60 protein-coding genes (1 of these 60 only partly in view) are annotated in these 54,099 nt (G+C 71.4%); 28 read left to right on the forward strand and 32 right to left on the reverse strand.

The annotated features are described in order from the left end of the window. Positions 1–40 precede the first annotated feature (40 nt). Positions 41–481, reverse strand: a complete 441-nt coding sequence (locus Aut01nite_RS17935; protein WP_152628521.1) for a hypothetical protein — start codon at positions 479–481, stop codon at positions 41–43. A 485-nt stretch (positions 482–966) separates the two neighbouring features. Between Aut01nite_RS17935 and Aut01nite_RS17940 the strand changes: the two genes are divergently transcribed. After that, positions 967–1,119 (forward strand): GNAT family N-acetyltransferase, encoded by a 153-nt coding sequence (locus Aut01nite_RS17940; protein WP_201775439.1) that lies wholly within the window; start codon positions 967–969, stop codon positions 1,117–1,119. Positions 1,120–1,267: 148 nt separating this feature from the next. On the opposite strand, the gene Aut01nite_RS17945 is transcribed toward Aut01nite_RS17940, so the two are convergent. From Aut01nite_RS17945 to Aut01nite_RS17960, 4 genes are all read right to left on the reverse strand, one after another. Further along, a complete protein-coding gene (locus Aut01nite_RS17945) occupies positions 1,268–2,086 on the reverse strand; it encodes a hypothetical protein (protein WP_204037575.1) in 819 nt (272 codons plus the stop codon). 452 nt (positions 2,087–2,538) lie between these two features. After that, positions 2,539–2,835, reverse strand: a complete 297-nt coding sequence (locus Aut01nite_RS17950) for a hypothetical protein (protein WP_052163309.1) — start codon at positions 2,833–2,835, stop codon at positions 2,539–2,541. Positions 2,836–2,859: 24 nt separating this feature from the next. Beyond that, complete coding sequence (locus Aut01nite_RS17955; protein ID WP_052163310.1) at positions 2,860–3,558, reverse strand: GTP pyrophosphokinase; 699 nt, start codon at positions 3,556–3,558, stop codon at positions 2,860–2,862. A 229-nt stretch (positions 3,559–3,787) separates the two neighbouring features. Beyond that, the gene (locus Aut01nite_RS17960) at positions 3,788–4,444 is read right to left on the reverse strand and encodes a hypothetical protein (RefSeq protein ID WP_152628522.1); all 657 of its coding nucleotides are present in this window, start codon (positions 4,442–4,444) and stop codon (positions 3,788–3,790) included. Between the two features lie 157 nt (positions 4,445–4,601). On the opposite strand from Aut01nite_RS17960, the gene Aut01nite_RS17965 reads away from it, so the two are divergent. The 3 genes from Aut01nite_RS17965 to Aut01nite_RS17975 are packed head-to-tail and all read left to right on the forward strand — an operon-like array spanning position 4,602 to position 7,793. Next, positions 4,602–5,780, forward strand: coding sequence for a hypothetical protein (locus Aut01nite_RS17965; protein WP_052163311.1), 1,179 nt, complete (start codon positions 4,602–4,604; stop codon positions 5,778–5,780). A gap of 45 nt (positions 5,781–5,825) precedes the next feature. Continuing rightward, on the forward strand, positions 5,826–6,668 hold the full coding sequence (locus tag Aut01nite_RS17970) for a polysaccharide deacetylase family protein (protein ID WP_083998550.1): 843 nt from the start codon (positions 5,826–5,828) through the stop codon (positions 6,666–6,668). 57 nt (positions 6,669–6,725) lie between these two features. Then, the gene (locus Aut01nite_RS17975) at positions 6,726–7,793 is read left to right on the forward strand and encodes a DUF2855 family protein (RefSeq protein ID WP_043523213.1); all 1,068 of its coding nucleotides are present in this window, start codon (positions 6,726–6,728) and stop codon (positions 7,791–7,793) included. Positions 7,794–7,808: 15 nt separating this feature from the next. On the opposite strand, the gene Aut01nite_RS17980 is transcribed toward Aut01nite_RS17975, so the two are convergent. After that, positions 7,809–8,795 carry an aldo/keto reductase gene (locus Aut01nite_RS17980; RefSeq protein ID WP_043523214.1) on the reverse strand — a complete coding sequence of 329 codons (987 nt, stop codon included), beginning with the start codon at positions 8,793–8,795 and terminating at the stop codon, positions 7,809–7,811. Positions 8,796–8,841: 46 nt separating this feature from the next. Here Aut01nite_RS17980 and Aut01nite_RS17985 point away from each other — a divergent pair, with 46 nt between their 5' ends. Next, positions 8,842–9,132, forward strand: a complete 291-nt coding sequence (locus tag Aut01nite_RS17985) for a hypothetical protein (RefSeq protein WP_043523215.1) — start codon at positions 8,842–8,844, stop codon at positions 9,130–9,132. Here Aut01nite_RS17985 and Aut01nite_RS17990 read toward each other — a convergent pair. From Aut01nite_RS17990 to Aut01nite_RS18000, 3 genes are read right to left on the reverse strand one after another with little or no spacing between them, the layout of a single operon-like run. Beyond that, positions 9,113–10,339, reverse strand: a complete 1,227-nt coding sequence (locus tag Aut01nite_RS17990; RefSeq protein ID WP_043523216.1) for an IPT/TIG domain-containing protein — start codon at positions 10,337–10,339, stop codon at positions 9,113–9,115. The genes Aut01nite_RS17985 and Aut01nite_RS17990 overlap by 20 nt on opposite strands. Positions 10,340–10,393: 54 nt before the next feature. Further along, complete coding sequence (locus tag Aut01nite_RS17995; protein ID WP_043523217.1) at positions 10,394–11,152, reverse strand: group II truncated hemoglobin; 759 nt, start codon at positions 11,150–11,152, stop codon at positions 10,394–10,396. Between the two features lie 24 nt (positions 11,153–11,176). Then, entirely contained in the window at positions 11,177–11,869 is a 693-nt protein-coding gene (locus Aut01nite_RS18000; RefSeq protein ID WP_043523361.1) for an aspartate/glutamate racemase family protein, read from the reverse strand. A gap of 42 nt (positions 11,870–11,911) precedes the next feature. On the opposite strand from Aut01nite_RS18000, the gene Aut01nite_RS18005 reads away from it, so the two are divergent. Continuing rightward, complete coding sequence (locus Aut01nite_RS18005; protein ID WP_043523218.1) at positions 11,912–12,313, forward strand: YybH family protein; 402 nt, start codon at positions 11,912–11,914, stop codon at positions 12,311–12,313. A gap of 21 nt (positions 12,314–12,334) precedes the next feature. Here the strand turns inward: Aut01nite_RS18005 and Aut01nite_RS18010 are convergent, their stop codons facing one another. Next, positions 12,335–12,709, reverse strand: a complete 375-nt coding sequence (locus tag Aut01nite_RS18010; RefSeq protein ID WP_043523219.1) for a PH domain-containing protein — start codon at positions 12,707–12,709, stop codon at positions 12,335–12,337. A gap of 518 nt (positions 12,710–13,227) precedes the next feature. On the opposite strand from Aut01nite_RS18010, the gene Aut01nite_RS18015 reads away from it, so the two are divergent. After that, entirely contained in the window at positions 13,228–14,001 is a 774-nt protein-coding gene (locus Aut01nite_RS18015) for a tRNA(His) guanylyltransferase Thg1 family protein (RefSeq protein WP_043523220.1), read from the forward strand. 316 nt (positions 14,002–14,317) lie between these two features. On the opposite strand, the gene Aut01nite_RS18020 is transcribed toward Aut01nite_RS18015, so the two are convergent. The 3 genes from Aut01nite_RS18020 to Aut01nite_RS18030 are packed head-to-tail and all read right to left on the reverse strand — an operon-like array spanning position 14,318 to position 17,291. Continuing rightward, positions 14,318–15,664 (reverse strand): PEP/pyruvate-binding domain-containing protein, encoded by a 1,347-nt coding sequence (locus tag Aut01nite_RS18020; protein WP_063958719.1) that lies wholly within the window; start codon positions 15,662–15,664, stop codon positions 14,318–14,320. After that, positions 15,661–16,260 (reverse strand): hypothetical protein, encoded by a 600-nt coding sequence (locus Aut01nite_RS18025; RefSeq protein WP_043523221.1) that lies wholly within the window; start codon positions 16,258–16,260, stop codon positions 15,661–15,663. The genes Aut01nite_RS18020 and Aut01nite_RS18025 overlap by 4 nt, the downstream gene beginning before the upstream one ends. Next, positions 16,257–17,291 carry a TetR/AcrR family transcriptional regulator gene (locus Aut01nite_RS18030; protein ID WP_043523222.1) on the reverse strand — a complete coding sequence of 345 codons (1,035 nt, stop codon included), beginning with the start codon at positions 17,289–17,291 and terminating at the stop codon, positions 16,257–16,259. The genes Aut01nite_RS18025 and Aut01nite_RS18030 overlap by 4 nt, the downstream gene beginning before the upstream one ends. Positions 17,292–17,444: 153 nt before the next feature. On the opposite strand from Aut01nite_RS18030, the gene Aut01nite_RS18035 reads away from it, so the two are divergent. Further along, entirely contained in the window at positions 17,445–19,073 is a 1,629-nt protein-coding gene (locus tag Aut01nite_RS18035; protein ID WP_239124608.1) for an ABC-F family ATP-binding cassette domain-containing protein, read from the forward strand. On the opposite strand, the gene Aut01nite_RS18040 is transcribed toward Aut01nite_RS18035, so the two are convergent. Continuing rightward, positions 19,054–20,676, reverse strand: a complete 1,623-nt coding sequence (locus tag Aut01nite_RS18040; protein ID WP_052163312.1) for a methyl-accepting chemotaxis protein — start codon at positions 20,674–20,676, stop codon at positions 19,054–19,056. The two genes, Aut01nite_RS18035 and Aut01nite_RS18040, sit on opposite strands and share 20 nt — an antisense overlap. 101 nt (positions 20,677–20,777) lie before the next feature. Between Aut01nite_RS18040 and Aut01nite_RS18045 the strand changes: the two genes are divergently transcribed. After that, complete coding sequence (locus tag Aut01nite_RS18045; RefSeq protein ID WP_043523223.1) at positions 20,778–21,176, forward strand: PLD nuclease N-terminal domain-containing protein; 399 nt, start codon at positions 20,778–20,780, stop codon at positions 21,174–21,176. Between the two features lie 97 nt (positions 21,177–21,273). Beyond that, positions 21,274–22,395: a 5-methyltetrahydropteroyltriglutamate--homocysteine S-methyltransferase gene (locus tag Aut01nite_RS18050; RefSeq protein ID WP_043523225.1), complete on the forward strand. Its 1,122-nt coding sequence runs from the start codon at positions 21,274–21,276 to the stop codon at positions 22,393–22,395. 5 nt (positions 22,396–22,400) lie between these two features. Here the strand turns inward: Aut01nite_RS18050 and Aut01nite_RS18055 are convergent, their stop codons facing one another. Then, the gene (locus tag Aut01nite_RS18055) at positions 22,401–22,874 is read right to left on the reverse strand and encodes an NUDIX hydrolase (RefSeq protein WP_201775440.1); all 474 of its coding nucleotides are present in this window, start codon (positions 22,872–22,874) and stop codon (positions 22,401–22,403) included. Positions 22,875–22,955: 81 nt separating this feature from the next. Here Aut01nite_RS18055 and Aut01nite_RS18060 point away from each other — a divergent pair, with 81 nt between their 5' ends. After that, positions 22,956–23,129 carry a hypothetical protein gene (locus tag Aut01nite_RS18060; RefSeq protein ID WP_161790586.1) on the forward strand — a complete coding sequence of 58 codons (174 nt, stop codon included), beginning with the start codon at positions 22,956–22,958 and terminating at the stop codon, positions 23,127–23,129. A 23-nt stretch (positions 23,130–23,152) separates the two neighbouring features. Here Aut01nite_RS18060 and Aut01nite_RS18065 read toward each other — a convergent pair whose 3' ends face one another. Further along, positions 23,153–24,286, reverse strand: a complete 1,134-nt coding sequence (locus Aut01nite_RS18065) for an aminotransferase class I/II-fold pyridoxal phosphate-dependent enzyme (RefSeq protein ID WP_043523226.1) — start codon at positions 24,284–24,286, stop codon at positions 23,153–23,155. Next, entirely contained in the window at positions 24,219–25,157 is a 939-nt protein-coding gene (locus tag Aut01nite_RS18070) for a DMT family transporter (RefSeq protein ID WP_043523227.1), read from the reverse strand. Before Aut01nite_RS18070 ends, Aut01nite_RS18065 begins: the two co-directional genes overlap by 68 nt. Positions 25,158–25,239: 82 nt before the next feature. On the opposite strand from Aut01nite_RS18070, the gene Aut01nite_RS18075 reads away from it, so the two are divergent. Together Aut01nite_RS18075 and Aut01nite_RS18080 are read left to right on the forward strand one after the other, a co-directional pair. Beyond that, entirely contained in the window at positions 25,240–25,707 is a 468-nt protein-coding gene (locus Aut01nite_RS18075) for an Lrp/AsnC family transcriptional regulator (RefSeq protein ID WP_043523229.1), read from the forward strand. A gap of 51 nt (positions 25,708–25,758) precedes the next feature. Beyond that, positions 25,759–26,145 (forward strand): HPF/RaiA family ribosome-associated protein, encoded by a 387-nt coding sequence (locus Aut01nite_RS18080; RefSeq protein WP_043523231.1) that lies wholly within the window; start codon positions 25,759–25,761, stop codon positions 26,143–26,145. Positions 26,146–26,147: 2 nt separating this feature from the next. Here the strand turns inward: Aut01nite_RS18080 and Aut01nite_RS18085 are convergent, their stop codons facing one another. Next, positions 26,148–26,309 carry a hypothetical protein gene (locus Aut01nite_RS18085; RefSeq protein WP_161790587.1) on the reverse strand — a complete coding sequence of 54 codons (162 nt, stop codon included), beginning with the start codon at positions 26,307–26,309 and terminating at the stop codon, positions 26,148–26,150. A 78-nt stretch (positions 26,310–26,387) separates the two neighbouring features. Continuing rightward, complete coding sequence (locus tag Aut01nite_RS18090) at positions 26,388–27,029, reverse strand: ester cyclase (protein WP_043523232.1); 642 nt, start codon at positions 27,027–27,029, stop codon at positions 26,388–26,390. Positions 27,030–27,351: 322 nt separating this feature from the next. On the opposite strand from Aut01nite_RS18090, the gene Aut01nite_RS18095 reads away from it, so the two are divergent. Further along, positions 27,352–28,725 carry an FAD/NAD(P)-binding protein gene (locus tag Aut01nite_RS18095; protein WP_236642561.1) on the forward strand — a complete coding sequence of 458 codons (1,374 nt, stop codon included), beginning with the start codon at positions 27,352–27,354 and terminating at the stop codon, positions 28,723–28,725. A 76-nt stretch (positions 28,726–28,801) separates the two neighbouring features. Here Aut01nite_RS18095 and Aut01nite_RS18100 read toward each other — a convergent pair whose 3' ends face one another. Beyond that, on the reverse strand, positions 28,802–30,967 hold the full coding sequence (locus Aut01nite_RS18100; protein ID WP_425551445.1) for a pectate lyase-like domain-containing protein: 2,166 nt from the start codon (positions 30,965–30,967) through the stop codon (positions 28,802–28,804). Positions 30,968–31,287: 320 nt separating this feature from the next. Here Aut01nite_RS18100 and Aut01nite_RS18105 point away from each other — a divergent pair, with 320 nt between their 5' ends. From Aut01nite_RS18105 to Aut01nite_RS18120, 4 genes are all read left to right on the forward strand, one after another. Beyond that, positions 31,288–31,704, forward strand: a complete 417-nt coding sequence (locus Aut01nite_RS18105; protein ID WP_043523235.1) for a TOBE domain-containing protein — start codon at positions 31,288–31,290, stop codon at positions 31,702–31,704. Continuing rightward, entirely contained in the window at positions 31,704–32,492 is a 789-nt protein-coding gene (locus Aut01nite_RS18110) for an ABC transporter permease (protein ID WP_043523237.1), read from the forward strand. The genes Aut01nite_RS18105 and Aut01nite_RS18110 overlap by 1 nt, the downstream gene beginning before the upstream one ends. Before the next feature lie 5 nt (positions 32,493–32,497). Beyond that, positions 32,498–33,544 (forward strand): ABC transporter ATP-binding protein, encoded by a 1,047-nt coding sequence (locus Aut01nite_RS18115; RefSeq protein WP_083998566.1) that lies wholly within the window; start codon positions 32,498–32,500, stop codon positions 33,542–33,544. Between the two features lie 124 nt (positions 33,545–33,668). Further along, positions 33,669–34,082 (forward strand): hypothetical protein, encoded by a 414-nt coding sequence (locus Aut01nite_RS18120; RefSeq protein WP_043523240.1) that lies wholly within the window; start codon positions 33,669–33,671, stop codon positions 34,080–34,082. On the opposite strand, the gene Aut01nite_RS18125 is transcribed toward Aut01nite_RS18120, so the two are convergent. Continuing rightward, positions 34,052–35,779, reverse strand: a complete 1,728-nt coding sequence (locus Aut01nite_RS18125; protein WP_043523241.1) for an ABC transporter ATP-binding protein — start codon at positions 35,777–35,779, stop codon at positions 34,052–34,054. The two genes, Aut01nite_RS18120 and Aut01nite_RS18125, sit on opposite strands and share 31 nt — an antisense overlap. A 52-nt stretch (positions 35,780–35,831) precedes the next feature. Between Aut01nite_RS18125 and Aut01nite_RS18130 the strand changes: the two genes are divergently transcribed. Further along, positions 35,832–36,377, forward strand: a complete 546-nt coding sequence (locus Aut01nite_RS18130; protein ID WP_236642562.1) for a TetR/AcrR family transcriptional regulator — start codon at positions 35,832–35,834, stop codon at positions 36,375–36,377. Positions 36,378–36,585: 208 nt separating this feature from the next. Here the strand turns inward: Aut01nite_RS18130 and Aut01nite_RS18135 are convergent, their stop codons facing one another. Next, entirely contained in the window at positions 36,586–37,353 is a 768-nt protein-coding gene (locus tag Aut01nite_RS18135) for an enoyl-CoA hydratase/isomerase family protein (protein ID WP_043523243.1), read from the reverse strand. 235 nt (positions 37,354–37,588) lie between these two features. Between Aut01nite_RS18135 and Aut01nite_RS18140 the strand changes: the two genes are divergently transcribed. Beyond that, complete coding sequence (locus tag Aut01nite_RS18140; protein WP_043523244.1) at positions 37,589–39,544, forward strand: GMC family oxidoreductase N-terminal domain-containing protein; 1,956 nt, start codon at positions 37,589–37,591, stop codon at positions 39,542–39,544. Continuing rightward, positions 39,541–40,947, forward strand: coding sequence for an aldehyde dehydrogenase family protein (locus tag Aut01nite_RS18145; RefSeq protein WP_043523245.1), 1,407 nt, complete (start codon positions 39,541–39,543; stop codon positions 40,945–40,947). The genes Aut01nite_RS18140 and Aut01nite_RS18145 overlap by 4 nt, the downstream gene beginning before the upstream one ends. Here Aut01nite_RS18145 and Aut01nite_RS18150 read toward each other — a convergent pair. From Aut01nite_RS18150 to Aut01nite_RS18160, 3 genes are read right to left on the reverse strand one after another with little or no spacing between them, the layout of a single operon-like run. Next, positions 40,919–41,629 carry an OmpA family protein gene (locus tag Aut01nite_RS18150; RefSeq protein ID WP_052163314.1) on the reverse strand — a complete coding sequence of 237 codons (711 nt, stop codon included), beginning with the start codon at positions 41,627–41,629 and terminating at the stop codon, positions 40,919–40,921. The genes Aut01nite_RS18145 and Aut01nite_RS18150 overlap by 29 nt on opposite strands. Beyond that, positions 41,626–41,889: a hypothetical protein gene (locus Aut01nite_RS18155; protein WP_152628524.1), complete on the reverse strand. Its 264-nt coding sequence runs from the start codon at positions 41,887–41,889 to the stop codon at positions 41,626–41,628. Before Aut01nite_RS18155 ends, Aut01nite_RS18150 begins: the two co-directional genes overlap by 4 nt. Positions 41,890–41,932: 43 nt before the next feature. Further along, positions 41,933–42,628, reverse strand: coding sequence for a GAP family protein (locus Aut01nite_RS18160; protein ID WP_043523248.1), 696 nt, complete (start codon positions 42,626–42,628; stop codon positions 41,933–41,935). A 110-nt stretch (positions 42,629–42,738) separates the two neighbouring features. On the opposite strand from Aut01nite_RS18160, the gene Aut01nite_RS18165 reads away from it, so the two are divergent. The 3 genes from Aut01nite_RS18165 to Aut01nite_RS18175 all read left to right on the forward strand — a co-directional run bounded on the left by Aut01nite_RS18165 (position 42,739) and on the right by Aut01nite_RS18175 (position 45,201). Further along, positions 42,739–43,890, forward strand: coding sequence for a sensor histidine kinase (locus Aut01nite_RS18165; protein ID WP_052163315.1), 1,152 nt, complete (start codon positions 42,739–42,741; stop codon positions 43,888–43,890). Between the two features lie 125 nt (positions 43,891–44,015). Further along, positions 44,016–44,660, forward strand: a complete 645-nt coding sequence (locus Aut01nite_RS18170; protein ID WP_043523369.1) for a response regulator — start codon at positions 44,016–44,018, stop codon at positions 44,658–44,660. A 16-nt stretch (positions 44,661–44,676) separates the two neighbouring features. Beyond that, positions 44,677–45,201 (forward strand): signal peptidase II, encoded by a 525-nt coding sequence (locus Aut01nite_RS18175; RefSeq protein WP_052163317.1) that lies wholly within the window; start codon positions 44,677–44,679, stop codon positions 45,199–45,201. Between the two features lie 394 nt (positions 45,202–45,595). Here the strand turns inward: Aut01nite_RS18175 and Aut01nite_RS44830 are convergent, their stop codons facing one another. Beyond that, complete coding sequence (locus Aut01nite_RS44830; RefSeq protein WP_201775441.1) at positions 45,596–46,141, reverse strand: Rid family hydrolase; 546 nt, start codon at positions 46,139–46,141, stop codon at positions 45,596–45,598. A 14-nt stretch (positions 46,142–46,155) separates the two neighbouring features. Further along, positions 46,156–46,800 carry a pentapeptide repeat-containing protein gene (locus Aut01nite_RS18185; protein WP_043523250.1) on the reverse strand — a complete coding sequence of 215 codons (645 nt, stop codon included), beginning with the start codon at positions 46,798–46,800 and terminating at the stop codon, positions 46,156–46,158. Positions 46,801–46,831: 31 nt separating this feature from the next. Between Aut01nite_RS18185 and Aut01nite_RS18190 the strand changes: the two genes are divergently transcribed. Next, positions 46,832–47,140, forward strand: coding sequence for a MazG-like family protein (locus Aut01nite_RS18190; RefSeq protein ID WP_043523252.1), 309 nt, complete (start codon positions 46,832–46,834; stop codon positions 47,138–47,140). On the opposite strand, the gene Aut01nite_RS18195 is transcribed toward Aut01nite_RS18190, so the two are convergent. After that, a complete protein-coding gene (locus Aut01nite_RS18195) occupies positions 47,137–47,772 on the reverse strand; it encodes a LysE family translocator (RefSeq protein WP_236642564.1) in 636 nt (211 codons plus the stop codon). The genes Aut01nite_RS18190 and Aut01nite_RS18195 overlap by 4 nt on opposite strands. A gap of 143 nt (positions 47,773–47,915) precedes the next feature. Between Aut01nite_RS18195 and purU the strand changes: the two genes are divergently transcribed. Beyond that, complete coding sequence (gene purU / locus Aut01nite_RS18200; protein WP_043523255.1) at positions 47,916–48,827, forward strand: formyltetrahydrofolate deformylase; 912 nt, start codon at positions 47,916–47,918, stop codon at positions 48,825–48,827. Positions 48,828–48,836: 9 nt separating this feature from the next. Here purU and Aut01nite_RS18205 read toward each other — a convergent pair whose 3' ends face one another. Together Aut01nite_RS18205 and Aut01nite_RS18210 are read right to left on the reverse strand one after the other, a co-directional pair. Next, positions 48,837–49,808, reverse strand: coding sequence for an Hsp70 family protein (locus Aut01nite_RS18205; protein ID WP_043523256.1), 972 nt, complete (start codon positions 49,806–49,808; stop codon positions 48,837–48,839). A gap of 97 nt (positions 49,809–49,905) precedes the next feature. Further along, entirely contained in the window at positions 49,906–50,730 is an 825-nt protein-coding gene (locus Aut01nite_RS18210; protein WP_043523257.1) for a LysR family transcriptional regulator, read from the reverse strand. An 87-nt stretch (positions 50,731–50,817) separates the two neighbouring features. Between Aut01nite_RS18210 and Aut01nite_RS18215 the strand changes: the two genes are divergently transcribed. Next, on the forward strand, positions 50,818–51,543 hold the full coding sequence (locus Aut01nite_RS18215) for an SDR family oxidoreductase (protein WP_043523371.1): 726 nt from the start codon (positions 50,818–50,820) through the stop codon (positions 51,541–51,543). Between the two features lie 4 nt (positions 51,544–51,547). On the opposite strand, the gene Aut01nite_RS18220 is transcribed toward Aut01nite_RS18215, so the two are convergent. Together Aut01nite_RS18220 and Aut01nite_RS18225 are read right to left on the reverse strand one after the other, a co-directional pair. Further along, complete coding sequence (locus Aut01nite_RS18220; RefSeq protein WP_043523258.1) at positions 51,548–52,654, reverse strand: MalY/PatB family protein; 1,107 nt, start codon at positions 52,652–52,654, stop codon at positions 51,548–51,550. Positions 52,655–52,663: 9 nt separating this feature from the next. Beyond that, the gene (locus tag Aut01nite_RS18225) at positions 52,664–52,882 is read right to left on the reverse strand and encodes a hypothetical protein (protein WP_043523260.1); all 219 of its coding nucleotides are present in this window, start codon (positions 52,880–52,882) and stop codon (positions 52,664–52,666) included. A 147-nt stretch (positions 52,883–53,029) separates the two neighbouring features. Between Aut01nite_RS18225 and Aut01nite_RS18230 the strand changes: the two genes are divergently transcribed. Then, on the forward strand, positions 53,030–54,099 hold the 5' portion of the coding sequence (locus tag Aut01nite_RS18230; RefSeq protein WP_043523261.1) for a globin domain-containing protein. The gene runs 133 nt beyond the window's last position; only the first 1,070 of its 1,203 coding nucleotides appear in the window; the start codon lies at positions 53,030–53,032; its stop codon lies off the right edge, out of view.

Below are 54,099 nucleotides of genomic sequence, written 5' to 3' on the forward strand. Positions count from 1 at the left end.
TCCCACCCGTCTCGTGGCTGAGCCGCACCCGTCTCGCGGCTCAGTCCCAGCCGTTGAACACCGTCTCGCCGACCGTCGTCGCTTTCCAGCCGTGAATCTGCCGCCATTCCGCCTTGGTCAGCGCCGACGTGTCGACAGCGGTCAGCGGCGACTCCAGCAACTCCCGGCCCATCACCGTGAACCCCCGCTCGGCGAAGGCCTCCGCCCAAGCCGGCGAATCCCGGAACATGCGCGGCTCGAGCCAGGACGCGGCGCTGTCCGCCACGAAAGCGATCAACGGATACCCGGCATGGCACAGGATCCCGGCCCGGTTCTCCGGCGTCGCGACCACAGCGGTGTGGTACCCCCGCGGATACACCGCCTCGTCGATCGACTCCACCGTCCCGCCGGCCGCCAGCGCCGCCGCGTGACACCCGCCCCGGAACATCCGCACATCGACCCGCGGCGGTTCCGGGTCGTTCTTCCCCCAGAACCCCGTCACCCCACGCTCCAGCCGGAACATCACACCGCCAGTGTTCCCGCGCGACCGATCCCGCGCCATCGCTGCCACCCGACGCGAACGGCTCCACGACCCCGATCCAGGGAGTCGTCGCCGTCGATCGGTGAAGTGGTAGCGTCGCGCTGGCGAACGCCTGTGACGACGCGTCCTCGCCCGCTCGCCACCGTGGAGGAACCTCGGCTCGCTGCGGGTCCTGCAGAAGGCCGGATTCACCATCATCGACACCGGCTCGGGGTGCGCGAACGCCCGCGCCGCCGAGATCGAGGAGACCATCCTCCGTCTCGACGCCCGCCCCTGATCCGGTTCCCCGGGCTCGCCTCCGCGTCGTCGCGGACCTCGGTCGCCCTGCCCTCATCACCGCGACCGAGCCACACCGGTACCTCCGCGAAGGCTGTCCCGACTTCACCACCGCGCCAGGCCTCGCGGGCCGGGGTCTCGGCGCGGCGCTGCTCGGGTCCGCTCTCGCCGTGCTCGCCGACCTCGGCGCTTCCGAGGCGATCCTCTACGTGGACGACGACGCCTCCGGCATCGACCGCGACCGAACCGCCGCGAACCGTCTCTACGACCGTTCCGGTTTCACCGAGATCGACCGCCTCCACTCCTACCGGCGCACCGTTTGACCGCCTCACCTCCCCGGCTGGTCGTTAGTGCTGTCTCACGTGGCGGGAGGCGGCAGTAGAGAGCCAGCCGGGGTTTTCGCAGCTGGTCGTCAGGGCTTTCTCAAGCCGCGGGAGGCGGCAGTGAGAACCAGCTGATGGGGACCACCCGCTACAGGAGGTGGAGCATGGTGTCGATGCGGGCGTGGAGGATCGGGTCGATGTCGCCGGTGATCTGGATGCTCACGGTTGTGGCGCCGGAGGACCGGGCCAGGGAGACCTCCAGGGGAGGGGTGCCCATCAAGGGGTAGCGGAACCAGGCGGACTCGGTCTCGTCGTCGGTTCCGTCCAGGGCGCCGGTCAGGGCGTCCTCGTCGGCGTGGTCGTAGCGGTATCCGATGAACCAGCTCAGCGTCTCCAGGAAGCGGACCGTGTTCTCCTCGAAGATCCACCCTTCGGTGCTGGTCGCCGGGCCTGTCATCGGGGCGGGGGAGCTGCGCCGGTGGATGCGGAGCTCCTCGACGGGGATGCCGTCGATGTTGCGGCCCATCGACGAGAGCAGCCGCCGGCGGGTGTCGGTGCCGAGGGCGGTGGCGGGCAGGGCGGGCAGCAGCCGCTGCAACGCGGCGCGGATCGGCTCGTCGACCGAGGGCTCGGCGGACATCAGGTCACGGATCCAGTGAGCCAGGGCCACGGCCTGGTCGGTGGTCAGGTCGGCGTCGAAGCCGCTGCCCGGGGATGGTGTGCCGGTGCGGAGGCGGTTGCGGGCGGCTTGCAGCCGATCCCGGTAGTCGGGTGCGAAGATCAGCGGCGAGCTGTGCGTGAACGAGGCGTCGAGGGCGTACAGCGCGGGCCGGATCAGCCAGTCGACGACGTCCGAGCCGGTGTCGTCCCGTTGGTCGATCCAGTCGGAGAGCACGAGCGCCTCGTCGTCGGTGAGCCGCAGACGTAGCGAGGCGGCCGATTCATCATCGGCGGAGATTTGTCCCACCTTGCAGAATCTACCTACCGGCTGCACGGGCTGATCCCGAGTGGCTGCCGGTTTGCCGGCGGGCGGGCCGTGAGTGACGGGCAGCCCGAGAGCGGGCGGCTCGAGAGCGGGCGGCTCGAGAGCGGCGGGCCGTGAATGACGGGCAGGCCGAGAGCGGGCAGCCCGAGCGACGGGCCGCGAGCGACGGGCGGGCCGAGAGTGGGCGGGCAGTGAGTGACGGGCAGGCCGAGAGCGGCGGGCCGTGAGTGACGGGCTTGCCGAGAGCGGCTGGCCGGGAGCGGGCAGGTTGGAAGCGGGCAGGTCGAGGTCAGGCGGGCGGGCCGTGTGCGGGCAAGTGGAGAGCGGGCGGCGGGCCGAGGGTGGCGCGGGCAGTTCCATTCGGCCGGGTCCCGGCGTCCCCGCCCCGCACGGGGGGTATTGCGGAAGCGAGGGCTGCGAGACGCGTACCCCCGTCAGGGTTTGAAGGAACCGATGGCCAGCAGGATCACGCCCGGCAGGAGGAAAGCGCCGACGCTCGGCAGGCTCAGGACGGCGGTGAGCGCGAGCGTTGCGGTGCTCACCAGGGCGGCGCGGCGGCGGTGGCGTCGTCTGACGATGAGCGGTACGGCGGTGAGCGTGACCGGGATCAGCATGAAGGCCGCCGCGCCCGGCCCTTGAGGGAGCAGTGCCAGGCCGAGGAGCAGCGAGAACGCCGTCGTGATGCCGAAGGCGCCGAGCAGCCACGTGCGGTCGTGAGGTAAACGTGGCACCGCATCACTCGACATGGATCGATCCTAGCGCCGCGGTCCGTGGATCTCCCGGTGCAGGCGTTCCATCCGCAGGTCGAGGCGGGCGGCGTCTTCGGCGGCGGCGGTGAGCTCGTCGCGCAGCCGCGGCGGAACCACTTCGGGATCGTGCTTGTAGTAGATCTTGTGTTCGAGGCTGGCCCAGAAGTCCATGGCGACCGTGCGCAGCTGCACCTCGACGGGGACGGCGACGACCCGGTCGGACATGAAGACCGGGATCTCGACGATCAGGTGCAGGCTGCGGTACCCGTTGGGCTTGGGTTTGGCGATGTAGTCCTTGGTGGCGACCAGGTTGATGTCGGGCTGGCGGGTCAGCATGTTCGCGACGGTGTAGACGTCGGAGACGAAGCTGCACACGATGCGGATGCCGGCGATGTCACGGATCCGGGCGCGCAGGTCGTCGAAGGTGAGCGGGCAGTTCAGCCGGGTGGCCTTGGCGGTGATGCTCGCGGCGGTCTTCAGCCGCGGGTTGACGTGCTCGATCGGGTTGCCGGAGCCGCGGTGGGTGAGTTCCTCCGCCAGGATGGTGATCTTCGTGTTTATCTCTGCCAGGCCGAACTTGTAGACCATCAGGAAATGGTTCAGATCAGTCAGGTGCTGGTGCCAGGCTGCGTCGGGGTCCACCCGCCGGGCGAGCTGGCCGGGTTGGTCGGTCGTCACGTCGGTGGTCTCCACTGATCCGTTCATGCAGGCACGCCGCCGAGCTCGCGCGGCGCCGGGCGGTCTCCGGGAAGCCGGGGATCCCCGCCCAGCCGGGATACCGTATCGGTGCGCCGCAACACCTCGCTCACACGGACATGATCCCGCAGATCGGGGCAGAACCGTCGCTACTCACCGACGACGCCGCTGTCGCCCCGAGCCCGGCGCCGTCCGGCCCCGGGGCTCCCGGCGGCGGTAATCACTCGGAAGGGTCGGATCAGCGGAAACCGAGCGCGGACAGGACCGAACGGACCGCCGCGCCGGCCGGGCGCAGGATCTCGTCGACGGTCCAGCGCCAGGCGTGCCCGATGGCGCGGAACACCGGCGCGAACGTGTATCGCCAGACGAAGGCGATCGCGAGGCCGATCGGCCGCAGCAGGAACCGGTAGATCTGCCGGAACACCCAGGACGTGCCGGTCCAGCCCAGCTCCAGGAACCACAGCAGAGCGCGGCCGACCGGCGCGACGACCCACTCCCACAGGAACCGGAACGACACCGCGATCGCGATCCCGATCGGCCGCAGCACCCACTGATGGACGAGCTCGGCGGCGGGCACCAGCACGTTCTCCCACAGCCAGGTCAGCGGGACGGCGAACAGGGCCAGCACGAACGCCAGCACCTTGAGCAGGCCCTTGCCGAGCCAGACCGCCGGCGGCACGATCAGGGTCCGCCACACCCAGGAGACCGGCACGACGACCGACCAGTGCCAGAGCCAGAGCAGCGGCTTGCCCACGTAACGGTAGAGGAGGTCGCCGATGAACTCGAAGGCCGCGAGGAGCAGGCGGAACGGCAGGACCACGACGACCGCGATCGCCCGCACCGGCCACAGCAGCCAGGCGGGGACCGACTCGGATGATTGATCGACCTTCGGCACGGCATCAAGGTAGCCGACGCCCTCCAGCCGCCCGTGCCGCCGATCCACGCCGGGGCGGTGGTCCGGTTCCCGCGGATCGTAGACAAGTCCCCGGCCCCGGGTACGGCTTTCCGGCAACCGGCCGGTCAGCCGGGAAACGGCTCATATCGTCGCCTTCATGATGCGCAGACTGTGCCTCGCGACGCTGCTCACCGGTGCTCTCACCCTGACCGGCGCGCCGCCCGCCTCCGCCGACACCGTTCCGCTGATCTCGGCCGACCCGGACCGCACCGCCGGTTTCGACGGTCCCGTCTATGCCAGCACCCACGTCGGCGACACCGTCTACCTCGGCGGCAATTTCACCCACGCGATCGTCGACGGCAAGCGGATCAAGCGGAAGCGGCTCGCCGCGGTCGACGCCCGGACCGGAAGCCTGCTGCCCTGGGCGCCCGCCGCCGACGACGCCGTCACCGCTCTGACCGCCGCCGGGAAGTCGCTCTACGTGACCGGCGAGTTCAGTGCTGTCAGCGGGCAGTCACGTCCCGGGATCGCCGACATTGACCTGGCCAGTGGCGCGGTCGGCACGTTGAGGCACACGGTCAAGGGCACCGGCCACGCCATCGCCACGGCGGGTGGCCGTCTGTTCCTCGGCGGCAGCTTCAGCACGGTGGACGGGCGTCCGGCGCGCAACCTGGCGGCGTTCCGGCTCTCCGACGGCGCGCCGGACACCGCTTTCGACGCCGGCGCGGACGGGAAGGTGCTGGTCCTGACCGTTTCCGGCGCCCGGCTCTACGTGGGTGGCGCTTTCAAGAGCCTCAGCGGTACGGGCGGAACGCCCCGTCTCGCCGCGTTGCGCCTGAGCGACGGCAAGCCGGACCGGTCGTTCCGGCCGCAGACCCCGTACCCGGTGTTCGCTCTGACCACCGTCGGCGACCGGGTGTATGCCGGGCTCGCGGGCGCCGGCGGCCGGGTGACCGCCTACCGTCCGGACGGCGGGCTGGTCTGGAGCAGTGTCACCGACGGTGACGTTCAGGCGATCACTCACTTGAAGGGGGCGATCTACGCGGGCGGCCACTTCACCGTGGCGTGCCCGGAGCCGTCCCGGACGGCGACGTCCTGGTGCCCGAAGGAGCAGCGCCGGCAGCCCAAGTTGGGCGCCTGGGATCCGGCGACCGGCCACCTGCTCGGCTGGAACCCGAACAGCAACGGCAAGTGGGGTGTCCTCACCTTGACGGCGAACCCGAAGTTGCGCACCGTCACGGTCGGCGGCGACTTCACCGCTTTCGGCAAGACCGGAAGCACCCGTTTCGCGAAGTTCGGCCTCTGCGCGTACGGCTGCGGCGGAGGTCGCCGCTGACCTGGGTGTGGCGTGGGATCGACGGGGGATGGCATCCTCGCCCGCATGTCGTTGCGTGGCCGTCTCTGCGTTCTCCTCGTGCTGACGCTGTCCGGGTGCGGGGCCGCCCCGCCGGCGCCCCCGGCCCCGCCCGCCGTCGGGGTCTCGCAGTCTCCGCCGGTCGTCGAGAGGACGCCGGCGCCGGTCCAGTCCGTGCAGCCGGGAACGAGCCGGTCCGGAGCATTGCCGCCGGTGGTGCAGCACGGGCCGCGGGGTGTCACGAAGGTGGCGCTGACGTTCGACGCGGACATGACCGACGCGATGGCGGCCCGGCTGCGGCGGGGCGAGGTCTCCTCGTACGCCAATCTCCGTCTTCTGGATCTTTTGGAGAAGCGGCGGATCCCGGCGACGTTCTTCGTGACGGGGCAGTGGGCCGAGCAGTACCCCGAGGTGACCCGCCGGATCGCCGGGAACCCGCTGTTCGAGGTGGCGAACCACAGTTACGAGCATGCGGCGTTCACCGGCGACTGCTACGACCTGCCGCGGCTGGCGCCCGGCGCGATGACCGAGGACGTCGCCAAGACGTTCCGGGCGCTGGAGCCGTTCGGTGGCCGGCAGACCCGCTACTTCCGGTTCCCGGGCCTGTGTCACGACCGTGCGGCGCTACGGGCGCTGTCCGCGCTCGGCGTCACGGTGATCGACGGGGATGTGGTCAGCGGCGATCCGTTCGCCCGGGGGCCGAAGCCGGTGGTGAACGCGGTGCTGTCCCAGGTGAGGCCGGGATCGATCGTGATCATGCACGTGACCGAGGCGAACGCCCGCTACACCGACGACGCGCTGCCGGCGATCCTGGCCGGCCTGCGCCGGGAGGGGCTGACGCCGGTCACCCTGTCCGAGCTGCTGGGGTGACATTTTGCACTCGTAGTGCATCTTGTCGTGGCGGGGCCGGATGCATAGCGTCGCAACATGGCTGCAACGTGGACGTTCGCCGTCGCTCGCGACGATCTCGGCAGGACCACCCTCGTCGACGGGGAGATCCCGCCGCTGCATGACGGGGAGGCGCTGCTGCGGGTGGACCGGGTGGGGCTCACCGCCAACAACGTGACGTACGCGGTGCTCGGCGAGTCGTTCCGGTACTGGGAGTTCTTCCCCGGCGGCCCGCGCGGGCTCGGCCCGGAGTGGGGACTGCCGCCGCTGTGGGGTTTCGCCGAGGTCACCGCGTCGACGGTGGCCGGTGTCGAGGTGGGACAGCGGGTGTACGGATACCTGCCGCCGGCCGGGCATCTCGTGGTGCGGCCGGAGCGGGTCGACGCCACCGGCTTCCGGGACGGCGCCGCGCACCGCGCCGAGCTGCCGTCGCCGTACAACGCGTACCGGGCCACCACCGGCGACCCCGCCTACCGTGCCGACCAGGAGGATCTGCTGATCCTGTTCCGGCCGCTGTTCTTCACCTCGTTCATGCTGGCCGACCAGGTCGCCGACAACGGCTTCTACGGCGCGGACACGCTCGTCGTCTCGTCGGCGTCCAGCAAGACCGCGTACGCCGCCGCCTTCGAACTGCACGGCCGCGGCCCGCGCCTGATCGGGCTCACCTCACCCGGCAACGTCGACTTCACCCGATCGCTCGGCTGCTACGACGAGGTCCGTACCTACGATCAGGCCGCCGAGCTGGACCGGGTGCCGACCGTCTACCTCGACCTGTCCGGCGCGCCCGCCACCCGGACCGCCCTCCGGTCGCACCTCGGCGACCACCTCGTCCGCGACATCGCCGTCGGCCTCACCAACAAGGTGCCGAACGCCGAGGCCGCCGGCGAGGTCTTCTTCGCTCCGAACCAGATGGGCAAACGCCGCCGCGACTGGGGCCGCGACGGCCTCGACGCCCGCTTCGCCGACGCCTGGCACCGGTTCGCCGCCGTCGCCGCCGGCTGGCTCGACGTCCAGGCCGGCGCCGGCCCCGAAGACCTCCGGAAAGCCTGGCTGGAGGTCTTCGAGGGCCGCACCCCGCCGAGGGCCGGCCAGATCATCCATCTCTGACCCGGCCGGGCGGGGTCAGCGGTCGATGGTCTGCTGGAGGTGGGCGGGGTAACGGTCGCCCTGCACCGGGATCTTCGCCGCCGCGGCGTCGAGGTCGGCGAGCTCGGCCGGGGTGAGGACCAGGTCGGCGGCCGCGATGTTCTCGGCGAGCCGGCCGGTGTTGCGGGTTCCCGGGATCGGGACGATCCACGGCTTGCGGGCGAGCAGCCAGGCCAGCGCGACCTGCCCCGGGGTGGCGCCCCGGCCGGCCGCGACCGCGCCGAGCAGATCGACCACGGCCTGGTTGGCGGCGCGGGCCTCGGGCGTGAACCGCGGCAGCCCGCTGCGCATGTCCCCGTCGGCGAACGCGGTGCCCGCACTGATCTTGCCGGTCAGGAAGCCCCGGCCGAGCGGGCTGAACGGCACGAACCCGATGCCCAGCTCCTCCAGGACCCCCAGGATCTCGTCCTCCGGCTCCCGCCACCACAGCGAGTACTCGCTCTGCACCGCCGTCACCGGCTGCACGGCGTGCGCCCGCCGGATGGTCCGCGTGCCCGCCTCGGACAGGCCGAAGTGCCGCACCTTCCCGGCGTCGATCAGCTCCCGCACCGTCCCGGCGACGTCCTCGATCGGCACGTCCGGGTCGACGCGGTGCTGGTAGAACAGGTCGATCGTGTCGATGCCGAGCCGCCGCAGGCTGGCGTCGGCGACCTCCCGGATGTGTTCCGGACGGCTGTCCAGTCCGCTGCGCCGGGCGCCGTCGCCGATCCCGAAACCGAACTTGGTGGCGATCACCACCCGCTCCCGGAACGGCGCCAGAGCCTCGCCGACGACCTCCTCGTTGACGAACGGGCCGTACACCTCCGCGGTGTCGAAGAAGGTGACACCCGCCTCGACGGCCGCCCGGATCAGCGCGACACCGTCCGCGCGGTCGGTGGCCGGACCGTAGCCGTGGCTGATGCCCATGCAGCCGAGCCCGAGAGCGGAGACCTCGAGCCCGTTACCCAGAGTGCGCTTGTGCACCGTCGGTTCCTCTCGAAAAGAGCGACAACCCCTGTGCAGCGTACGGGTGAGTTTCGGTAGGGCCCACGAGGAGCAGATCGCGGACCCGGCCGCCGCCGACATCGAGGCCGCCCTGGCGGAGCACCCCGACGTCAGCGCCGTCCTGATCATCGCCCCGACCGAGTACGGCACCGGCGCCGACGTCCGCGGCATCGCCGAGATTGCCACCGCCGCAACCTGCCCCTGCTGGTCGACGAGGCGTGGGGAGCGCACTTCGATCGCGGCGATGCGCGACGCGCCCGGCGGACCGTGCGCCGCAACGCCGTGCGGGGTCGTGGTCAGTAGGGGCCGACGGTGAAGGTGGCGCCGCTGCTGACGATGGAGGGGTTGCCGTTGCCGCCGGCGTTGGTGGCGCCGTTGTCGACCACCGTCACGACGTAGGCGTCGTGCGGGATCGGGTTGCCGGTGGGTGAGCTGTTCGACGGGTCCAGGGCGTCGGCGGCCAGGTCCAGGTTGCAGACGAGTTCGTTGTCGGTGACGACGACCACGTCCTCGCATTCGGCGACGCCCCGGTTGCTGCCCATGTTGTAGGCGCCGTCGACCAGGAACACGTGCGGGTCGGCGCTGGTCGGGGCGCTGCCGTTGACGAAGTTGAGCTGGGAGAAGCCGGCGCCGGTGATGTCGAGGGTGACCTTCTTCCCCGGGCGGCCGTTGTCCGGGGCCACGTTGATGCCGTTGCTGTAGTCGAACAGGATCGCCGGGTCGGCGGTGCCGCTGTTGTTGTCGGGGTCGGTGCTGTGCACCGGCCCGCCGGGCGTGCTGATCGTCATGGTGAGGTTGCTCTGCGGCGCTCGCGGACCGGTGACCGCGGTGAAGCTCCTGCCGTCGGAGGCCAGCTTGATGTTGGTGACCGGGGTGCCGCCGATGGTGGCGGTGACCGGCATCGTGACGGCGGTGAAGCCGGTGCCGGTCACCGTGATCGTCTGTCCGCCGCCGGCCGGGCTGCTCGTCGGCGTGGCCGAGACGATCGTCGGCTTGGTCACCACGTTGTAGGTGGAGGTGGCCAGCAGCGGACCGGTGGGGGAGACCCCGGAGTAGGCGCAGACGCTCCACTTACCGGTCGTCTGCCCGGCGGCCAGGACCAGCCCGGTCGTGTTGATCGCGCTCGGCGCCCCCTGGCCGTCGAGCGCGGGGTACGAGCTCGACGGCACCCGGAAAGCGATCTTCGTCCCGCTGACCCGGGTGATGTCGGCCGGGTCGACGGTCAGGATGCCGGCGGTGACCGCGCCGGCGTTCGACGCGATCTGGACCGGGCTCTTCGCCGTGGAGGTGCAGGGCCCGAACTGGAACTGGACCTGCGGCACGACCCCCTCAGCGAAGGTGTTGGCGTTCGCGGCGGTGGCCGGAACCGTGCCGACCACCATGTTGCCGCCGCCGCTCAGGCCGTACGGCTTGGTCAGCGTCATGTTCAGCGCGGCGGCACGGGCCGGCACGGCGGTGCCGGTCAGGACCAGAGCGGTCGTGGCGGCGCAGGCGAGGCTGGCTGCGGGTTTCGACAGGTTCACCGGGAGCAGCGTAGCGACGCCACGACTCTCCGTAGTGCGAAACGGGAGAAGTGCTCAGCCCTGGTAGGGCGGCGCGACACCCCAGCCCCAGTGCGGCACCGGCGCCCGGCGCGGGGGAGTGGCGCCCGGCTGCGAGTTCGCCAGCGCCAGCCGGGTGCCCCACTCGAGGTAGCCGAGGAACGCCGCCCGGAACTCCGGATCGTCCGGCAGGCCGACATCGTCCGCCGCGTCCATCAGCAGGCTCACCCAGCGGCGCCGCTGGGGCTCGGTGATCGACTTGCCGAGGTGGTGGGCGAGCATGTTCGGATAGCCGCCGCGCTCGGCGGTGTACCGGGCCGGGCCACCGAAGACCTCCGACAGCCAGATCGCGACGTGCCGCGGGTGGGCCGGATCCATGTGCGCGAACAGCGGCCCGACCACCGGATCGGCCTTCACCAGTTCGTAGAACCGCTCGGTGAGCCGCTCGAACGCCTCGGCGCCGCCGGCCCACGCGAACAGCGTCGGCACCGAACCGCCGGCGCCCCGCACCGTGGTCGGCTCGTAGTGGCGCATCTCCTCGATCGACTCGATCCACGGCCGGATCTCGGCGAGGAAACCGGGGAACAGATCACCGCCGCGGAAGCCCTTGAGGTGGTCCTCCGCCGATGTCCAGGTGATCCGGAGAACGTAGACCTCCGGCTCCTCGGAACAGCGGCTCAACTCGTAGTCGGCGCATTGCGGCGCCTCGGCCAGGAAACGTGACGCCCGTTCGTAGGACTGCTCGAAGGCCGCGGTGTCGCCGGGAATGCGGTACCGGATGTACTCCACCGTCATGTAATCATGTAATCATCCCGAGGGTCAGAGCGCGAGTGCCCGATCGACGGCGGCCTCGCAGTGCAACCGCGTGGTCGGGAAGACCGGGACGCTGCTGTCGGTCTCGTCGACCAGCAGTTCGATCTCGGTGCAGCCGTAGATCACGCCCTCCGCGCCGTCCGCCACCAACGCGGCGATGACCCGCCGGTAGGCCGCCCGCGACTCCGGCCGCACGATGCCCAGACACAGCTCGTCATAGATGACGTCGCTGACGATCCGCTGATCCTCCGGTCCCGGCACCAGCACCTCGAGCCCGTGTTCGGCCAGCCGGCCGCGGTAGAAGTCCTGCTCCATCGTGAACCGCGTGCCGAGCAGCCCGACCGTGCCCACCCCGGCGCGCTTGACCGCCTCCGCCGTGGTGTCGGCCAGATGCAGCAGCGGAATCCCGGCCGCCGCCTCGACCCGGCCGGCCACCTTGTGCATGGTGTTCGTGCACAACACCACGAACTCCGCGCCGGCCGCCTCCAGAGCCCGGGCCGCCTCGCCCAGCACCGCCGCCGCGTCCTCCCACCGGCCCTCCGACTGCATCGCCTCGATGGCGGCGAAGTCGACCGAATAGAGCACGCAGCGGGCCGAGTGCAGCCCGCCGAGCCGCTGATGCGTGAGTTCGTTGAGAAGCCGGTAGTACTCGGCGGTGGACTGCCAGCTCATCCCACCCAGGAGACCGATTAGACGCATGCCCGGACGGTATCCGGCCGCCATGGGTTATGTTCGTTGAGTATGACGGATACCGATGCCATACAGCCCACCCCTGATCCGCACGAGCACGTGGCCGCCTACTGTGCGGCGTTCGCCACCGGATCCAGCGCCGTCGTCGACCGGTTCTACGAACCCGACAGCGTCCTGATCCCCTCGCCCGGCGCCCTCGTCACCGGAGCGCCCGACCGCCAGACGGCGCTGGCACATCTGCTCGGATACGGCCTGCCGATGACCGCCCAGGCCCGGCAGCTGTACGTGGCCGGAGATGTCGCCCTGGCCATCGTGGACTGGTCGATACGCGGGACCGCCCGCCAAGGATTCCCCCTCGACCTGCGGGGCAGCGCCACCGACGTGCTCCGCCGGGGCGCCGACGGCCGCTGGCGTTACCTCATCGACAACCCGTTCGGGACCGGCGCGGGCTGATCCCAGGCCACCTGCGGCTGATCACAGCACGTAAGTGGCGATCATCTGGCCGAGCTGGCGGATGTCGGAGCTGGCCTTGAACTCCAGGCGAACCTTGCCGAGGCCACTGAAATACAGCTCCAGCTCGGCGTCCCGATCGAAGTTGCCCGCCGTCTCGATCGAGAAAGCCTGAATCTTGCTGTACGGCAGAGAGGTGAAATCCACCTTCTTCCCGGTCATGCCCTGGATGTTGGCGGCGATCAGGCGCTTGTTCGTGAACGTCACGAAGTCACGGGTCGTCTTGAACGCGTAGACCAGCTGCTCGCCGTTGATCAGCAGCGGGGCGACCTGCTGGTAGACGGCGCCGGGGTCGACCGGGGTGAGCTTGAAAACCGACGGACTGGAGAAATCGATCACGAGCCGATCGTAGTTCCCACCCGCACACCCCGGTTCCACCTTCGCCCCGTTCGACTCCGCCCGCCTCTGCCCTACCACTCCACCCCGACCTGCCTCGCAGGCCTGACCGCGGCCCGCCCGCTTCCGCTTCACTCCGCGGGGCTGTCCGTGCAGCGGCGGATCTTGCTCGACTGGCTCGCCGGTTGTCGACCTTGTGAGGTTGTGGTGAATCGGTTCGCCCGAAACTCACTAGATCTCGCACGTGAGAGGTGGAAGGGGTGAATCCGTTGCGGGCGGGCGGGTTTTCATCCGCTGGGTTGGATCTGGTGAGCGCGTGGTGGCGCGGACAGCGAAAGCTCCACGATCGACAAGGGGGGGGGCGGCGAATCGGCCAGCAGGGTAAACACTGAGAACCAGCCGGACCGGCCGCCGGGCTCGCCCGCCGCCCCTCAACAGACAGTCCCCGCTACGCCGGAAAATGGCCTGTGGGCGGGAGCGGTTCGTGTGAGCATTGCCGTTCCGGACGAAGGGCGGCGGGAGTGGAGACGTTCGAGGCGAGGCAGCGGAGCCGGGAATACTTCCACGCGCTCACCGTGCTGCCCGGGGTCTGGACCGTGCTGCGACTCGACGGGCGAGGGTTCTCGCGGTTCACCGAGCAGCACTTCAGCAAGCCGTTCGACGAACGGTTCGCCGAGCACATGACCGTGGCGGCCGAAACGCTGCTGGTCGAGATGGGGGCGCGATACGCGTACACGGTCAGTGACGAGATCTCCCTGTTGTTCGCCCCCGGCTTCGAGCTGTTCGGCCGGTCCGTGGAGAAGCTCGTGTCGGTCTCGGCGGGCATCGGCAGCGCCGCGTTCACCCGGGCCGCGGGGACGGCCGCGCACTTCGACTCGCGGTTGTGGCTCGGCGCGACCGTCGGGGACGTGGTCGACTACTTCTCCTGGCGGCAGTCGGACGCGGCCCGGTCCGCCCTGAACGGCTGGTGCTACTGGACACTGCGGGCCGCGGGACGGACCCGGCAGGAAGCCGCCGACGCCATCGAGGGTGCGAGCACCGCCGGCAAGAACGACCTGCTGTACCGGCACGGCATCAACTTCAACGAGGTGCCGTCCTGGCAGCGTCGCGGGATCGGCCTGTGGTGGGAGACCTACCAACGGTCCGGCCACGACCCGATCCGCGGCATCGACGTCACCGCCGACCGGCGGCGCATCCACATCGAACGCTCCCTGCCGATGAAGGACACCTACCGCGACCTCGTCGAGCAGCTCACCGGCAGCCCCGTCTCCACGGGTCAGCACTGCCACGGCTGAACCCGCGTGGAACGGTGCCGTGTTGGTTGCGGTCTTGTTCGGCTGGTTGTGGGCTGTCTCAGCTGCGCTGAGACAGCCCCACAACCAGCCGGGGGTGACCGGGACGGGCATGCATGAGCTGCACCCGGAGGCGGTCGTGAGGGGACGCCTGCCGTTGGCGCCGCGAGGCACGGGACGGTGCGTGGCCCGTACCGGAGCGTGGTGTGAGAGAAGCGCCGCGGACCGGAAGCGGGCAACTGTCATAGCGGTGCCGCGCTCTGTCCTCCCGTGGTTCTGGCATCGGTTGCGGGAGGTGGACGGCGAACCGCGGGCGGGTTCAGGGGAGTTCCTGAGCCCAGCCGAGCAGGCGGTCGAGGTGAGGATCGGTGTCTCCGGTGGTGATCTCGGCCGTGCCGGGGACGACCTCGCCGCCGGTGCCGTCGATGCTGATGACCGTGCCTGCCGGGAACGACCGGCCGCCGCAGTGGACCCGCCCGCCGCCCGGGTCGACGGTGAGGGCGGCGGTGGCGACGACGGCCGGCTTTCCCATGGAACGGGCGACCACCGCGGCGTGGCTGGTCGGCCCGCCGACCGTGGTCACGATCCCGGCGGCGGCGGCCAGACCGTGCATGTCGAGGGGCGACGTATGCGGGCGGACCAGTATCACCGGCCCGTCCGCCGCCATTCGGACGGCCTGATCGGCGGTGACCGCGATCCGTCCGCTCGCGACCCCGGGACTCGCCCCGACCCCGCGCGCGATGACCTCCGCGACATCCCGGATCCGCGGGGTGCGGGCGGCCCGCAGATGCCGCGGAGTGACTCGTGCCAGAGCCGTCGCCCGGTCGATGAGGCCCTCGCCGACCAGGTCCACGGCGACGCGCACCGCCGCCCGGCCGCTCAAACCGCCCGGCCTGACCTGGAGGAACCACAGCTTTCCCGACTCGAACGTGAACTCCACGTGGCAGGCGTCGCGGTAATGCCGCTCCGCCCGGTCGAGACCGTCGACCAAGGGTGTCCAGATCGCCGGCTCCCGTGCTGCGAGGTCGCTCAACGGCCGGGTGGCGGACTGCCCGGACACCACCGCGTCGCCCCGGCGCTCGAACAGGACGTCACCGAACGGCGCCCGCACGCCGGTGCTCGGATCACGGCTGAACGCGACACCGCTCCCGCTGCGCTCATCGCGATCGCCGAACACCATGGCCTGCACGATCACCGCTGTCCCGAGGTCGTGCGGAATGCCGTGCACCTCCCGGTAGGAGACGGCACGCGGCGCACGCCACGACCGGAACACCGCCTCCACGGCGGCGCGCAGGCCGTCGGCCGGATCGACATCGAGGATCGTGTCCATCATGCCGGGCATCGAGACCGCCGCGCCCGAGCGAACCGAGACCGACAGCGGCCGGTTACTCGCGCCGAATCGTTCCCGGGCCGCCGTCTCCAGATCGTGAACCGCCGCGGTCATCTCGGCCTCGAGCCCGTCGGGGAACCGGCCGTCGCGGAGAAACGCGCGGCATGCGGCGGTGGTGATGACGAAGCCCGGCGGCACCGGCAGACCGAGCCCCGCCAGCGTCCTCAGCCCGTGCGCCTTCCCACCGAGCACATCCTCGGCCAGGCCGACAGAAGCGTCGGGGGAGGACGGAAGGCCGGCGGCCGTTTCCGGAGCGAGGGGATGGATGGAGGTCATCGGGGGATGCCCAGCGTGACCAGCAGGTCTTCGTGGAGCTGGAACCAGACCGCGTGGTACGAGGTGGTGGTGTCGGCCAGAAACTCCAGACGGCCGGAGGAAGCCTGTGCCAGCGCCGCCGTCAACCGCCCCCGGTAGCGCCCGAATCGGGGCAGCGCCGCCTCCAGATCGGCACAGACCGGCCCGGCACGCCGGTCCAGGTCGGTGAATCGGTCCAGCACCCGAGCGTCATACCCGGCGTCTACGTGATCGTTGACGGTCGTGACCCCGTCGACGGTCCGCATGTGCCACGCCGAACACAGATCCAGCAGTTCCGGGTTGAGCACCATGAACCGCTCATACGCCCCGGTCACCGCCGCCGTGGCCCCGGCCGTCTCTCGCTGCTCGGCGATCAGCCGGGCATCCTCGGCCTTGCCCGCCTCGGTCAGTCCCCAGCCCCCGAAGGCCCCCGGCGTGCGTGTCACCAGACCGGCCACCGCCAGGTCGATCAGCCGCGACTCCGCCTCCGGCGCCGATAGCCCGGCGGCGTCGGCGACCCGGTCCAGGTCGGTGAATCCCATGCACCGCAGCGTGTGCAGCACGAGCAGGTCGGTCATGGCCGATCCTCGCGACGAGCGGACGCGACGGCGTGGCCGGCGCCGCGGCCCGACGCCCGGGCGACGATCCGGCCGCCGCGCACCCGGACCGAGGACTCGGTGTCGTCGGCGGTGGCCGCGCCGACTGCCGCGGCGAGCGACGGTCCCTCGTCGAGCTCCACGTGCACCGGTGGGGCGGCCTCCGGCGGGAAGGCCTGCCGCAGGCACGCGCGGAGACCGGTGATCCGCAGCCGGATCAGGGCGCCCGTCTCGGCCGGGTCGCCGGTCACCACGGCCACGGTGACCCGGTCCTCCGGGTGGGCGGCACGCACCGCCTCCTCGGCCGCGCCGAGCCGGGCGGCCCCGAGCACCACGATCACGCCGTCCTCGGCGGGTTCGGGCTCCGGCCATGGGTCGTCACAGGGGTCGGCGCCGCCCACGAACGAGAGATGTGGGGGGTCCCAGGCGTCGGCGAGCTCGAGTCCGGTGAGGTGACCGCACGCCCGCGCCACCTCGAAGGGGTCGCCGAAGCCGGGCGCGGCCCCGGCGAGATGGTCGGCGCCGTGCAGCAGGGCGAGGATCAGCTCGGCGAGCCGCACCCGGCGGCCCGCCCGGGGTGGGCAGGACTCCAGCGCCAGCCCGAGCAGCAGCGCCTCGAGGCGGGTGAGCTGGCCGAGCACGGCCCGGCCCGGCTCGTCGTCGAAGACGCCGGTCACCGAGCGGGATCGCAAGCGGGCCGCGGCCGCCGTGTCGGTGGCGAGCGGGAGCCGCTGGAGCCAGGCGCGGGCGAACGCCTCGGCGGCGCCGGACACGTCGGCCGCGGTGACGGGCTCGATCGAGGCGTGTGGCCAGGCGTCGAGCAGGACGGCCAGGTAGAGCGATCGCTTGCTGGTGAAGTTCGAATACACCGCGCCGCGGGTCAGCTCGGCGCGCGCGGCGATCCGGTCGACCTTGGCGTCGGCATAGCCGTGCTCGGCGAACTCCTCGACGGCCGCATCGAGCACCGCCGCCCTGGTGCGTGCCTGCTGTTGCGCCCGTGTCATCCGAACCATGCCAGGCACGATACACTCGACATCTGAATGTTCGGAACATCTGAATAACCGGTTGGCGGCTCCGGATCACCCGGATAACCTTGCCGCCATGTGTGACGGAATCATGTTCATGAGGATGCGCAGCTGCCGCTGACGGCGGCGCGACGCTCCTGATTGCCCGCCGTCTCGGCGTCCCGCCGGGCGGCCGCATCCGGCTACCCGGCTCTCTTCGAGCTGCGGAGCTTCCTCACCATGTCCCACGCGCACCTTCGTGCCGAAAACGTCACCGTCCGTCTCGGCGCCCGCCTGGTCCTCGACCGGGTGTCCGTCACCGTCTCACCGGCGTCCCGTCTGGCCGTCGTCGGTGAGAACGGCCGCGGCAAGACCACCCTGTTGAACGTCCTCGCCGGTCTGATCGTCCCCGCCGAGGGCGCGGTGCACCGATCCGGGACCATCGGGCTGGCCGCTCAGGCCCTGCACGCCGCCCCGGGCGACACCGTCGGCACGCTCACCGCGGCGGCCCTGGCCGATTCGAGAGCCGCCCTGGCCACCCTGGACGAGGAGCTGGCCGCCGGCGAGTACGGCGATCGGTATGCGGCGGCCCTGGAGGCCGCCACCCGCCTCGACGCCTGGGATGCCGAACGCCGTGTCGACATCGCCCTGGAAGCCCTGGACGCCTGCACCGACCGGGGCCGTGAGCTGCGTACCCTCTCGGTCGGGCAGCGCTACCGGGTGCGACTGGCCTGTCTGCTCGGCGCGCACCACGACATCCTGCTGCTGGACGAGCCGACGAACCATCTGGACGCCTCCGGCCTGGCGTTCCTGACCGCCCGGCTCCGCGCCCACTCCGGCGGCATCGCGCTGGTCAGCCACGACCGGCAACTCCTGCGCGACGTCGCCGGCCAGTTCCTCGACCTCGATCCGAGCGTGGACGGCCGGGCGCGTCTCCATGCCGGCGGCTACGACGGGTGGCAGACCGGTCGCCGCCGGGACCGGGCCGCCTGGGAACAGGACTACGCCGAACAGCAGGCCGAACACGCCCGGCTGTCGGCGGCGGTGGACCGGGCACGCGGCCGGCTGACCACCGGATGGCGCCCGGACAAGGGCGTCGACAAGCACAGACGCCAGTCGCACACGCCCGGGGTGGTGCAGGCCCTCAACCGGGAGCGGGAGGCTCTCGAGGCACACCGGATCACGGTTCCCGAGCCGCCGCCGGCGCTCCGCTTCCCGGCCCTGGAGACCCGCAAAGGCATTCCACTTCTCACCACCGCCGGGGTACGGGTACCGGGGCGCCTGAACCACCCGGTCACCCTGACCCTGTCCGGCGGCGACCGGCTGCTGGTGACCGGCGGCAACGGAACCGGCAAGTCCACCCTGCTGGCCCTGCTCGCCGGCCGGCTGCAACCGGCGGCCGGCACGGTGCACCGCTCGGGAGGGGCGCGCATCGCCCTGATCGCCCAGGAGGTTCCGCAGTGGCCCGCGGACGTGACCGCACACCGGCTGCTCCAGGGGCGGCCGAGGATGGGCCTGCTCGACCCGGAGGCCCTGCGCACCCCGGTCCGGCTGCTGTCGCAGGGTCAGCAGCGCCGCCTCGACCTCGCCCTGTCCCTGGCCGACCACCCCGACCTGCTGATCTTCGACGAGCCCACCAACCACCTGTCGTCCACCCTGGTCGACGAGCTGACCGAGGCCCTGCTGGGCACGAGTGCCGCCGTGGTCGTCGCCACCCACGACCGGCAGCTGCTCGCCGACCTGTCCACCTGGCCCCGCCTGGACCTGGCTGTCACACCTGGTAGCCGCTGACGGCGGAGCCGAGCCGCTGCGCCATGCCGGCGAGTTCCGCAGCCGTGCTGCGGGCCTCGTCGGCGCTGTGCGTGGTCTGGTTGGCGGTCTGCGCCACGCTGGTGATGTCCGCCGCGATGTTGCCCGACCCGGAGGCCGCCTCGGCCACGTTGCGCCCCATCTCCCCGGTCGTGGCGGTCTGTTCCTCCACCGCCGCCGCGATCGCCGTCGCGTAGTCGTTGATCTGCGCGATCACGTTCCCGATGTCGCCGATCGCGGCGACCGCCGCGTCGGTGTCGGCCTGGATGGCGGCGATTCGCCGGCTGATGTCCTCGGTGGCCCGGGCGGTCTCCTGGGCCAGATCCTTGACCTCGGACGCGACCACCGCGAAGCCCTTGCCGGACTCGCCGGCGCGCGCCGCCTCGATCGTGGCGTTGAGGGCGAGCAGGTTGGTCTGCTCCGCGATGCTGGTGATCGCGTTGATCACCTCGCTGATCTCGGCGCTGGCCGCCCCGAGCTTGGCCATCGTGTCGCTGGTGCGCTCGGCCGCCGTGGTGGCGGTGCCGGCCACGTGGGCGGCGTCGCCGGCGCTGCTGGCGATCTCCCGGATCGACGCGCCCATCTCCTCGGTGCCGGCCGCGACGGTCTGCACGTTCGCGGAGATGATCTCGGCGGCGGCGGAGACCGATCCGGCCTGCTCGGCGGTGTTCTGCGCGGAGCGGGTGAGTTCCTCGGCGATGGCGGACAGCCGGTCGGAGGTGCCGGCCAGGGCGGTCGCGTCGTCGCGGACGTGCCGCACGGTGGTGGCGACGGTGGACGCCGTGCTGTTCAGGGCGGTGGCGAGCTCGCCGAGTTCGTCGGCGCCGCGGACGCCGGTCCGCGCGGTGAGGTCGCCGTCGTCGATGTGACGCAGCACCCGGACACATTCGGCGAGGGGCCGGGTGATCCCGCGGGCGATCAGCACTGCTACGGCGGCGCCGATGAGCAGGAGGACGACGACCGAGGTGAGCACGATGGCCCGGCCGTCGCGGTACGCGTCCTCGGCCAGCTCGTGCGATGCGCGGGCCTGCGCCACCGACTCCTCGGCCAGCACGTTCAGCGCATCCCGCAGGGTGGTGACCAGTGGCGACAGTTCGTTGGCGCGTACTGCCCGCACCTGGTCGAGGCGGCCCTGCTGAGCGAGTGGGAAGAGCCGGTCGGTGACGAGCTCGAGGTAGCCGGCCCAGGTGGTGGTGAACTTCTCGATGCTCTCCGCTTCGACCGTGCTGAGCGGCATCGCCCGGTAGGCGGTGATCCTGGTGTCGAGGTCCGACACCTCGGTGTCGAATTCCTCGCGTTCGGTGGCGCGGGTGGCGTCGTCGGCGGCGAGCAGGTACTCCAGGCCGTTGATCCGGACCCGGTTGAACCCGGAGCGGATGTCGGCGATCGCCTGGGTCTTGAGAGCTTCGGAGAACTCGCCCTCTTCGGTGTCCGCGATGCCGGCCATCTTCAGCATGCCGAAGACGCCGACCGCGCCACCGAGGGCCGCCACCAGCAGTACCGCGATCAGGATCTTGGGGCCGATCCGCAGATCGCTCAGCAGACGGCGGTTCACGGTCGCTGACGGCGCACCGAATGCGTTCATATGAGGAATCTTCGCCATCCGGGCCGGGCGGCACGGCCGTTCCGCCGAAAAATGCCGGGCGCGGCTCCCCGAGGGTGGTGCGGTTTTGGCATAGTCGGCGCGTGATTCGCCTCTACTCGCTGTTCGCGCTGATCGACATCGTGTTGATCATCTGCGCGCTGATCTCCTGCCTCTCCGCCGAGGAACACGAGATCCGCGCACTTCCCCGGATCGTCTGGGTCATCCTGATCCTGCTGTTCTCCCCGATCGGCGGCATCGCCTGGTTCGTGGCCGGCCGCCCGCCGCGCCCGGTGAAACTCAGCAACGGCACCACCTGGCGGCCGGGCAGCGGCTTCCCGGAGAAGGGACGGCCCCGCTCGCCCGACGACGATCCGGAGTTCCTGAACGGTCTCGGCGCGCGGCAGAAGAAGGAGGACGAGGATCTGATGAAGAAGTGGGAGGCCGACCTGCGCCGCCGCGAGGAGGAGTTGAAGCGGCGCGAGCAGGGCGGCGCTGATTGATCGCCGATCGTCATGAATGAGGTCGGCATCGATGGAGATTGATCGTCGAGCGGCGTAGGTTGGCGGCAGACCGCACCGAAGGCGAAGGGCCACGCCGATGACGCTCCGTGACGAACCTCCGTTCCGTGCCGACCACGTCGGCAGCCTGCTGCGTCCGCCGAGCCTGTTGAAGGCGCGCGAGCAGCGGGCCGTCGGCGAGATCGACGCCGCGGAGCTGCGCGCCGTCGAGGACGAGGCGATCCGCGAGGTCGTCCGGATGCAGCGCGACGTGGGCCTGCGTTCGGCCACCGACGGCGAGTTCCGCCGCACCTCGTGGCACATGGACTTCATCTACCGGCTCGGCGGCATCCGGCCCACCGACGAGAAGATCCAGGTGCACTTCCGCAACGAGGACGGCGAACTCGACTTCGAGTCCGCCGCGCTGGCCGTCGACGGCCCGATCACCCTCGAGGAGACGGTCTTCGGATCCGACTTCGAGTTCCTGCACGCGCAGGTCGGCGACGATGTCACGGCCAAACTGACCATCCCCTCGCCGAGCATGGTGCACTACCGCGGCGGGCGGGCCGCCATCGATCCGGACGTCTACCCCGACGAGGAGCGCTTCTGGGCCGACCTGAGCGCCGCCTACGCCGAGCAGGTCCGCCGGGTCGCCGCCCTCGGCTGCCGTTACCTGCAGCTCGACGACACCAGCCTGGCCTACCTCAACGACCCGGCCCAGCGGCGCCTGCTCACCGACCGCGGCGACGACGCCGAACACCAGCATCTCCGCTACATCCGGCAGATCAACGCGGCCATCGCCGGCCGCCCGGCCGGCCTGAACGTCACCACCCACATGTGCCGCGGCAACTTCCGGTCCTCCTGGGCCGCCGAGGGCGGCTACGACTTCGTCGCCGAGGCGCTGTTCAGCGAACTCGCCGTCGACGGCTTCTTCCTCGAGTACGACGACGACCGCTCCGGCGGCTTCGCCCCGCTCCGTTTCGTCCCGCCCGGCAAGATGGTCGTCCTCGGCCTGGTCACCACCAAACGCGGTGCTCTCGAATCCAAGGACACCCTGAAGCGCCGCATCGACGAGGCCGCCCGCTACATCCCCGTCGACCAGTTGTGCCTCTCCCCGCAGTGCGGCTTCTCCTCGACGGTCGAGGGCAACGCTCTCACCTACGCCGAACAGGTCGCCAAACTCCGCCTCATCGCCGAGACCGCCGCCGAGGTGTGGGGCTGAGCCCGTCAGTGCCGGAGCAGCCCGCCGACCGGGACCGGCGCGGTGTGGCCGGTCTCCGGAAGGTCCCGTGCCAGGGCGAGCCCGACGTCGACGAGTGACGCCCGCCGAAGCCCGGCCACCTCCGGCACCGGTATCCATGCCGATCCGGCGGTCTCCCCGTTCGGCTCCGGCCGCGGAGTTCCGCCGGTGATCCGTACCCGGTAGAAGATCCCGACGTTCTGGTGGTCGACCCCGGCCCGCGACTCGGCCGCCGGAATCACCCGCGAATCCACCCCGAGCAGCCGGTCGACCACCGCGTCATACCCGGTCTCCTCGGCGATCTCCCGGATCACCGCGTCGAACGGATCCTCGCCGTGCTCGACCCGCCCGCCCGGCAGGGTCCAGTCGATGTCCCCGTCCGCCGCCACGAACCGCGCCAGCAGAACCCGTTCACCGTCGACACACACCGCATACGCCGCCAGCCGAAACCCCACACCCATGACCCTGATCCTGCCCGACGTCGATCACAGCCGGCTGCAAACCATGTTGATCATCTGGATCGGCGTCGATACGGTCGCCTCGTGACCCTGATGCGCCTGCTCCCACTCGCTGTGCTGGCCCTGCCCGTGTTGTCGCTCACCGCTTGCGGGAGTGGTGTCGGCGCGAACGACCACGACCCTTCCGCTGTGCAGGCGGCATACGACGAGCTGTATACCGCCTGTGAAGCGGCCGGCGCACCGTGGGGAGTGAAATGATCAGCCCGTCCGGGGATCCGGGGTCATCCGGTGACCGCGCGGATCGCGGTGGCGACGTCGTCGAGGCGGGGGGCGGGGATGCCGGCCAGGTTGATGCGGCCGGTCGGTAGGCCGTACACCGCGAACTCGGTCGTGAGGCGGCGCATCGCCGCGGCGTCCAGGGGAAGCGTGAGGAACATGCCACGCTGCTCCGCGAGACCGGGCAGGCCGAGGCGGCCGGCGAGCCCGTCCCGCAACGTGGTCAGCCGAGCCCGCATCGCGGAAAGCTCGCCGTGCCAGCCGGCGGCCAGCGCGGGATCGCCGAGGATCTCCTCGACGATCGCGGCGCCGTGCGCGGGCGGCTGCGAATAGCTGGCGCGGGCGATGTTCTCCAGCAGCGCCCGCGCCTGACCGCGGCGGGCCGGGTCGTCGCTGACCACGAGCGCGCAGCCGGTCCGTTCGCTGTAGAGGCTCCAGGCCTTGGACGCGCTGACCGCCACGACGGCGTCCGGCACCGCCCGCAGCAGCCGCCGCATCCCGTCGAGGTCCTCGGTGAGCCCGTCGCCGAGGCCGAAGTACGCCTGGTCGATGAACGGCACCACGCCCCGCCGGGTCAGCGCCGCGGCCAGTTCGTCCCACATCGGGGCGGGCATGTTCCAGCCGGTCGGATTGTGGCAGCAGCCCTGCAGGAGCAGCACGTCACCGGGCCGGGCCTGATCCATCGCGGTCAGCACGTCGCGGACCGGGTGGGTGGCGACACGCAGGCCGGCGGCGGTCAGGATCGCCTGATGGTTGACGTAGGCGGGAGTGCCCAGGTGGACCGTCCGGTCCGGCCCGGTGGCCGCCAGCAGGTCGGCGAGCAGCCGCAACGCGCCGGTTCCGGCGACCGCCTGGATCCCGTCGGTCCGCGACTCCAGCCCCGCGTCCGCGAACAGCAGCGCGGTCGTCATCCGGGTGAAGCGCTCGTTGCCGCCCAGACCGACGTACGCCTTCGATCCGGCCCGCTCGGCGAGCCGCCGTTCCGCCTCCCGCACCGCGCCCATCACCGGCGCGACCCCGGCGTCGTCCCGGTACACGCCGACGATCAGATCCAATCGGTCCGGGCGGGTGTCACGGGCGCAGTCCGCGGTCAACTGCCAGAGCGGGTCGACGGTGGGTGACGGTGCGGTCAACAACATGGCGAGGGGTTCCTTGCGGTCGAGAAGGCGGAAGACGGTTGTAGGCGACGACCCCGGCCACGACCAGGACCAGCCCGGCCGCGTCCCGCGGCGCGATCGGCTCGCCCAGCAGCGGGATCGCGGCGAGCGCGGTGACGACCGGGCTCAGCGCGCCGAGCGTCGCGGCGGTGCGGCCGCCGAGGCGACGGATCGCGACCGGATAGCAGAGACCGGCCAGCACACCCACGCCGACGCCCTGAACCAGCAGGTAGAGCACGGTGTCGGCGGGGCGGGCGAGCCCGGCGGCCAGGTTCGACGGCAGGACGCCGGTGACGATGAGCAGGACGGTCACGAGGCTGGAGGGGAGGCAGAGGGCGAGGGCCGTACCGATCGGATCGAGAACCGTGAGCCGCAGCGCCATGGTGTAGACCGCCCAGATCAGCCCCGCCAGGAGCAGCACGACGCCGGCCGGCTGGAAACCGGCGGTCGCGACGCCGGCGAGGATCACGGCGAGCGCGGCGGCTTGCGGTTTCGAGATGGTCGAACGCGTGAGCCGGTACGCGAGAAGCGCCACGAACACCGGAACCGTCCCGGGGATCACCAGCCCCACCAGCGCCGCACTGGTGAGCCGGCCGGCCAGCGCCGCCACCAGGAAGTACGGCAGTCCCGCTCCGACCAGCAGCCCGGCCAGCACGGCCGGGCGCTCGGCCCGCAGCCGGCGGATCGTCCGCGGGATCCACGGCGCCAGCAGCAGCACCGGCACCCCGAACCGGATCAGCGCCGCGTCGGCGGTCGTCAGCGTGGACACGCCGATGCCGCGGACACTGAGCGCGAATCCCGCCCACACCATGACGGTCACCGCCATGGCCGCCAGACCCGTGCTCCTGTTCATGACTGGCACGCTAGGCGTTTCACCGGGGCAGCCGATTGCTAAATCGTGCTCGGTGGAGCCGGTCTTTGGCAGAATCTGCCACATGCGCGACCTGGACGACATCGATCGGCGGATTCTGCTCGAACTACAGCGCGACGGCCGGCTCAGCAATCAGGATCTGGCCGACCGGGTCGGGCTGTCCCCGTCGCCGTGCCTGCGGCGGGTGCGGCTGCTGGAGGAGGCCGGGGTGATCGCCGGCTACCGGGCGGTCGTGGATCAGGAGGCGGTCGGCCTGCCGATCACCGCTTTCGTCCGGATCACCCTGGAGTCGCACGAGTTCGAGCTGGTCGAGCGGGTGGAGGCGCGGATCCGTCAGGTGCCGGAGATCGTCGAGGCGTACCTGCTCGCCGGTGACCAGGACTACCTGCTGAAGATCACGATCGACTCGTTCGCGTCGTACGAGGACTTCGTCCGCACCCGTCTGCGGACCATCCCGGCGCTCGCGTCGATCCAGACCACGTTCGCGTTCGGTGTCACCAAACAGGTGTCCCCACTTCCGAATCTTTTCTGATCCAGCTGGGTACGGGGGTTATGACCGTTTCCGCCGGACAGAGGAGATCAGATGACTGCCGTCGCCAACCCGGCCACCGTCGCCGAGTGCCTGCGTGTCGGTGCCGGATTCTCGCAGGGCGACCTGAACTGGCTCGTCGAGCAGTTCGGGACCCTGGATGCCCGCCTGGCCTCCTTCCACGCTGACGCCACCGCCCTGGAGATCACCGTGAAGGACCGGGCGGCCCGAGGGCAGAAGGTGACCCTGGAGTGCTGGCTCAGTGGTGGCGACAAGATCGTCACGACCTCGTCGGAGGAGGACCTGCACGCGGCCGTGATGGACGTCCGCGACGACCTGCGGCGCCGGCTCAGCGACGCCAAGACCAAGCACGAGCCCCGGCACAACCGGCACCTGCGTGAGGTCCCGCAGCCGGAGGACCCCACCGCGCTCGCCGACTGATCTCAGCGTCGTGCCCCGGCGGTCCGCCGGGGCACCCCCTTTCCGGCCAGGTGGGTGGCAAGGGCGCCGGCGAGCCCGACGGCGAAGGCGGCAGCGACCCCGAGGGGTACGAGCAGCACCGCCACCACGAAACAGAACGCCGCGAACCCGATCAGCCCGCGCATCACCCCGGCCGCCGTCGCGATCGCACGGCCCTAGCCCGTCCGCCGCCGGCCGCCGAGACGGCCGGTGGCGTCCTGACGTCAGTGCGCGATCGGGCAGCCGCCGGTCAGCTTGCCGAGGAACGCGTTCGGGTCGTAGTAGTGCTCGACCTCGAGCAGCTTCAGGTCGTCGTCCACCTTGGCGACGCTCATGCCGAACATCTCGATGGTCTTCCCGTTCGGCTGGAAGCCGTGGTACTCACCGTCGAACGCGCCCCAGTGCCGCCATTTGAAGGCGACCACCGGCGGCGGGCTGAGGACCTGGAGGACCTCCCAGTAGAACCCGTTCGGGAACGCGCCGTGGAAGACGTCGTGCTGGCTGTCGAACGACTCCTTGCCGACCCGGTAGAACGGGCTGTCACCGATGAGCACGTTGTAGCTGCCCTGCTCGGCGATGTCCTTCGCGGAGGCCCAGCCGCCACCGTTGACGTTGGTGCGGAACTTCTCCGACACCATCGAGACCCAGGTCGCCGGGTCGTGCTTGTGCGAGACCTCCATCTCGAAGACCTGCACGATGGACTCGACGATCGCCTCCAGCGAGCCGGGCGCGTGCTCGGTCGTCCGCTGCCCGGGCATCACGGTGTGTGACAGGTGGTAATCGGGGGTGCCGTGGCGGAACTCGGACGGGTCGGCGGCCTCGATCACGGCCGAGCGGCCCTGCAGCCACAACGGGGTCTCAGACAAGGGTGGTGTCCTTCCAACGGCTTCTATGAGTCGCACTGCGATTACCGCGCGTAGATCAAAACGGTGATCACCCTATCCACCGTGGACCTGTGCGGAAAGACCCCATTGGTTAACACCTATTTGCGAAATGACATACCTATTAACCAACGACGAAGTCCGCTGCCGGGACCCCTTTTCGGCGGGCGGTGAACTTCCCGTGACGCGCCCACCATGACCTACAAAACCTAGGGGTTATGTGGTTAAGTTGGGGAAGTCTCACACCCCGGGAGGACGCGATGCCGGAGCACTGTACCGAGCGGCCAACGAACGCGGCGGCAACGCGGTGAACAGCACCATCACCCGCGGCCCGAGCGTGGCCGCCCCGACCGAATACAGCCCCGGCACCGTCGCGGTCATCGGCGGCGGCGCCGCCGGATCCCTCACCGCCGCCGCGATCGCCCGCGATCCCGCATGGCGGACAGTGCTGATCTCCCCGGAGGAACGGCCCGGCCGCGGGGTCGCCTACGGCACCGCCGAACCCTGGCATCTGCTCAACTCCCGGGCGGTCGCGATGAGCGCCGACCCGGACGACCCGGGGCATCTGCTGCGCTGGTGCCACGAACGCGGTCTGCCGGCCGATGCGGCGACGTTCCTGCCCCGCACCTGGTACGGCGAGTACCTCGCCGATCACTTCCGGTCCGCGGCCGGCTCACGGTTGACCCACCACCGGGCCACCGCCACGGGGGTACGCCGCACCGCGCCGGCTTCTCCCGGCGGCGGTTACGTCGTCACGGACGACACGGGCGCGGAGATCCGGGTCGACCACGTGGTGCTGGCGCTCGGCAATCCGCCGCCGTGCGTACCGTCGGCGGTCAGCGCGACCGCCCGCCGTGACGTGGCGTTCGTCGCCGACCCGTGGGCGCCCGGAGCCCTCGGCGCGGTGCCCGCCGACGAGCCGGTGCTGCTGCTCGGTACCGGGCTCACCGCCGTCGACGTCGCGCTGACCCTCACCCGGGACGGGCGGACCGTACCCATCGACGCGCTGTCCCGTCGCGGCCTCCCGCCGCTCGCCCACCCCGCCCGGCCCGCGCCCGCCGTCACCCTCGACCTGCCGTCCTCGCCGATCCTCGCGCCGCTGGTCCGCCGGGTGCGGGAGGCGATCGCCGACGGGGCCGACTGGACCGCGGTGATCGACCACGTGCGCACCCAGTCGGACCGGCTGTGGGCGGCCCTGGAACCCGACGCCCAGGAGCGATTCCTGCGCCACCTGCAGCGATACTGGGAGGTGCACCGCCACCGGATGGCGCCGCCGATCGCCGCCCGCATCGCCGGGCTGCGCTCCCAGGGCCTGCTCAACCTGCGCCGCGGCCACCTGACCTCGATCGAACCCGACCCGCGGGGCGGTCTGCTCGTCCACCTCCACGGGGAACCGCCGAAGCGATACGGGGCGGTGATCACCTGCACCGGGCCGGGGCCGCTGCCGTGCTCGGCCGGTCCGCTGCTCGCCGGCCTGATCCGGGACGGTCTGGTCCGCACCGGCCCGCACGGCCTCGGGATCGAGACCGATCCGGACGGACGGGCCGGTCCGGGACTGTGGCTGGCCGGGCCGCTGCGTCGTGGTCTGCTGTGGGAGTCGACCGCGGTTCCGGAGATCCGTGGCCAGGCCGCTCGGCTCGCCGCGGCCCTCCCGGCCCGCGCCTCGGTGGCCGCCGGCTGACGCCTTCACCGCGGGAACGCGGCGGCCACCGGTGCGGATCGCATCGGTGGCCGCCGGGTTCAGGCCGATGTTCGGGTCAGGGGTAGGCCACGACCTGGCGCGGGGTGGTGTTGCCGGCCGGGTTGGGGACGGCGCCGCCGGTGTCGTTGACGACGTTGGCGATGGTGCCGACGTCGCCGAGGGAGACCGTGAGGATGCTGCGCAGCCGGACGCCGGAGCGGATCGGCACCTCGAACGCCCGGTCGACGCGGACGCTGGGGTTCACGTTGAAGTAGGCGTACGAGCCGCCGCCCCAGAGTTCGTGGTCGGTCACGGCGTCGGCGACCTTGTAGGCGGCATAGCCGTTCCCGCGGGGTCCGATCCAGGCCGCCTGGTTGGGCACGTCGTACGGCTTCTCGTTCTGGAAGAAGATCGTCTTGCCGCGGTTGCCGTTCCAGATCACCTCGTACTTCTGGTAGTGCTCGACGAACAGGCCGGTGGCGAGGACGTCGTCACCGTTCACCACCAGGCCGGTGTCGCCGGTGTTGACCGCCCAGCCGGTGGGCGCGCCGCCGTGGTCGGCCCGCCAGGCCCAGATGTGGTCGATGATCGTGTCGTCGCTGTGCACCGCGAGGGTGGTGGTGGCCTTGCCCTGGACGCTGCTGCCGATGCGGAAGAAGACGTCCTGGAGGCTGATCGGGTTCGCGGCGTGGTCGGTGTGGACGCCCGCCCGGCCGACGCTCATCAACGTCGGGCTGTTGGTGGTGCCCGCGTCGAAGGTCAATCCGCTGACCTTGACACCGTCGACGTCGGCGACGTTCAGGGCCTCGATCCCGTTGTTCGGGATCAGGGTCGGGAAGCCGATGCCGGTGACCACGGTGTTCGGGCGGGTCACCCGGATGGTCTCGTCGAGCGAGTAGGTGCCCGGGGTGAAGAACAGGTTCAGGCCCTGGGCGAGCGCGGCGTTGATCCGGGCGGCGCTGTCACCCGGCTTGGCGACGTAGAACTCCCGCATCGGGATCGAGGTCCCGGCGGTGTTCGGCCAGTTGGCGCCGGCGGAGTTGCGCCGCAGAGCGGGCACGAAGACGCGGTAGAGGCCGGCGCTGTCGACGTACAGGTACGGCTTCTCCCGGGTCACCGGCGTGGTGGCGAGGGTGGTGTGCGGCGGGTTGGGGAACGCGTTGGCCGGGGCGCCCTGGACGCCGGAGAAGACCATGTTCCAGACGCCGCCGTCCCAGCGCGCGATCCGGCTGTCCCGGGTGTACCACTGCTGCTGGGAGCCGGAGGAGACGACGCCGTCGACGACCGAGTCGGCGAGGTAGCCACCGCTGGAGTAGCCCTGCCCGTTGTCCTGGTTGGACGGCGCCAGGGTCAGATTGCCCTTGATGTGCACGCGGCGCATGGGGGCGGCCTGGGAGACGGCCCACCGGTTGGTGCCGCCCTCGGGCACGATCGACAGGTTCTCCATGCTGCGCCAGAAGTTCTGGGTGGCGTTCGACTCGTCGCCGTAGTTCCAGCCGGAGTCGACGTTCACCGCGCCGTTGATCGTCACGTCGTCGGGGTTGAGCCCGAGGCCGGCGATCGTGGTGTAGAACCCGACGTTGGCCCACACCCGCCCGTAGGTCCCGGGTTTGAAGAGGAACACGTGGCGCTGGGTTCCGAACTGGGCGGTCGGGCTGCGCAGCTGCGCGTTGAAAGCCTGGTCGACCGCGGACTGGATGGTCGACGCCGCGGTGCCCGGCTCGAAGATCCGCACGTTCGGCCCGAGATCGGGCGTGTCCGAGGTCGGGATCGTCGGGGTGGTGCCGCTGCCGAAGACCTGGAACTCCCAGAGAGAGTAGCCGTACGGGGTGGCGCGGGTGGTGCCGCTCATCCGCACGTACCGGCCGCTGCCGGTGACGTTCAGGGTCTGGACGCCGGCTCGGCCCACGGTGACCGGGCTGATGTCGGTCCAGCTCGTGCCGTTCGGGGAGGTCTGGATGGTGAAGGCCGAGGCGTACGCCGCCTCCCAGTTCAGCACGATCTGGCTGATCGACTGGGTGCTGCCCAGGTCGACCTGCAACCACTGGGGGTCGGCGAACGTGCTGGACCAGCGGGTGCCGGTGTCGCCGTCGACGGCGGCGGAGGCAGGGAAGGCGGCGCTCTCGACCGAGGAGGCGGAGGCCGGCTTGCCCTGCGACAGCGGGACGTCCGCGGCGCTGGCGGTGCCGGCGACCGAGGCGACGGTGATGCCGAGGGTGGCGGCGAGGACGCCGCTCAACACGATCCGACCGCGGCGCCGGGATCTCTGCGGTGGGGAAATCGGTGTCGGGGGTGTCATGTTCCTGCCTATCGACGGGTTGCCGCGCGTCTACGGGGAGCGACGTGCGGCAGGGGGAGGTGGTGTGCGGCGCTTCTCAGAGAGCGCTCTCCCCGTCAGTGTCATCGGACTGTCTCGACCCGTCAATATGCTGGCAACAAACTCGGGTTCCGGAACCGGGGGGGCGACCCGCGCATTTGCGGATCCGAATGCAACCCGAGCCGAAGATGCGGTCGGTGACGGGACGAGAAGGGGGCAGATGCGAGGACGATAGAGTCTGCGACGTGACGGTGTTTCGGATCGGTGAGGCGGCGGAGCTGCTGGGCGTCAGCGCCGACACGGTCCGTCGGTGGATCGACGCCGGGCGGCTGCCCGCCGGGCGGGACGAGGGCGGCCATCGGGTGGTGGACGGGCCGGAGCTGGCGGCGTTCGTGCGCGCCAAGGGCAACGATCCGGACGATCGGGCCGACGAGTCGTCGGCGCGGAACCGACTGCGGGGGATCGTGACCGCGGTCGTGAAGGACACCGTCATGGCCCAGGTGGACATTCAGTGCGGACCGTTCCGGGTGGTGTCGCTGATGAGCCGGGAAGCCGTCGACGAGCTGGATCTGCGGGTCGGCTCGGTGGCCGTGGCAGTGATCAAGTCGACGACGGTGGTGGTGGAGCGGTCCACGCCGTCCACGGGGCACAAAGTCCGCTGATGAAGCCCGGGCGCGTACCCGTACCGCTGCTGGTCCCCGCGGTCCTGGGGTTGATCTTCCTGATCCTGCCGCTCGTCGGGCTGCTGGCGCGCACGCCGTGGGGGTCCCTGCTGGACCGGCTGACCGAGCCGGGGGTGGTGGCCGCGCTGCGGCTGTCCTTGCTGACCTCGACGCTGGCGACCGTGCTGTGCCTGGTGCTCGGGGTGCCGCTGGCGTGGCTGCTGGCCCGGGTGGAGTTCCCCGGACGGCGGCTGGTGCGGGCGCTGATCACCGTGCCGCTGGTGCTGCCGCCGGTGGTCGGGGGCATCGCCCTGCTCCTGGCGCTGGGCCGGCGGGGACTGGTCGGGCAGTGGCTGGATTCGACGTTCGGGATCACGTTGCCGTTCACGACCGCGGGGGTGGTGATCGCCGAGTCGTTCGTGGCGCTGCCGTTCCTGGTGATCGCGGTGGAGGGGGCTCTGCGCGGAGCCGACAGCCGGTACGAGGAGGCGGCGGCGACCCTCGGGTCCGGCCGCTGGACGACGTTCACGCATGTGACGTTGCCGCTGGTGGCGCCGGGGATCGCAGCGGGGGCGGTGTTGTGCTGGGCGCGGGCGCTGGGGGAGTTCGGGGCGACGATCACGTTCGCGGGCAACTACCCGGGCGTCACGCAGACGATGCCGCTCGCGGTCTACCAGACGATGGAGAGCGGTGACCTGGAGGGAGCGGTCGTGCTGAGTCTGATCCTGCTGGTGGTCTCGGTCGCCATTCTGGCCGGGCTCCGGGACCGCTGGCTGACCGCCCCGTGACCGGCGTGCTGCTGGACGCGCGGCTGGCGGTGCGGCGCGGGACGTTCCAGCTCGACGTCGAGCTGCGGATCGGCCGGGGCGAGACGGTGGCGCTGCTCGGGCCGAACGGCGCCGGGAAGACCACGGCGTTGCGGGCGCTGGCCGGGCTGACGCCACTCTCCGCCGACGGCCGTCTCCTGCTGGACGGCCGGGACCTGAGCCGGACGCCTCCGGAACAGCGCCCGATCGGGGTCGTGTTCCAGGACTATCTCCTGTTCCCGCACCTGAGCGCTCGGGACAACGTGGCTTTCGGGCCGCGGCGGCACGGCCGGGACCGCAAGGCGGCGCATGCGGTCGCCGACCACTGGCTGGACCGGGTGGGACTGACCGAGTACGCCCGTCGCAAGCCCCGCAACCTGTCCGGTGGCCAGGCGCAGCGGGTCGCCCTGGCGCGGGCGCTCGCCGTCGACCCGACGCTGCTGCTGCTCGACGAGCCGCTCGCCGCGCTCGACGCCCGGACCCGGCTGGAGACCCGTGGCGAACTGCGGCGGCACCTGTCCGCGCATCCCGGCGCGACCCTGCTGGTGACCCATGATCCGCTGGACGCGCTGGTGCTCGCCGACCGGCTCGTCATCGTCGAGCAGGGCCGGGTCGTGCAGGAGGGGGACGCGGCGACGATCACCGCCCGGCCGCGTACCGACTATGTGGCCCGTCTCGTCGGCCTCAACCTGTTCCGCGGCCACGGCGACGGGCATGCCGTCACCGTCGCCGACGGGTTCACGCTGACCAGCACCGACACCGTGCACGGTGACGCGTTCGTGGCGTTCCCGCCCTCGGCTGTCGCGTTGCACCCGCACCAGCCGGACGGCAGCCCCCGCAACACCTGGCCGGCCGTGCTCGCCGACGTGCAGCACCACGGCGACAACCTGCGGGTCCGGCTGGACGGGCCGATCAGTGTGGCCGCCGACATCACGCCGGCCGCGGCCGCCCAGCTCGACCTCGTCCCGGGACGGCAGCTGTGGGTGGCGGTGAAGGCGACCGAGACCCGCGCCTACCCGGACGGTTCTCAGTAGTAGTAGGCGTGCGCGGTGGCAGTCGGGTGCCCGGCCTGGCGGCAGGCGCGCGGGATCGCGACCAGCACCTGGACCTCGCCTCGCACTTGGGTGATCCACCGGATAAGCCCTAGAGTCGCCGGTCATGAGTGCGAGAACGCTACCCAGGTATGCCGATCAGACCAGGGCACTGCTCTGGCTCCAGCTCATCATCAACATGGTCGGCATCCTGTTCCTGGTGTTCATGGTGGTGAACTTCCAGAGCGCGCTGCCCGATGACGGCGGCATCTACATGCTCGCCGTGCTGGGCGGGCTGTTCCTCGGCGGGGTCCAGTCGGCCGCGGCGGCGAAACTGTTCCCGCGCGGATGGGCGGCGGCCTGGATCCTCGCGTTCAACGCGCAGGTGCTCACGATCGTCGCGGTGTGGGCGAGCTGGCAGATGCTCTTCATGATCGGGATCGGCATCCTCTACACGCTCGGCATGGTCGGGTGGATCAGCCTCAACCTGTTCCGGCCGGAAGTGCGCCGTTACTGCTTCAGCAGGAGTGCGGACGGCTGATCGGCGGCGATCCGCAGCGCCTCGACCAGACTCCGGTAGAGCTCGTCGGTCTCGTACAGAACGGCGTGCGTGCCCTGCGCCCGGATCCGGCCGTCCTCCAGCACCACGATCCGGTCGGCGTCCAGAACCGTGGACAGCCGGTGCGCGATCGTCACCACGGCGCCGGAGGCGGCACGCTCCCGGATGCAGTCCTGCACGGCGGCCTCGGTCAGGCCGTCGACCTGGGCGGTCGCCTCGTCGAGCAGCAGCACGTCCGGGGTGCGCAACAGGGCCCGGGCCAGCGCGATCCGCTGCCGCTGACCGCCGGAGACGTCGGTGGCCCGCAAGGCGGTGTCCAGGTCGTCCAGCCGGACGGAACGCAGCGCCGCCCGTACCTCGTCGTCGTCGGCCTCGGGATGGGTGAACCGCAGGTTGTCACCGACCGTGCCCGGAACCACCGGGGTCTCCTGCTCGACATAGGCCAGCCGGGCCCGGATCTCCTGATGCCCCCACGCGGTGTACGGTCGTCCGTCCAGCAGGAGCCGGCCGTTCTCCGGTTCGAGGAAGCGCAGGAGCAGCGAGAACAGGGTGGTCTTCCCGGCGCCGGACGGGCCGACGATCGCGGTGTGGCCGCGGCGGGGGATCACCAGGTCGATGCCGTGCAGCACCTCGGGTGAGCCGGGGCCGTAACGGGCGGTCACCGACTGCAACTCCAGGATCGGTCCGTCGCCAGCGGTCACCGGCGTGGCGGCCTCGGGGGCGGCGGGTTCGAGGGCGATCGAGTCGAGCTCGTTGATCCGGCCGGCGGCGGCGATGCCGGCCTGCAACGCGGTCAGGTTCTGGGTCAGCTCGCCGATCGGGCCCATCAGCTGGAACACGTACAGCAGGAAGGCGACGAGGCTGGACACCTCCAGCAGGCCGGCGTGGGCGCGCCACGCGCCGATCGCGAGGATCAGCAGGACCGCGAGGTGGATGCCGGACCAGGCGATGGTCCACACGATCGCCGCGACCTTCGCGGCGCGGACACTGTGGGCGGCGGCCTCCCGTGCGTCGCCGACGATCTGGTCGCCCTGGCGGGCTTCCGCCCGGCTCGCCTTGACGGTACGGATCGCGCGTAACGAACCCTCCAGGTCGGCCCCGAGCCGGCCGACCGCGTCCTGAGCCGCCGTCTGCGCGACCCCGATCCGCGGCAGCAACACCGTCATCAGCACGGCCACCACCGTCACCGCGGCCAGGGTGCAGCCGAGCAGGGTCAGGTCGAGGACGGCCATCAGCACGAGCGTGCCGATCAGCCCGATCCCCGCGTTGATCAGGCCGATGATGCTGCCGGACGCCTGGTGCAGCAGCGCGGTGTCGGAGGTGACCCGGGTGACCAGCTCACCGGTGGGGCGGGCCAGCAGGTCGTGGAGGCGGGCCCGGAAATATCGCCGGATGATCGAGGTGCGGGCGTCGAGCACGATCTGCTCGGCGAGCGTGCCGAGCAGGATCGACTGCCAGAGGGTGATCATGGTCCCGGCGACGACCAGGGCGGCGAGGACCGTGATCGGGGTGGCCAGGTCGATCCCGTCGGAGAAGCTGTCGAGCACCCATTTGGTGACCATCGGGGTGGCGAGGGCGGCGGCGTTGCCGATCAGGCCGAGGGCGAGCCCGAGCGCCATGGTTCGGCGGTGCGGGCGGAGCACGGCGAGGAGTGTTCCCAGTCTCGTGGAATCCGGCATACCCGTAGTGGAACACTGATGTTCCATAATGGGCAAGTGTTATTCTGCGGCGGTGACCACCGTCCCTACCGGGAGCCGCGCCCGGACCAGGCAGGCGATCCTCGACGCCGCCATCGAAGTCCTGTCGCGCAACCCGGCCGCGCCGCTCGGCGACGTGGCCGCCGCCGCCGACGTCGGCCGCACCACACTGCACCGCTACTTCCCGGAGCGCAGCGATCTGATCGCCGCCCTCAAGGAGGAGGCGGGGCGGCGGCTCGATCAGGCCGGGATGCGGGCCCGGGTGGAAGAGGACACCGGGGCCGCCGCGCTGCGCCGCCTCTGCCAGGAGTATTTCGACCTCGGCGACACGCTGTCGCTGCTGTTCCAGGAGCAGGTGTCGTTCGAGGCCGGATGCGACGACGAGGTGGAGTCGATGGTCAGGCGAGGACACGCCGACGGCAGCATCGACCCGGAGCTGCCGCCGGTGTGGGTGCAGAGCCTGATGTGGTCACACCTGTATGCGGCGTGGAGCTATCTGGCGGAGACGGGCGCCTCCCGGCACGACACGTTGCGCCTGCTGCTGCGCTGCGTCGAAGGCGCCGTCCGCCCGCTCCGCTGAACCCCCGGCCGGTTCTCACCGCTGTCTTGCCGCGCTCGAGGCAGCGGTGAGAGCCAGCCGGTTTGGGTCTTGCCTGGCTGGTTGTGGCTGCTGTCTCGGCGTGCTTGAGGCAGCGGTGAGAGCCAGCGGGTTCGGGTCTTGCCTGGCTGGTTGTGGCCGCTGTCTCGGGGTGGGAGAGACAGCGGTGAGACCAGCCAGCCGGGGTCTGCTATTCGCCGGTGAAGACGGGTGGGCGGCGGGCCAGGCTCGCGGCGATGCCCTCGGCGCTGTCCCTGGTCGCCCAGTGGATCTTCTGTTCGGCGAGTTCGTGGTCCAGGGCGGCGCGGACCCGTTCGGCCAGGCCGGCCCGCAGGGTGGCACGGATCGAACGGACCGCCAGCGGGGCCGAGGCGGCGATCTCGGCGGCCAGTTCGCGGGCGGTCTGCCGGAGGTGACCGGGCGCGGCGAGCCGGTCGGCCAGCCGCAGCCGCAGCGCCTCCTCGCCGCCGACGCGACGGCCGGTCAGCAGCATGTCGGCGGCGGCCTGCCGCCCGACGATCTCCGGAAGCGTCACGCTCACCCCGAAACCCTGGTGAAAGCCGAGCCGGGCGAAGTTCGCCACGAACCGGGTGGAGGCCTCGGCGACCCGGAAGTCGGCGGCACAGGCGAGCCCGAGGCCGCCGCCGACGGCCGTGCCCTGGACCGCGGCGATGATGGGGGTACGCACGTCGAACAGTTCCGCCGCCCGCCGGTAGAGCCGCTCCGCCGCCGTGACGTGGTCCGCCGCGAACTCACCGCCGCCGAAGTCCGCCCCGGCGCAGAAGTGCTTCCCCTCCGACGCCAGGATGATCACCCGGCAGTCCGGGTCGTGGTCGAAACCGCGTGCCGCGTCGACGATCCGGCCGATCAGCGCCTCGTCGAAGTGGTTCGCCGGCGGCCGTCGCATCTCCAGCAGCGCGACCCCGCCCTCGACGCTGATCGAGAGATCGTTGCTCATGCCGGCATCCTCGCACGCCGGGAAACCCGGTGATCACGGCACGGTGGTCACCTGTTCCGGACAGCGTCGGTTCGTCTTGGAAAGGGTGTGCCGGGGGAGCGGCTCGATCAAGGGGTCCGGAAGTGCAAGATCCGCACAACCGGGCACGTTCGCGAGCACGTGAAACATGTGAATCCGGATTTACATTGGGATCCAGCACGGCCACCGGACTTCTCCACCGAAGCAGGAGCGCACCGTGACCGAGATCCTCACTCCGAACCAGACACAGGTGTTGCGGCTTCTCTGCGACACCATCGTTCCCTCGCTCGACCGGCCCGGCGACGCCGACGGTTTCTGGGCTCGCACGGCCACCGATGTCGGCGCCGATCAAGGCGTTCTCGACATGCTCGCGGACATGCCCGCCGACCAGCGGCAGGCCGTCGGCGGGCTCCTCGACATCCTCGCCCTCCAGGGCTTCCAGCCGCGGGCCTCGCAGGAGTCGCGCGAGCAGATCCTCACCACCCTGTCGCTGGCCTCGGCGCCGGCCGCCGCCGGCATCGGGTCGCTGACCAGCCTGATCCTGCTGATGACGTACGGGCGCACGAACGCGGCCGGCCGTAACCCGAACTGGACGCGACTCGGCTATCCGGGACCGGTCGATACCCGGGCCGACGAGCCCGCTGACGGCCGTACCATCACGCCGTTGCGGATCGACGGAGACCGCGAGCTGACCGCCGACGCCGTGGTTGTCGGATCCGGCGCCGGAGGCGGTCTGATCGCCGGGCGGCTCGCCGCCGCCGGCGCCCGGGTGGTGGTGCTGGAAGCCGGCCGCTACCGCACCGAGAGCGACTTCGACCAGCTGGAACTCCCCGCCTACCAGGGGTCCTACTGGCGGGGCGGCCCGACCGCGACGGCCGATCTCAACGTCATCCTGATGGCGGGCGCCGGGGTCGGCGGAGGCACCGTCATCAACTGGACCAACTGCCTGAAGACCAGGGATGGCGTACGCCGTGAGTGGGCCACCGAGCACGGGCTCACCGACCTCGCCACGGACGCCTTCGACCGCCATCTCGACACCGTCTGGCGGGAGCTCTCGGTGACCGGCAAGTGTTCCGAGCTGAACCGGGTGCACGAGGCCATGCACCGCGGCGCCGAGGCGCTGGGCTGGTCGTTCGCGACGATCTTCCGGAACTGGGACGAGAAGCGGCACGACGCCGCGATCGCCGGCCACCTGGGTTTCGGGGACCGGTCGGGGGCGAAGCAGTCGACGGCGAAGGTCTATCTGGAGCCCGCGGTCCTGAAGCACGGCGCGGAGATCGTCGACGGCTGCCGGGTCGAGCGGGTGCTGGTGGAGAACGGCCGGGCGGCCGGGGTGACGGGCCGGACGGGGAGCGGGGCGACGGTGACCGTGCGGGCCCCGATCGTCGTGGTGGCGGCCGGCGCGCTGGAGTCGCCGGGGGTGCTGCTCAGGTCGGGCATCGGTGGGCCGGCGACCGGCGACTACCTGCGGCTGCACCCGTGCACGGTGACCATGGGCGACTACGGGACCGACATGCGGGCGTGGTGGGGCCCGCCGCAGGCCGGCCTGGTCAACGAGTTCGCCGAGGTGGAGGACGGGCACGGCTTCCTGATGGAGAGCGTGCAGTACACGACCGGGCTCGGGGCGTCGTCGGTGCCGTTCACGTCGGCGGCCGAGCACAAGCAGGCGATGGCCGACTTCCGTAACAACGGCTCGTTCATCGGGCTGATCCGCGACCGCGGGCACGGCCGGGTCACCCTGGACGCGTCCGGGAACGCCGTGCACTGGTACGCGCTGACCGACGACCTGGACGTGCGCAACAGCCAGCGGGCCCTGGAAGCGCAGATCCGGCTGCACCACGCGGCCGGGGCGCGCGGCATCCGGGTGCTGGCGCGCGGCATTCCGCCGTGGCGGTACGGCGACGACCTGGAGGTCTACATCGACCGGGCCCGGCGGGTGCCGCTGCGAGCCGGCGGGGCGACCATCTTCTCGGCACACCAGATGGGCAGCTGCCGGATGGGCGCGGATCCGGCGACGAGCGTCGCGGATCCGCGCGGCGAACTGCACGACACGCCCGGGGTGTGGATCGGGGACGCGTCGGCGTTCCCCAGCCCGTCCGGGACCAACCCGATGATCACGGTCATGGCGCTGGCGTCGAGGACCGCGGAGAACATCAAGGAGACGTCGCTGTGAACACCGACAAGTTGTTCATCGACGGCCGGTGGGTGGAGCCGGCCTCATCGGAGAAGATCGAGGTCGTCAACCCGTACACCGAGGAGGTCTTCGCCACCGTCCCCGCCGGAACCGCGGCGGACGCCGATGCCGCCGTCGACGCCGCGCGGAGGGCGTTCGAGGGCTGGGCCGCGACACCGGTCGCGGACCGGGTGGCGGTGTGCGGCGCGGTGGCGCTGAAACTGCAGGAACGCCAGGGCGAGCTGTCCGCGCTGATCAGCCGGGAGATGGGGTCGCCGCTGCCGTTCGCGTTCGGGGTGCAGACCGCGCTGCCGATCGCCACGTTCGCCTCGATGCAGCATCTCGCCGAGGATCTGCCGTGGCGGCAGCGGATCGGGAACTCCCTGGTGGAACGCGAGCCGGTCGGGGTGGTCGCGGCGATCACGCCGTGGAACTACCCGCTGCACCAGGTCGCCGCGAAGGTCGCGGCCGCGCTCGTCGCCGGGTGCACGATCGTTGTCAAACCGAGCGAGGTGGCGCCGCTCAGCGCGTTCGTGCTCGCCGAGATCCTCGATGGGGCCGGCCTGCCGCCGGGCGTGTTCAACCTGGTCACCGGGTACGGTCCGGTCGTCGGGGAGGCGCTCGCCGGGCATCCGGGCGTGGACATGGTGTCGTTCACCGGGTCCACGCGGGCCGGGCGGCGGATCAGCGAGGTCGCCGCGGCGACGGTGAAACGGGTCGCCCTCGAACTCGGCGGGAAATCGGCGAACATCATCCTCGACGACGCCGACCTCAAGGACGCGGTCGCCGACGGGCTCGCCAAGTGCTACATCAACTCGGGGCAGACGTGCACGGCGCTGACCCGGATGCTGGTGCCGCGGGTGGCGCTGCCGGTGGTCGAGGAGATCGCGGCGGCGGTGGCCGGGCACTTCGCCACCGGCGACCCGGACGACCCCGGGACCGTGCTGGGGCCGCTGGTCTCGGCGGCCCAGCGGGACCGGGTGCGCGACTACATCGCCCAGGGGCGGGCGGAGGGCGCGCGGCTGGTCACCGGGGGAGAGCCCGATCAGAAGCAGGGCTATTTCGTACGGCCTACCGTGTTCAGTGACGTCACCCCGGACATGACGATCGCCCAGGAGGAGATCTTCGGTCCAGTCCTGTCGATCATCCCGTACGACAGTGAGGACGACGCCGTCCGGATCGCCAACGACAGCCTGTACGGGCTGGCCGGCGCCGTCTGGTCAGCCGACCGGGACCGCGCGGTCCGGGTGGCGCGCCGGCTGCGGACCGGGCAGGTCGAGATCAACGGGGCGGCGTTCAACCCGCTCGCCCCGTTCGGCGGTTACAAGCAGTCCGGGCACGGCCGGGAACTCGGCCCCTACGGCGTCCTCGAGTTCACCCAGACGAAGGCCATCCAGCTCTGACCGACAGCTCCACCCGGCGGTTCGCGGCCCGGTGCCCCGGAGAGTCCTCCGGGGCTCTCGGCCGGGACTCGCCGTGACCGATTGCGGTCATCCGCCCGTCGGCCACCCCGAGATTCCGCAGCGCGGCCCGGACCGCGTCGGCGCGGGCCCAGCTCAGCGCCAGGTTCGCGGCCGCGCTGCCCTGGGTGTCGGTGTGTCCGGCGACCAGGATCGCCGTGCCGGGGGAGTCCCGCAGGATCGCCGCGATCCGCGGCAGGGCACGCTGCGCCTCCGGGGTGAGACGGACGCCGTCCGCCTCGAAGGTCAGCGGCGGGACGGCGGCCAGACGTTCCCGTACCCGGCTGTCCGGTCTCGCCGGCCGCGGGGTGGGCGCGGGGGCCGGGGCAGGCGCGGGCGCCGGGTCGGGCCCGGTCACGCGGGTGCGGACGGTCCGGACCCCGGCGACCGCCCGGACGACCGCCTCGGCCCGGCGGCCCTCCGCCGGGGAATCGGCCACCACCAGGGCGTCCTGGCCGCTGAAGGTGACCTCGGCGCCCGGCTGACCGGCGGCGGCCAGGGCGGCGGTGGCGTGCCGGGTCAGGTCGTCCTCGATGCGGTACCGGTTCGGGCCGAGCTGGGCGGCGACGATCACGGCGAGACCGAGCAGGGCGGCCGGGACGACGAACCGGCGGCGGGCCGTCATCGCGGTGCCCGGGGGCGGGGAGACGGCCGGGCGGGCTCCGCGGGAGCTCCGGTGGGCGCGGGCGTCGTGACCACGTCGTCGTCCGCGTTCCCGCCGTCCCGCGGGGAGTCGGCCCGGAACCCCGTGACCGTGTGGATCCGCGGCTTCTCCGCGGCCTTCCACAGCCGGCCGGTGGCCACGCCGAGGACGAACGCGAGCAGGATGAAGACCAGTGACTGGCCGACGAACCAGGTCAAGCCGACCTCCGGGATCCCCGACATCAAGATCACGATATCGGGCCGGCGGAGAGCCGTGCAAAACGGCTCAGGCGTCGATCAGGTAGAGATTCGCCGCGGCCTCCCGAGCCAGCAGGAACCCGGCGATCCCCACGACCCAGGCCACCGTGTCACTGTTCGTCATCCAGTCGCTGACCTTCGTCAAGGCGGGGACGATCCGCTTGCCCGCGACCAGGCGCACCACCATCAGCAGCAGCGCCGGGGTGATCATCAGGAAGCAGTACCCGGCCATCACCGCGGCGATCTGCGGCACCGTCGGCTCCGCCGCCGTGACCAGGCCGATCGCCCCCAGATAGGGCAGCATCGTGGACACCTCGACCAGAGCGGCCAGCAACGCCAGCCCGGCCAGCGGCAGTACCCCGCCCTCCTCGGCCAGCACCCGCCGCCGCCAGCGGGACATCCGGCCCTCGGACCCCGGCCGGTTCTTACGGCCCAGCCGGAAACTCCAGAAGAACAGGGCCACCCCGAGGACCAGCAGCGCCCACTGCGCGGCAGACGTCCGGAAGATCCGGCTGATCTCCGGAAGGAAGGCGCCGGCACCGAGAGTGACCGCCACACCGACGGCGAAGTAGAAGGTGGCGACCGTACCCAGGAAGATCAGGATCCGGCCGGCTCGCACCGGGCCGGGATGAATCAGCAGCCAGATCGGGATCAGCAGGGTCCCGAAACTGGTCGAGTCGATCAGGGCCAGCACGGCCAGCGAACCGAGGAGGGTGACATCCATACCCGTCATGATCGACCGGCGCCGGGCGGGGCCGCGTCGGCCGAAGGATGCGGCACGCGTACGACTTTGGATTGACGTCCGGCCTGGCCCGGACATGATGGGATGGCGGCGTGAACGTGCGGGAACGATGGCGGGGCAGCAGCCGGCTGCGGGACACCGTCAACGCCGCCGCAACCTTCGCCGGCGGGGCCGCGCTCGACCTGATCGGCCTGACCGGGGTATGGAACGTCAGCCGCGACGCGGGAACCGGCCCGCCCGCCTGGTGGCATCTCCTCCCGCTGGCCCCCGGATGCCTCGCCATGCTCGGCAAACGCCGGCACCCGATGCTCGCACTCGGCGCCGGGACGATCGCCTTCGCCGCCGACGCGGTCCTCGGCGGCAGCGTCGCGATGATCCTGGTGATCTTCGACCTGCTGTTCTCAGCCGGTCAGTTCGCCTCCGCGCGGGCCCGTGCCGCCGTCACCACCACGGTCTTCGTCGTCATCGGCACGACGAGCGTCGTCGGCGGCCTCGCCCTCGGAGAGATCCGGTACGCGGTGTTCATCTGCCTACAGCTGGTCTCGCTGCTGTTCGTGCCACTGTGGTGGGCCGCCAACCTGCGCCAGCAGCAACAACTCGGCGTCCTCGCCGCCGAGCGCACCGCCCGCGAAGCCGTCCTCGCCGAACGCGCCGCGATGGCCCGTGACCTGCACGACGTCATCGCCGCCCACCTGGCCACCACCGCCATGCACTCGGGCGCCGCGCTCGCCGCGCCACCCGACACCGACCGGGACCGGGCCGCCCTGCGTGCCGTCCGGACCAGCAGCCTGGCCGCCCTGGAGGAGATGCGATCCATGATCCTGCTGTTGCGGGCGCCGGCCGAACCGTCCCTGCCGGGCGGCCTCGACCGGCTGCCCGAACTGGTCGAGACGGCCACCGCCAACGGACTGCGGGTCGACGTGCGGACCACCGACATCCCCGGCGTCCCGGCGGTCGTCGGGCACACCGTCTGGAGCATCGTCCGGGAGGCACTGACCAACGCCGGCAAACACGCGCCCGCCTCCGACGTGACACTGACCGTCCAGCCGTCCGGCGACCGGGTGCTGGTCACCGTCACCAACACGCTGACCGGCGGAAACGGTCTCGACCATACGGCGTTGAGCGCCGGCACCGGGCTGCTGTCGCTGCGCGAGCGGGCCGCCCTGCTGGGCGGCGACCTGACGGCCCGCCGCGACGGCGACGTCTGGAAGGTGCGGGCCAGCCTCCCGATGAGCACCCCATGAGCGGTACGCCCATTCGCCCTTCTGAGGGTTCCTCCGCAGCCGGGCCGATTCGCCGGCCCCATGATTCCGCCGCGCCCTCTTCTGGTCCCGCCGCGCCCTCTTCTGGTTCCTCCGCGGCGCGGCCCATCCGCGTTCTCCTCGCTGATGATCACGCCGCCATCCGGGCCGGGATGCGGCTGATGCTGGAGCAGGCCACCGACATCGTCGTGGTCGGGGAGGCCGCCGACGGGGCGGTGGCGGTCCGGCAGGCCGTGGCGCTGCGACCCGACGTGGTCCTGATGGACATCCGGATGCCCGGCACCGACGGCATCGCCGCCACCCGGGAGATCGTCGGCGCCGGGCTGGCCGACGTCCTCGTCCTGACCACCTTCGACCTGGACGAATACCTGTTCGGGGCGCTGCGGGCGGGCGCCGCCGGCTTCCTGCTGAAATCCGTCGAACCGGGTGCGCTGATCGACGCGGTCCGCCGGATCGCCGCCGGGGACGGGATCCTCGCCCCCGAGGTGACCCGCCGCCTGCTGACCGCCTTCGCCGGCACCCCGGCGGCGGCGCCCGCCGAGCCGCCGTCCCTCGCCGGGCTCACCGACCGGGAACGGGACGTGCTCGCCGCACTCGGCCGGGGCCTGTCCAACGCCGACCTGGCCGCCGCGCTCGGGATCACCGAGGCCACCGCGAAGACCCATGTGTCCCGGGTGCTGGCGAAACTGGGGTGCGCGTCCCGCGTACAGGCCGCGATCCTGGCCCGCGAAGCGGGGCTGACCCAGGCGTAGACTGCGGCCGTGATCGATGGCGGGACGCGACCGGGGGCACCCGGGTCTCCGGCTGACGGCGGCCTTGGCGGCGCTCGTGGTCGTGGTGGATCAGGTGAGCAAGTTCTGGGCCGTCTCGGCGCTGACCGGGCGGCCCCCGATCGCCGTCGCCGGTGACCTGATCAGGCTGCGGCTGACCTACAACCCGGGCGCCGCGTTCTCCCTGGCCGCCGGAGCGACCTGGCTCCTCACCCTGTTCACCGCGGCCGCCGCGATCGCCGTCGGCGTCGTCGCGCTGCGGGCCCGGTCCCGTGCCTGGACCGTGACGCTGGGCCTGCTCCTCGGCGGCGCGGTCACCCACCTGCTCGACCGTCTGTTCCGCGCACCCGGGCCCGGCCGCGGCCACGTCGTCGACTTCATCGACTACTTCGGCCTCTTCATCGGCAACGTCGCCGACATCGCCCTGGTGGTCGGCGCTGCCCTGGCGGTGCTGCTGAACCTGCGCGGCGTCGCCCTGACCGGCGGCACCGACGTCCCACGGACGGAACCGGCCGCCGGTTGACGGTTACGGCACCGGCCGGCCCACCAGGTCGATGGTGAATGTCGGGCGGCCTCCGAACGCGCCACCTGGAACAGGTGGCGCGATGACTCAATGCGTTTTCCGGCTTCCCATCGCCCGTCCGGCAGAATGACCGTTGTGGATGAGGAACGTGCGACGACGTGGTCCGCCGACTCGGCCGCGCCCACCTCAGGCACGCTCACCCGCTGGGTCGCCATGGTCCTGACTGCTTCGCCCGGCGTGTTGCTGCTCGCCCTGTTGTTCACGAGCTTCTCGTCAGCACTGTCTCGAGGCATGTTCCTCGGCCTCGTCCTCGTGGACGTCGTTCTGGTGGGCGTGCCCGCCGGCCTGACGCTGCTGATGTGGCTCGCCCACCGCCGGCAACGGCGGGAAGTGATCAGGGTCCGGCTGAGCCGTTCCGAGATCGCTGTGACCCGGGCGGACGGCACCATCGGCCGCTATCCCACCTCGGCGCTGACCGGAGTCGTGGTCGACCGCGAGCACTGGACCGACCCCGTGTACTCGGGCACCACCGTGCTGGAGTTCCGTCGCCTGAAGCTGATTTTCGGCGACGTGGCGGAGCAGACCCGGCCGGGCCGTGCCGGAGACGGCAAGTCGTTCGGCGCGGTTGTCGCCGGACTGGGAGTGCCGATCGAACGGGGCCTCTACATCGATCACGGCACCACTGCCTGACCGGGTCGCCGAACACCTCGCGGTGAGCCCGGACCACGAGCGGCGCGTCCGCGATGTCGGTCACGTACGTGACCGTGCGGACCACGGCAGCGATGCTCGATCCCGCCTTCTGCAACGCGTCTTCGACGATCGTGAGCGCGGCACGCGCCTGCCGGTACGCGTCCGCGTTCTCGAGGTGCGGCGGCTGAGCTGTCGTCCCTGACACATGTATCTGGTCACCGACCCGTACTGCCCGGCTGTATCCGTACACATCTTCGAAGGGGGTCAGTTCTCGACGATGATGCCGAGGGCGCCGGCCAGGGCGTAGGAGAGGCCGAGCAGGTCGTCCGGGTGCACGATGGCGCCCTCCCAGCTGGTGATGCCGCCGATGCCGGCCAACTCGCACCGCTGGAACCGGGCGCCGCGCATCGACGCGTTGCTGAACTGGGCGCCGCTCAGGTCGCAGTCGACGAACGTGGCCTTGCGCAGGTCCGCGTTGGTGAAATCGGCGCCGGTCAGGTTGCAGCCGGTCAGCGTGACCGCGGCGAACCGGGCGAACCGCCAGTTCGTCAGGTCCAGCTTGCAGTCGGCGAACGTGACGTCCCGCAGCATCCCGCCGCTCCAGGCCAGCCCGGTCATCCGGCTGCCGGAGACGGCCAGCCGCTCCATCGACCCGTTCTCGGCCCGCACGTTCGACCAGTCGGAACGCTCGACCAGGCAGTCGGTCAGCCGCACCTTCGGCAGCACCGCGCCGGCCAGCCGGGCCGCCCGGAACCGGCACTGGGTGAACTCCACGGTCTGCGCGAACACCCCGATCAGGTCGGCGTTGTCGAAGGTCCGCTTCTCGTGGAGGTCGTCCGACTCCAGGCCGGGGAGGGCGTCCTCGAGGGCGTCGGGCAGGATCGGCCGGGCAGGGGAGTCGTCGCGCATCGCCACACCGTACCCAGGAAGGGGTTTTGTCATGGACGACAAGGTCTGGGATGCCGCCCGCCGCTGGCGCGAGTTCCTCGACGAGCAGAACGGCACCGATCCTCTGGAGCTGACCTGCCGGATCCTGAAGATCACCGAGGAGGCCGGTGAGGCCGCCCAGGCGTGGATCGGGGTGCTCGGCCAGAACCCGCGCAAGGGCGTCACGCACACCACCGACGACGTGGTCGGTGAACTCGCCGATGTGGTCTTCACCGCGCTGGTCGCCATCGCCAGCCTCGGCGCCGACCCGCGGGAGGCGGTCGAGAAGGTGGTCGCCAAGGCCGAGGGTTACCGGCGTTAGTCCTTGCGGCCGGTCAGCGCCACCGTGACACCGAGGCCGACCATGGCCAGGCCGCCAGCGCCGCCGACCGCGGACAGGCGGCGCGGGGAGCGGGCGAACCAGTCCCGCGCCCCGGCGGCGGCCAGGCCCCAGGAGGAGTCGCAGAACAGCGCCATGACGTTGAAGATCACGCCGAGCAGCAGCATCTGCGCCGTGACGTGACCGGCCGACCGGTCCACGAACTGGGGCAGCACGGCGGCGTAGAAGACGAACGACTTCGGGTTCGACACCCCGACGATCAGGCCCTCCCACAGGGTGCGCCAGGTGCCGCGGACGGGGGTCGCGCCGGCCGCCGGCTGCCCGATGGCGTGGCGGTGCCGGAACGCTTTGACACCCAGGTACACCAGGTACGCCGCGCCGGCCCACTTGAGGATCGTGAACGCGACGATCGACCGCTCGACGATCGAACCCACCCCGAAAGCGACGGAGGTCACCGCCACCAGGGCGCCGATCGTGTTGCCGACGACCGTGATCAGGGCGACCCTCCGCCCGTACGCCAGCGCTCGCGCGACCACGAACAGCACGCTCGGCCCCGGAATGACGATGATCACGAACGCCAGGGCTGCGAAGGCCGCCACCTGCTCGATGTTCATCACACCCGGACCGTACTCTTCGGCGGCTGCCGATGATGTGACGTGGGTCGCGGGTGACCTGGGGGATCGGGATGCGGCAAGGTCAGGCTAGATTCCTAGACTTCGGTGGCCGGTACGCAACGAACTCGGAAGGACGCCCCGACGTGACCCTGACCCAGAACGCGCCCGCGCCGCACCAGGCGCCGCCGATGCAGCCGACCGCCGACCAGGCCGTGCTGATCGTGCACGGACGGGATCGGACCGGGATCGTCGCGGCCATCAGCACGGTGCTCGGGCGGCACGGGGCCAACATCGTCTCGCTCGACCAGTACTCCGACGATCCGCACGGTGGCGCGTTCTTCCAGCGGACCGTCTTCGGCCGGCCCGACCTGAAGGCCGCGCTCCCGGCGATCGAGGAGGACCTGCGCCAGGAGCTGGCGAACGGGTTCGAGCTGGAGTACACGCTGCGCGACCTGTCCGTACCGAAGCGGGTGGCGATCTTCGCCTCCAAGACCGACCACTGCCTGCTGGACCTGCTGTGGCGCAACCGGCGGGGCGAGCTGCCGGTCAACGTCTCGATGGTGATCTCCAACCACGCCGACTCGGCGGACGAGGTGCGCTCGTTCGGCATCCCGTTCTTCCACGTGCCGTCGCAGGGCGCGGACAAGTCCGCCGCCGAGGCCCAGCACCTTCAGCTGCTCACCGGCAACGTCGACTTCATCGTGCTGGCCCGATACATGCAGATCCTCTCGGGCGAGTTCATCGAGCGGGTCGGCGTCCCGATCATCAACATCCACCACAGCTTCCTGCCGGCGTTCATCGGCGCGGACCCGTACGCGAAGGCCCGGCAGCGTGGCGTCAAGCTGATCGGCGCGACCGCCCACTACGTCACCGAGGACCTGGACGAGGGCCCGATCATCGAGCAGGACGTGGTCCGGGTGAACCACGCGCACACCGTCGCCGAGCTGCGGCGGCAGGGCGCGGACGTGGAGCGGTCGGTGCTGTCCCGGGCGGTGCTGTGGCACGCCGAGGACCGGGTGATCCGGCACGGCAACCACACCATCGTCTTCCAGTAGGGATCCGGGTCACCGGCGGCGCCACGGCCAGCTCGGCCGGCCCGGCGGGCGGGTCCGGGCGGCGCTGCGCAGGATCGCGTGCGGGTCCCGGACGGTCCGGGTCGGCGCCAGACCGGCGCCGGTCAGGGCTGCGGCCATCTGATCGTCGTCACCGACGAGGACGACCGCGCCGATGTCCGGCGGTGTCAGGTCGGCGTCGTCCAGCAGTTGCTTGACGGTGTCGGCGAGACGATCGAGATGTACGGCGGTCGCCGCCGCCAGATCCTCCCTGGCCACCACCACGGCCTGGTGCGGCTCCGGCAGCAGCACCGCGGCCCGTGGCTGGACGGCCAGCACCGAGCGGGCCCGCTCGATCTCCCAGAGCAGCCGCCAGTCGTCGGCGTCCGCGTCGGCGCCGGCCCGCACCGCCGCGACCCGCAGCAACGCCTCGTCGACCGCGGCGGCGCCCGGCGCGCGCACGGTCGCGGCGGTGAGCCGCTGCTGCCCGTCCCGGGCGTCGACCAGGGTGAGCTCCGGCCAGGCCGGGCCGGGCACGCACACCACGGCGACGTCCTCGCCGGTGAGCGACGCGACCGCGGCGGCGGCGGTGACCACCCGGGGCCGGGGGAGCCGGGCGATGTCGGCGGCCTTCTCCAGGCGCTGCCGGGCCGGCAGGTCCCAGGACTGGGCGGTGATGACGGTCAGGGCGGTCGCCCCGCCGGTGCGGGCGGCGACGTGGGTCAGGACCGCGGCGACGGCCTCGGCCGGGCCGCCGTGCCGTAGCAGGGTCATCGGGTCGGGGCGGTAGTCCTCCGGCCGGGCGATGCCCTGGGTGAGGGCGGCCGTGCCGGCGTGGTAGACGCCGTCGTCGTGGAACACCCCGCTGGGTGTGCGGGCTCGTCCGTCGAAGAGCACGGGCTGAACATCGTCCCCGGACTCGTACGCCGCGGTGGTCCACCAGGCGGCGATGTCGACGACCAGATGGAGATCCGTCGTTGGCATGTCGGGCAGTGTCGCAAATGGACGGACAGTCCGCACATCTTGTCCGGAATTTTCCACGCATAGTGATAGATCAACGGCAACGTGTGTGCCGATTCTGTCATAGCCGGGTAGCTGTCCGTATCAGCAGGGCCAACGGGCGGGAGCGGCTGTGCGGCGGCCAGGCGATCACCGTCGTCACCGGAGGCGCATCGACGACCGGCACCGTCGTCAGCTCCGGGCGCAGCTGGGACCGGACCGATGCGGGCAGCACCGCCGAGGCCCGCCCGAGCGCGATGAGCTGCAGCAACTGGGCGTGGTCGCGGATCTCCGGCCCCGGCCCGTCCGAGCCCGGCCAGCGCGGCGGCGGCAACCCGGGGACGCTGATCGCCTCGGCCATCGTCAGCGACTCCCGGGCGGCCGCCGGATGCCCGGCGGGCAGCACCAGGACCTGCCGCTCGGTGCCGAGCTCCTCGAAGTCCAGGCCCGCCGTCGAGTCGAACGGCAGATGCAGCAGCGCCACGTCGGCCCGCCCGTCGCGCAGCAGCCCCTCCTGCTGGCCGATGCCGCACAGCACCACGTCGACGGCGACCGAGCCGGGTTCGGCGGCGTACGCGTCGAGCAGTCTCGGCAGCAGCTCGCTGGACGCGCCCGCCTTCGTGACCAGCACCAGCTCGGCGGCGCCCAGGGCGGCGCGGCGGGTGCGGCGCTCCGCCGCGGCCACCGCGTCCAGCGCCGCCCGGCCCTCACGCAGCAGCACCGTGCCGGCCTCGGTGAGGGCGACCGTGCGGCTGGTGCGTTCCAGCAGCGTGACGCCGAGCCGGCGCTCCAGCTGCCCGATCGCCCGGGACAGCGGCGGCTGGGCGATCCCGAGACGCAGCGCCGCCCGGCCGAAGTGCAGCTCCTCGGCGACGGCGACGAAATACCGCAGTTCCCGCGTCTCCACCCCGTCACCCTAATTGATACCCGTGCGGTATCGATGCGCGCGCAGACGGTGTTGGTCCCACCGGCCGCCCCGGCCAGGATCGGTGCCATGAGTGAGAACACGATCGCGCTGGTCACCGGCGCCAACAAGGGGATCGGGTACGAGATCGCGGCCGGCCTGGGCGCGCTGGGCTGGACCGTCGGCATCGGCGCCCGCGACGAGCAGCGGCGCGAGGCGGCGGTCGGCAAACTGCGGGCCGGCGGGGTGGACGCGTTCGGGGTGCCGCTCGACGTGACCGACGACGCGAGCGTGACCGCAGCCGCCGCCCTGATCGAGGAGCGGTTCGGGCGCCTCGACGTGCTGGTCAACAACGCGGCCGTCACCGGAGGCTGGAAGCAGGCGCCCACCGAGACGGACCTCGCCGAGATCCGTACGGTCGTGGAGACCAACGTGATCGGCGTCGTCCGCGTCACCGACGCCCTGCTGCCGTTGCTGCGCCGCTCGGCAGCGCCACGGATCGTCAACATGTCCAGCGGTGTCGGCTCGCTGACCCGGCAGAGCGAGGACGGTGGGGAGACCGGGCCGCTGTCGATGGCGTACGCGCCGTCGAAGACGTTCCTCAACGCCATCACGATCCAGTACGCGAAGGCGCTGCGGGACGCCGGCATCCTGATCAACCTGGGATGCCCGGGGTTCACCGCCACCGACCTGAACGGGCACCGCGGTCACCGCACCCCGGAACAGGGCGCGGCGATCGCGATCCGGCTCGCCACCCTGCCGGCCGGCGGGCCGACCGGCGGCTACTTCGAGGACGCCGGGCCGATCCCGTGGTGACAGCTCAGGCGGCGTACGGGGCCAGCCGCCCCAGGATCTCGTCCAGCACCGGCCGCGACGTCGCGAAGTTGAGCCGTGCGTAACCGGCGCCGCCGGGCCCGAACTGCGGTCCGGGACTGAGCATCACCCCGGACTCGGCGAGGATCCGCCCGGCCGGGTCCCCGCCCAGCGACCGCAGGTCCAGCCAGGCCAGATAGGTCGCCTCGGGGGAGTGGTGCCGGCCGAGCCCTTCGGCGACCAGACGGCGGTTGCGTTCGAGGAGGGTCCGCACCTCGGCCAGCCACGGGCCGCCGTGCTCCCATGCGGCGAGCGTGGCGACGATCCCCGGCGTGCCCGGCTGGCCGAGCATCCGGTCCGGCAGCGCGTCCAGGGCCTTACGGACCCGGGGCGCCGCCACGTCGGCGATCGCGCAGCGCAGCCCGGCCAGGTTGAACGCCTTGCTGGCGGTGGCCAGGGTGACCGTGCGGCCCGGAGCGAACGGCGCGAACGGCAGGTGCCGGTGCGGCTCGTAGACCAGTTCGGAGTGCACCTCGTCGGCGATCACCAGCAGGTCGTGCCGTTCGGCCAGGCCGGCGAGCGCGGTCAGCTCGTCGCGGGTGAAGACCCGGCCGGTCGGGTTCTGCGGATTCACCAGGATCAGCGCCCGGCATCCGGCCAGGGCGTGCCGGTCCACGTCGAACGCCCAGCCGCCGCCGGTGTCGATCATCGGGATCGGCACCAGGCGGCGGCCCATCCGTTCCACGGTCTTCAGGAACGGTGGATAGCTGGGCGTGTGCATGGCCACCGCGTCACCGGGCTCGGTGGCCACGTGCAGGATCACCTGCAGCGCCTGGATCGTCTCGGTGAAGAACCGGACCGACCCCGGATCCGGCCGATGCCCGTGCAGCGCCTCCGTCCGGTCGACGTAGACGTCGATCAGCGGGTTGGCCCGGGGATCCTCCTCCCACGCCGGATAGCCGTGGTCGGCGTCCCGGATGGCGGCGAGGATCGGCTCGGCCACCGGGAAGTCCATGTCGGCGATCCACGCCGGGATCGCGCCGGCGGCGGTGGCCCGGGCCCACTTCACTCCGGACCGTGCGGACAGTTCGGGAACGTCGATGTCGTCCAGCATCCCACCAGGCTAACCCTGAGATCGACGGTCGACGATGAGGCCGATGGCGGTGGCGACCGCGCCGGCGGCCTCCCAGGCGGCGACCCCGAGGAACCCGGCCGGAGCCACACCGGCCTGCACAACCGCCGGCGACACCGGCCCCACCACACCGACCAGCGCCGCCATCGCCCCGAACACGGCGATCGTCCACCCCGCGGCGCTGCGCGGAACCAGCCTCGCAATGATCATGACGAATTCAACCAGCCGCCGAAGGTAGACCGGTACCCCATGAGCTTCGTTTTCGGAAGGCCCGTGAATGGGGCGGCGGGATATGACCCGGACTCCTATCGTCGGGTGGTCGATCTGGTCTGCCGGATGCCCGCTGGAGGTTCTGCCGTGTTGTCGCCTGGTGCACGAAGCGTCGTCGAGGCCACTCTGCCGGTGATCGGCGAGCACATCGAGGAGATCGCCGGCCGGTTCTACCCGCACATGTTCGCCGCGCACCCGGAGTTCCAGGACGCCATGTTCAACCGGGGCAATCAGGCGGAGGGCTCCCAGCCGAAAGCCCTGGCCGGCTCGGTCGCCGTGTTCGCGAGCGCCCTGCTGCGGGGCCACACACCGGACCGGCTGCTGACCCGGATCGCGCACAAGCACACCTCGCTCGGCATCAAACCGGACCAGTACCGGATCGTCCGCGACCACCTGATGTGGGCCATCGGTGACGTCCTCGGCGACGCGGTCACGCCTGAGGTCGCGGCCGCCTGGGACGAGGTCTACTGGCTGATGGCGTACGCGCTGATCCACCAGGAACGGGGCCTCTACAGCGCCCGTGGCGTCACCGCCGAGCGGGTGTGGCGGCAGTGGCGGGTCGCCGAGAAGATCCCGGAGACCGACGACGTGGTCACGTTCGTGATGCGCCGCATCGACGACCGGCTGGTCAAGACGTCGCTGCCGGGGCAGTACGTGAGCGTGCTCGGGCCGATGCCCGACGGCGTCCGGCAGCCGCGGCAGTACAGCCTGACCCGGGCCGACGACGGCGAGCATCGCTACTTCGCGGTCAAACGGGTGCGCGGCGGCGGCCGGCCGGACGGCGAGGTCTCGAACCTGCTGCACGACGAGATCAAGGTCGGCGACGAACTGACCATGAGCGTGCCGTACGGCGACGTGGTCCTCGACGACTCCGGCCGCCCGGTCGTGTTCGCCAGTGCCGGGATCGGCGTCACCCCGATGGCCGGGATGCTGTCGCACCTGGTCGCCGCCGGGTCGAGCCTGAACGTGACGGTCCTGCACGCCGACGCCGAGGAGAAGTCGTTCGCGCTGCGCCGGCAGATCGCCGGCGACCTGGCCCGGCTGCCCGAGTCCCGGCTGTTCGTCTGGTACGAGCGGGACACCGCCACCGATCTGCCGGTCACCGGCGCGTTCCCGGGCACGATGAACCTGGCCCAGGCCGGCCTGCCCGCCGACGC

The sequence above is a fragment of the Actinoplanes utahensis genome, assembly GCF_016862455.1.
In the GTDB taxonomy this organism is placed as follows: domain Bacteria; phylum Actinomycetota; class Actinomycetes; order Mycobacteriales; family Micromonosporaceae; genus Actinoplanes; species Actinoplanes utahensis.

What these genes read in the sequence shown, in the direction of transcription:
- Aut01nite_RS17955 (WP_052163310.1), bottom strand. Translation starts at nt 3,558, where the DNA reads ATGAACGGATCAGTGGAGACCACCGACGTGACGACCGACCAACCCGGC.
- Aut01nite_RS17965 (WP_052163311.1), top strand. Translation starts at nt 4,602, where the DNA reads ATGATGCGCAGACTGTGCCTCGCGACGCTGCTCACCGGTGCTCTCACC.
- Aut01nite_RS17970 (WP_083998550.1), top strand. Translation starts at nt 5,826, where the DNA reads ATGTCGTTGCGTGGCCGTCTCTGCGTTCTCCTCGTGCTGACGCTGTCC.
- Aut01nite_RS17975 (WP_043523213.1), top strand. Translation starts at nt 6,726, where the DNA reads ATGGCTGCAACGTGGACGTTCGCCGTCGCTCGCGACGATCTCGGCAGG.
- Aut01nite_RS17995 (WP_043523217.1), bottom strand. Translation starts at nt 11,152, where the DNA reads ATGACGGTGGAGTACATCCGGTACCGCATTCCCGGCGACACCGCGGCC.
- Aut01nite_RS18000 (WP_043523361.1), bottom strand. Translation starts at nt 11,869, where the DNA reads ATGCGTCTAATCGGTCTCCTGGGTGGGATGAGCTGGCAGTCCACCGCC.
- Aut01nite_RS18005 (WP_043523218.1), top strand. Translation starts at nt 11,912, where the DNA reads ATGACGGATACCGATGCCATACAGCCCACCCCTGATCCGCACGAGCAC.
- Aut01nite_RS18020 (WP_063958719.1), bottom strand. Translation starts at nt 15,664, where the DNA reads ATGACCTCCATCCATCCCCTCGCTCCGGAAACGGCCGCCGGCCTTCCG.
- Aut01nite_RS18025 (WP_043523221.1), bottom strand. Translation starts at nt 16,260, where the DNA reads ATGACCGACCTGCTCGTGCTGCACACGCTGCGGTGCATGGGATTCACC.
- Aut01nite_RS18030 (WP_043523222.1), bottom strand. Translation starts at nt 17,291, where the DNA reads ATGGTTCGGATGACACGGGCGCAACAGCAGGCACGCACCAGGGCGGCG.
- Aut01nite_RS18040 (WP_052163312.1), bottom strand. Translation starts at nt 20,676, where the DNA reads ATGAACGCATTCGGTGCGCCGTCAGCGACCGTGAACCGCCGTCTGCTG.
- Aut01nite_RS18050 (WP_043523225.1), top strand. Translation starts at nt 21,274, where the DNA reads ATGACGCTCCGTGACGAACCTCCGTTCCGTGCCGACCACGTCGGCAGC.
- Aut01nite_RS18055 (WP_201775440.1), bottom strand. Translation starts at nt 22,874, where the DNA reads ATGGGTGTGGGGTTTCGGCTGGCGGCGTATGCGGTGTGTGTCGACGGT.
- Aut01nite_RS18065 (WP_043523226.1), bottom strand. Translation starts at nt 24,286, where the DNA reads ATGTTGTTGACCGCACCGTCACCCACCGTCGACCCGCTCTGGCAGTTG.
- Aut01nite_RS18070 (WP_043523227.1), bottom strand. Translation starts at nt 25,157, where the DNA reads ATGAACAGGAGCACGGGTCTGGCGGCCATGGCGGTGACCGTCATGGTG.
- Aut01nite_RS18075 (WP_043523229.1), top strand. Translation starts at nt 25,240, where the DNA reads ATGCGCGACCTGGACGACATCGATCGGCGGATTCTGCTCGAACTACAG.
- Aut01nite_RS18080 (WP_043523231.1), top strand. Translation starts at nt 25,759, where the DNA reads ATGACTGCCGTCGCCAACCCGGCCACCGTCGCCGAGTGCCTGCGTGTC.
- Aut01nite_RS18085 (WP_161790587.1), bottom strand. Translation starts at nt 26,309, where the DNA reads ATGCGCGGGCTGATCGGGTTCGCGGCGTTCTGTTTCGTGGTGGCGGTG.
- Aut01nite_RS18110 (WP_043523237.1), top strand. Translation starts at nt 31,704, where the DNA reads ATGAAGCCCGGGCGCGTACCCGTACCGCTGCTGGTCCCCGCGGTCCTG.
- Aut01nite_RS18120 (WP_043523240.1), top strand. Translation starts at nt 33,669, where the DNA reads ATGAGTGCGAGAACGCTACCCAGGTATGCCGATCAGACCAGGGCACTG.
- Aut01nite_RS18125 (WP_043523241.1), bottom strand. Translation starts at nt 35,779, where the DNA reads ATGCCGGATTCCACGAGACTGGGAACACTCCTCGCCGTGCTCCGCCCG.
- Aut01nite_RS18135 (WP_043523243.1), bottom strand. Translation starts at nt 37,353, where the DNA reads ATGAGCAACGATCTCTCGATCAGCGTCGAGGGCGGGGTCGCGCTGCTG.
- Aut01nite_RS18150 (WP_052163314.1), bottom strand. Translation starts at nt 41,629, where the DNA reads ATGACGGCCCGCCGCCGGTTCGTCGTCCCGGCCGCCCTGCTCGGTCTC.
- Aut01nite_RS18155 (WP_152628524.1), bottom strand. Translation starts at nt 41,889, where the DNA reads ATGTCGGGGATCCCGGAGGTCGGCTTGACCTGGTTCGTCGGCCAGTCA.
- Aut01nite_RS18160 (WP_043523248.1), bottom strand. Translation starts at nt 42,628, where the DNA reads ATGGATGTCACCCTCCTCGGTTCGCTGGCCGTGCTGGCCCTGATCGAC.
- Aut01nite_RS18175 (WP_052163317.1), top strand. Translation starts at nt 44,677, where the DNA reads ATGGCGGGACGCGACCGGGGGCACCCGGGTCTCCGGCTGACGGCGGCC.
- Aut01nite_RS18185 (WP_043523250.1), bottom strand. Translation starts at nt 46,800, where the DNA reads ATGCGCGACGACTCCCCTGCCCGGCCGATCCTGCCCGACGCCCTCGAG.
- Aut01nite_RS18190 (WP_043523252.1), top strand. Translation starts at nt 46,832, where the DNA reads ATGGACGACAAGGTCTGGGATGCCGCCCGCCGCTGGCGCGAGTTCCTC.
- Aut01nite_RS18195 (WP_236642564.1), bottom strand. Translation starts at nt 47,772, where the DNA reads ATGAACATCGAGCAGGTGGCGGCCTTCGCAGCCCTGGCGTTCGTGATC.
- Aut01nite_RS18205 (WP_043523256.1), bottom strand. Translation starts at nt 49,808, where the DNA reads ATGCCAACGACGGATCTCCATCTGGTCGTCGACATCGCCGCCTGGTGG.
- Aut01nite_RS18215 (WP_043523371.1), top strand. Translation starts at nt 50,818, where the DNA reads ATGAGTGAGAACACGATCGCGCTGGTCACCGGCGCCAACAAGGGGATC.
- Aut01nite_RS18220 (WP_043523258.1), bottom strand. Translation starts at nt 52,654, where the DNA reads ATGCTGGACGACATCGACGTTCCCGAACTGTCCGCACGGTCCGGAGTG.
- Aut01nite_RS18225 (WP_043523260.1), bottom strand. Translation starts at nt 52,882, where the DNA reads ATGATCATTGCGAGGCTGGTTCCGCGCAGCGCCGCGGGGTGGACGATC.